This window comes from Bradyrhizobium sp. SZCCHNR3119, assembly GCF_032487775.1.
Taxonomy (GTDB): Bacteria; Pseudomonadota; Alphaproteobacteria; order Rhizobiales; family Xanthobacteraceae; genus Bradyrhizobium.
Window position 1 is genome coordinate 5,697,149 of record NZ_JAUEUV010000001.1, and the last position, 56,758, is coordinate 5,753,906.

Sequence of the window (56,758 nt, forward strand, 5' to 3'; positions counted from 1 at the left end):
TCCTTGTTGCCCTTGAGGCCAGCCGAGTCGAGCGCAAGGCCGGCGGCATAGGTGCCGATGCGCTGCCAGGCTTCCATCTGACGCTGTTCCTTCTTGGGGATCTGCGTCTCCAGATTCACCGGCGCCCAGGGGTGCACCACATAGGGTGCAAGACCCGTCTCGTTGACATTGATGCGGCCGGCGTTGAGCGCCTCCCAGTTCGCATCAAGGCCCTCGCCGAGCGAGGTCGCAAGCCCAATGCCGGTGATCCAGACTTCGACTGGTTCCGGCGTCACAGATGTCGTCTCGGTCATGATAACTCGGCCTGTTGCGGAAACCCGACGCGCTTGGCGACATCGTCCATGTATCCGCGCAGCTCAGGGTTGGGGAAGGGGACGTGGCTGAAGGTGATGGTCGCGTTGGACCGCAGCTTGCCGGCCACCTTCACCCGCGCTTCGGTGATGGCGTAGCCGGAGCCCTCGTGCAGCACGTTCGCCTCCACGGTCAGCACCTCGCCGGGCGTGACGAAGCCACGCATCTTGGCCTCCTTGACGGCGGCCAGGAACGGCATGCGCTCGAACTTCATCAGCGCCAGCAGCAGCCAGCCCGAGGTCTGCGCCATCGACTCGATCAGGAGCACGCCCGGCATGATCGGATAGCCCGGGAAATGCCCCTCGAAGATCGTGCTCGTGAGCGGAACCTGCGCTTCAACCGTGATGGTTTTCTCGTCCAGATTGAGGTCGAGAATGCGGTCAATGAGCTGGAAATATTCGATTCTCATGGCGGGCGATCAGGCGCCCTTAGCTGCGACCAGTTCGTCGATACGCGCGCAAAGGTTTTTCAGCACAAAATACTGTTCGGTGCTGGCCTTGCCGTCGTTGACTTCCTGAGTCCACTTTTCCAATGGCAGTTTGATGCCGAACGCCTTGTCGATCGCAAAGGCGATGTCCAAGAAATCGAGGCTGTCGATCCCCAAATCGTCGATGGCATGGCTATCCGGCGTGATCGTGTCGCGCGGGATGTCGCAGGTTTCAGCGATGATCGTGGCGACCTGATCGAATGTTGAGGACATCACTAAGCCTTTGATATATTGGTGACAATTCCGATGCGGCGCGACGGGTGATGCGGCGGAGGGCTGCGTCCTGGTACGAGCCCTGGAGTCCCCGTCGCCCGGGAGTCGAGTGCCCGTATATCGGAGCGCCGCCGCGAGTTCAATGGAGGCAGGCAAGCCGGCTGCAGCCGGCTTGGACCGAGTGCGGGGTGCGATTTCGCCCGCGATCACGGCACGATCAGGGCGTGTAGGGCTCCGTGATAATGCGGGCGCAGTCGCGCCGTCCGGTCAAAACGCAATCCTGGGTTTTGCGCAGGTCCGCGATGCTCATCGCGAGCCATATGCCGATGGCTGTCAGCGCGACGGTGAAGGCAAAGGCAGCGATGTTGGCGAGAATTCTGTGGCGATAATCATCGGCGTCCTCGCGGGACCGCTCGTAGTGCGACAAATCAAGGGGATCTGGTTGAATGGGCTCCCGTCGGGGCAGCGGCACCGGTGGGCCGCCCCCGTCCATCACTCGCCGGGTCGGCGCGCTACGCGGCCGGAAGGGCACTACGCGGTGCTCGTCCTCGGCTGCAACGGGGCGCTGGGTCTTCATGGCCTTTGACTCCGATCCGATCTTCTAACACGCAGCTGCCGCGTCTCACAAAGAAAGTTTAGCAGGACAGACGTGCGCGCTTGCGCCAATTCGACCTTGGGCTGCAATCGCCAGCATCAGATTTCGACGGTTTCGTGGAACCGGCCGTAATCGATCCGGATGCGTCCGTCTGTGCTCGTGGCGTCCAGAATGTCGGCATAACGACGGCCAAAGCAAATGTCGGGATGGTCGTAGGTCTTGCGCGCATGCACGGTTTGCGCCGCAACAACATCATAACCCGTCACCACGACCGACAGGGACACGTTGCCGGCTTCGAGATCGGCCGTGGCCATGCCGTGCAATGGGCTCGTGTCATCGATGACGTGATAGAGCGTCCAGCTCAGCGCCAGTACGGGACTTTCATTGCGCAACAGCGGCAGTTCGTAAAAGCGTCTGAATGGCATGCCTTCGGCGGTCACGACGTTCTTGAACAGCCACAGCCGGGCACTGGCATTGCCGATCAGGTTCTGTCGCTCATTGGCGAGGCGAACCATCAGCGTCGGCATGCCTTCATGATTGGAGATCACGAGCCGGTTGGCAAACAGCAGTCGCGCCTGCGGCCGCGAGAAGCGGGCGAAGATCAGCCCGGTCATGACCGACATCGAGAAGATGCCGGTGAACAGTTCGATCGTCGCGATGAAGTGGCCGTAATGCGTCTGCGGGTGCATGTCGCCGTAGCCGGCGGTCGAGAGCGTCTCGATGCTGAAATAGAAATAATCGATATAGGCGGCCCCCGGGACGTTCGAGATCGGCTGATCGCCGAGCCAATAGAACGCAGCGAAGATGGCGTTAAAGGCGAGAAACACGAACGCGGCCCCGGCGATGAAAGCCGACCACGATGCGGTCATGCAGCGATGACTGATGTCGTCCCAGAAATTGAGATTCAATCCCTCGGTGACGACCTCGCGCCCACCGATACGCACGACGCGCCCCTTTGTGATCCAGTCGTTATGTTCGCCAGCAAGCTGTTTCAAATTGCAAGCCCACTTTGCAAGCCCACTCGATCCGGGACTCGGCGCGTGTGGCGCTTGAGCACCCGTATGACCATGGCATAATTACATGAATCGCAGAACCGCCGCGATATTTGGATACCGGAGATTTGAGCATGGCGAACACCCGCGAGCCGGCATTGCACCCGGTGCCTATCCTGTCACTGCGACCGACCCAGATGACGGTCGGGATGCGCGAGGTGAAGGAGAAGCGTGAGCGGTGGCGACAGCACAAAAAGAAGAAGCAGGCCGAATTGCTCGGTAGGCACATGATCCCCGTCGTCCTGGGGCCCGATCAGCGCCATTACGTGGTGGACCATCATCATCTGGCGCGCGCGCTTCATGACGAGGGTGTCAAGGACGTGCTGGTGACAATCATCGGCGATCTCACCATGGTCGATCGCGACGCGTTTTGGGGCGTGATGGACAACAAGCGCTGGGCCTATCCCTATGACGCAAAGGGCGAGCGCCGTCATTTCAAGGATCTGCCGAAGTCGGTCTCCGATATGAAGGACGATCCGTTCCGCAGCCTCGCCGGCGAGCTTCGCCGGGCAGGCGGGTTCGCCAAGGACACGACGCCGTTCAGCGAATTCCTGTGGGCGGATTTCCTGCGCCGGAAGATCTCGCGCAAGACGGTGGAGACCTACTTTTCGTCCGCGATGGAGCAGGCCCTGTCGCACGCCAAGAGCAAGGAAGCGATCTACCTGCCGGGCTGGTGCGGTCCGGCAACGGACGATTGAGGCGCTTCACGCCGGTTTCGGGAGGCGCCCCATCAGATAGAATTCGTCATTCGGACGCATGGCCGTGACATTGGCCATGCGGTTCGACAGCGCGAAGAAGGCGGCAATCGCCGCGATGTCCCAGATGTCGCCTTCGCTGAAGCCGTGGCCGGCCAGCGTCGTGAAGTCCTCATCCGTGACTGTCTGTGCCTGAAGCGCGACCTTCATCGCGAAATCCAGCATCGCCTTCTGGCGTGGCGTGATGTCGGCCTTGCGATAGTTGATCGCGACCTGATCGGCGATCAGCGGGTTCTTGGCGCGGATGCGCAGGATCGCGCCATGGGCGATCACGCAATATTGGCACTGGTTGGCGGCCGAGGTCGCGACCACGATCATCTCGCGCTCGGCTTTGGTGAGCCCGCCCTCCTTGTCCATCAGCGCGTCGTGATAGGCGAAGAAGGCACGGAATTCGTCCGGCCGGTGAGCCAGGGTGAGAAATACGTTCGGCACAAAGCCCGATTTCTCCTGGACGGCGAGCAGGCGCGTGCGGATGTCCTCCGGGAGGGCATCGATTGCAGGAACGGGAAAGCGGCTGATGGCGGGCTGTGTCATCGAATGGGTCCGGCTTGGCTTCTGACCGGTCAACCATAGTGCGTCGGCAGCACACAGCAAGCCGGGCTAGTTCAAGACTTCGACCGTTGCCGAGCGGCTCGCGACGAGCTCGGTGCCTTCCTGAACATGATCGAGCGCTTCAACCGGTCGCCGATGTCGACGGCCAACATCGCTGTGCCGCTGGCTGATGGCGCGCTGGGTGGTTCAGCGCAGCGGCTTCTTCAACAGCGAGAAGCGATCCGGGTCGAGCCCCATCGATGGCTGCAGCATCGGCGCGTCCAGCGGCATCGAAAGTGCGGCGCTTCGGTCGGAACTGACGGAATCGCCCTGCACGTCGCGGCTCGACGTGGCGCCGCGCCAGCGTTCGAGGACGGCGCTGACGAAGTGCATGTCGTGGCCGGAGGTGATCGACGGAACGGTCGCGATGGTCGCTTCACTGCGCGGCATCTGGTGCGGCGGCACTTCCTTGAAGCGCAGCCGGGTCGGCAGTGCGACGCCTTCGCCGAAGGCCAACACCTCGCGGGTACCGAGCGAGGGCACGAACGACAGCAGGTTCGCGGCTGCGTCCGAGACCGCCGAGCGCAACAGCGACTGGTCGCGCTCGTTGGCAAGCCGCATCGTGAACAGCGTGTTGCACTGGGAGATGATGGTGGCATCGAGCTCGGCGGGACGCTGCGTGACGAGGCCGAGATAGACGCCGTATTTGCGGCCTTCCTTGGCGATGCGCGACACCGCCTTGCGGGTGGGCCCGAAGCCGATCGAGCGATCGGCCGCGGCATAGCGGTGCGCTTCTTCGCAGATGAACAGCAGCGGCGAGACGCCGTCGCTCCACAGGCCGAAGTCGAATGCCATGCGGCATAGCACCGACACGACGGAGTCCACGACCTCGGCCGGGAAGCCGGCGAGCTGCATCACGGTCATCGGCCGGCCGTTCGCCGGCAGCCGGAACAGGTGGCTGATGACTTCGGCCATGGTGTCGCCGCCGACATTGGCATTGTCGAACATGAAGGCATAGCGCGGGTCGTTGCGCACGGTCTCGATGCGCGAGATCAGTTTGTGATAGATGATGCGCGAGGAGCGGTTCTCGAGCTTGCCCATGCGCTCATCGATCAGGTTGATGAGGTCGACCAGTCGGTAGGGAACGGGCGTGTCGACGGTGTAGCCCACCGTCTTGGGATCCATGCGCTTGAGTCCGATCCGGTCCGAGTTCTGGTACTGGGTGTAGACTCCCTTTGCGAGCGGGATGACCTCGGCAAGAATGTCCAGCTCTTCGGGCACGCCGGGACGACCGCCGAACAGGACGTCGACGATTTCCTCGAAGTTGAACAGCCAGAACGGCAGCTTCAGATTGCGCGGATTGAGCACGAGTGCACGATCGCCGAAGCAGCGGCCATATTCGTTATGCACGTCGAGCAGGAAGATGCGCAGGTTGGGGCGCGCTTTCAGGATTTCGTTCAGAAGCAGGGAAACGCCGGTCGACTTACCGACGCCGGTCGAGCCGAGCACCGCGAAGTGCTTGGACAGCATCTCCTCGACATTGACGTAAGCGCGCACCGACGGGTCCTGCTGCAGGGCGCCGATATCGATCTGGTCCCCGGCGGTCGGGGCGTAGATCGTGCGCAGCTCCTGGCTCGTGATCATCTCCACGGTATCGCCGATGGTGGGATAGTGGGTCACGCCGCGCTGGAATTTGGGGCGTTCGGCAGGACCTGAGATCTCGCCGAGGAGGTCGACCGAAGCGGTCGCCATGTAGGTCCGCGCGTTCGCCACGGCTTCGCTGGACACCTCGGTGATGAGGGCAACGATGGTGGCGTTCGGAGCGCGGATGCTGATGAAACGTCCGACTGTGGCGCGGATCTCGGAAACGCTCAGCTGCTCGGCCGCTAGGATGCCGACACGAGCCTGGGAGCCTCGCACCGAGATCACGTGTCCGAAGGATGTCACGGTCATTGAACCTGTGGTGAGTGGGGTCGGACCGCTACCTTGGCGGCTGTGCCTGGAAAATGTGTTAAACGGCTTTCACTTCGAATTTCGTTGTGGCGCGGACGCGCAGCCAAGAGCTGCGGTTGCGCTGGGCCGGTGTTCCACCAAACCACTGTAAGCTGTTCCAAAGTCAGGGGTTTTGCACTGTCTTTCTCTCCCTGCGTTGCTACGGGCTATTTACGTCCGGTTTACCATTCCCGCAGCGCCCGTAAATTCCGCGTTGCGGGCGGGCCGACGGGAGCCGGTTGATTTGCGCCAACCGGCAGGGTTGAGTTCGACTCATCTTTAGCCAGGAAAGCGACCGGCGCCCATGCTCGCTGAGCGAAGCGACATCCTGATCATCGGCGGCGGCATCGCAGGGATCGCCACCGCCCTCGATCTACTCGACGACGGCCGCTCGGTTCTGCTCGTCGATCGTGACGAGGAGCCCGCGTTCGGAGGGCTCGCCCGCGAAAGCTTTGGCGGCATGTTCTTCGTCGATTCCCCCGAGCAACGCCGGCAGGGCATCCGCGACAGTGCAGAGCTTGCGTGGCGCGACTGGCGGAGCTTTGCGGAATTCGATCCGGGCGACCGCTGGCCGCTGGCCTGGGCGCAGGCCTATGTGAACCGGGCGACGCCCGACGTCTATCGCTGGGTGCGCCGCTTCGGCGTCAGTTTTCTACCGGTGGTCAACTGGGTCGAGCGCGGCGAATTCCAACCCGGCAATTCCGTGCCGCGCTTTCACATCGCCTGGGGCACCGGGAAGGGCATTGCGGACGCGCTGATCGGAGCGCTCCGCAATCACGCCAATGCAGGCCGACTGACTTTGCGGTTTAGCCGGCGTGTCGAACGGCTGATCGTTCAGGCCGGCCTTGTCGTCGGTGCCGAAGGCCACGGCGAAAAGGACGGCTCTGCCTTCGAGCTCCGTGCCGAACAGGTCGTGGTCGCCACCGGCGGCATCAATGGCGATCTCGGTCGCGTCCGGCAGAACTGGCATCGTGACTGGGGCAGGCCGCCTGAGGTCTTGCTCAACGGTTCGCATCGCTTTGCCGATGGCAGGCTGCATGATGCCACGGTGGCGGCCGGCGGCACCGTCACCCACCTCGACCGCATGTGGAACTACGCCGCCGGCGTGCATCATCCGCACCCGCGCAAGCCGAGCCATGGGCTCTCGCTGGTGCCGCCGCGCTCCGCACTCTGGCTGAACTGGCGAGGGCAGCGGATCGGTCCGCAGCCGCTGGTCTCGGGTTTCGACACGCGGCGGCTGGTCACCGACATCTGCCGCCAGGAGCGGCCTTATTCGTGGCAGCTGATGAACCGCACCATCGCGCTGAAGGAGCTTGCCGTCTCCGGCGCCGAATTCAATCCCTCGATCCGGGAGAAGAACCGGCTCGGCTTCCTGCGCGACATCCTGTTCGGCAATCGCTGGCTCGTCGATGAACTGATCGGGACGTGCCCGGACTTCGTCACCGCATCGAGCCTGCCTGAACTGGTGGACAAGATGAACGCGCTGCAGGGCGACCAGGCGGTGTCGCGCGATGCGGTCATCGACGCCGTTCAGGCCTATGACGCGACGATCGCGCGTGGGGCCAGCCTGATGAACGACGAACAGCTCCGCCGCATCGCGAGCCTGCGGTGCTACCGCGGCGACCGCATCCGGCTCTGCAAATTCCAGCCGATCGCGGACAGGAAGGCCTTGCCGCTGATCGCGGTGCGTGAATTCATCATCAGCCGCAAGAGCCTCGGCGGTATTCAGACCGATCTGCAGAGCAGGGTGCTCGACCCAGCCGGTCAGCCGGTGCCAGGCCTTTACGCCGTCGGCGAGGCCGCGGGCTTCGGCGGCGGCGGCGTTCACGGCTTGCGCGCGCTGGAGGGCACCTTTCTCGGCGGCTGTATCCTGTCGGGGCGGCTGGCAGCGGCCTCGATCAATGGCAAAACAGAATTCTTGAACGGGTGAGGAAACGACATGAAGAGAACCGGAGCCTGGCTCACGGCCTATGCGTTGGAGCAGGTCGGGGCGCGTTTCACCTTCGGCATCCCTGGCGTGCATACGACCGAGCTGTATGACGCGCTCAACAACTCCAACCGCATCACGCAGGTCCTGGTAACCCACGAGGGCGGCGCCTCCTTCATGGCGGATGCGGTGAGCCGGCTGTCCGATTCCATCGGCGTCCTGACGGTCGTGCCGGCTGCCGGCCTGACGCATGCGGCGAGCGGCATCGGCGAGGCGTTCCTCGATGGCGTGCCGATGCTGGTGATTACCGGAGGGCCGCGCACCGACAGCGGTCATCGCTACCAGCTGCACCAGATGGATACGCATAAATTCATGGCCGGCCTGACCAAGGCGACCTTCCATGTGACGCGGCACGAGGATGTGGTGCCGACCCTGTTCGAGGCCTACCGCGTCGCGACCTCCGGCGAGCCGGGCCCGGTGTTCGTGGAGCTGCCGGTCAACATCTTGTTGCTGACGGACGATGTGTCCGAGCTCCCACAGTTCAAGCCGGTTTCGCGGCCGGCACCGCAAGCGGCGAATGACATCACGCGGGCGGCCGAACTCCTCGCAGCCGCCAAACGTCCCGGCATCTTTGCCGGCTGGGGAACGCGCGACGCGACCGCCGAACTGATCAAGCTTGCAGAATGGCTGCAGGCGCCGGTCGCGACCACGTTGCAAGGGCTGTCTGTCTTTCCCGGCAATCATCCGCTGCATGTCGGCTTCGGCTTCGGCAGCTCGGCGGTGCCTGCGGCGCAGAACGCGTTCAAGGATTGCGATTGTCTCGTCGGCATCGGCACGCGCTTTGCCGAGATCGCAACCGGCAGCTACGGCGTCACGGTTCCGGACAATCTGATCCATATCGACATCAATCCGGCCGCGATCGGCGCCAATTTCCCAGCCAAGGTCGGCCTGGTCGGCGATGCCGCAACCGTGCTGCGGGAGCTGCTCGCGGTGCTGGAGACGAAGGGCGGGCGGCGCGCGAGCGATGGCGCCTTGCGCGAGCAGATCGCCAAGGACAAGGCCGCCTATCGCGCCACCTGGTATCGCCACGACAATGCCGGCCTCGTCAATCCGGTGCGGTTCTTCGACGAGCTGCGCCGGCAGATGCCGGACAACGGCATCCTCGCAATCGACGACGGCAATCACACCTTCCTCACCGCCGAGCTGATGCCGATCCACGCGCCGAAGAGCGTGATCCTGCCGACCGATTTCAACTGCATGGGTTACGCGGTGCCGGCGGCCATCGGCGCCAAGCTGGCGTTTCCGGATCGCAGCGTGCAGGCGATCGTCGGCGACGGCGCCTTCACCATGACCTGCATGGAGATCCTGACCGCGGCGAGCAACGGACTCGGCATCGTCTACTACGTCTTCAACGACGGTGAGCTCGCGCAGATCGCGCAGGCGCAGCAGATCCCCTATGGCCGCAAGCCCTGCACGCAGCTCGGCAAGCTGAACATCGAAGGCGTGGCGCTCGCAACCGGCGCCGCCTTCGTACCGATGAACGACAATGCCTCCATTGCAGGTGCCATCGCGCAGGCCAACGAGATCGCGAGCACCGGCCAGCCGGTGATCGTGGCGGTCAAGATCGATTATTCCAAGAAGACCGCCTTTACGCTCGGAACCGTGAAGACCAATTTCGGCCGCTTCCCCCTCAATGAAAAGCTCCGGTTTCTGACCCGCGCCGCAGTCCGTCATATGGTCGGGTAGGGAACCAACGTCGAGTTTGATCGCGATCAATCTTGAACGACCGCGTCATCGATACATTTTTCCCGTCAAACGCGAACAGCGGTTTGCCGGCCGGTTGCGCTGTGCCCTGCCGAGAAGCTCAGTCTCGCGTTGAAACCAGGAGAATGGATCATGGCTGAACCTGCCAAGCTGCCTGTCAACACCGAGAAAGCGTCCGCTCCGTCCGTGCAGGGCTGGCGGCCGTTCGAGAATCTGCGCCGCGAGATCGACCGCGTGTTCGAGGATTTCAACACCGGTTTCTGGCGCAGTCCGTCGCTGTTCGAGTCCCTGCCGAGCCTGGCGCGCGCAAGATCGTTTGCGGTCGCGCCGGCCGTAGACGTCGCCGAGCACGAGAAGGCCTATGAGGTGAGCGCCGAACTGCCCGGCCTCGACGAAAAGAATGTCGAGGTGAAGGTGGTCAACGGCGTGCTGTCGATCAAGGGCGAGAAGCAGGAGGAGAAGGAAGAGAAGAAGAAGGATTATTACCTGCGCGAGCGCAACTTCGGATCGTTCGAGCGCTCGTTCCAAGTCCCCGACAGCGTCGACACCGACAAGATCGAGGCCAGCTTCAAGCAGGGCGTCCTGAAGGTGATCTTGCCGAAGAAGGCCGAGGCGCAGCAGGCCGCCAAGAAGATCGCCATCAAGGCCGCGTGAGCAATGTTGAGCAATGTTATTCAACCTGCCGCATCTGGTTCGATCCGGATGCGGCCGTTACATCCGTAGCGCGATGGCGCGAATCGCACCCTGGTTTCGTTGCTCCGGATCGTTAAAGTGTTCCGGGCAAGATCGCCGTTCGGCCGAGGAGATTCCAACATGACGACGTGGTGTGTGCGCGGGATGCTGGCGGGCGGATTGGCGCTGTTGGCGCTCGCGCCGCAGACCGCTTCTGCGCAGGACTACCCCTATTGCCTGCAGGGGCGCAGATGGGGATATCCGGGCAATTGCGCGTTCCAGACCTATGAGCAATGCCAGATGACCGCGTCCGGCACCGAGGATTATTGCGATGTCAATCCGCGCGCGGCGTATGCGCGCCAGTGGCAACAGCCCGGGCCCGGGATCTACCAGGACCAGCTGCCGCCGCGCCGCCGACATCACCGGCATCCGCGGACGCCGCACTGACGCTTCGTCCCGCCGCCGATCCGTCTTGCACAGCCGGGCAAGGGCGCTATCCTGTTCCAAACGCGCTGCGGGCGGCCGGGGAGGCCGCCTCCTGCGGCGAATGAACGGAATGGGAGGATGTGACCGATGGGCAAGCTCGCACTGGCTGCGAAGATCACCCACGTGCCCTCGATGTATCTCAGCGAGCTGGACGGCCCCGGCAAGGGCAAGCGGCAGGCGGCGATCGACGGCCATATCGAGATCGGGCGGCGCTGCCGCGAGGCCGGCGTCGACACCATCGTCGTGTTCGATACGCATTGGCTGGTGAATGCCGGCTATCACATCAACTGCGCGCCGCATTTCGAGGGCCTCTACACCTCGAACGAATTGCCGCACTTCATCGCCAACATGACCTACGCGTATGACGGCAATCCGGAGCTGGGCCGGATTCTCTCCGAAGAGGCCAATGCGCATGGCGTCGTCACCATGGCGCATGACGCGACCTCGCTCGCGCTCGAATACGGCACGCTGGTGCCGATGCGCTACATGAACCCGGACCGCCGCTTCAAGGTGGTCTCGGTGTCGGCGTTGTGCACCTCGCATTATCTCTGGGAAAGCGCCAAGCTCGGCTGGGCCTTCCGCCGCGCTGTCGAAGATCATTACGAGGGTACGGTGGCATTCTTCGCCAGCGGCTCGCTCAGCCATCGCTTCGCGCAGAACGGCACGGCGGACGACTATCGCGACAAGATGTTCAGCCCGTTCCTGGAGCGGCTCGACCACGAGGTGATCCAGATGTGGGAGCAGGGCGAGTGGCCCGACTTCTGCGACATGCTGCCGGAATATGCCAGCAAGGGTCATGGCGAAGGCTTCATGCACGATACCGCGATGCTGCTCGGCGCGCTTGGTTGGAACCACTACGACCGCGGCGTCGAGGTGGTGACGCCGTTCTTTCCGTCTTCCGGCACCGGGCAGATCAACGCGCTGTTTCCGGTCTCGCCGATGCCGCATGCGCTCGACGACATCGGCCGGCCGCGCGCAGCGGCACTGGCCGGCGGGAGGTTGTGAGCGGCGACTGGGTTCGAGCACCGATTCCGCCGGGACGGGCCACCCGGCAGGCATGAAGACGTCCCGGCGTCAAGGGTTGCGAAAATGCGGCAACTCTGCATAGTTAAGCGCATGCGCAAGAGTCTTCCCCTGCTTCTGTTCGTCCTGGCCGCCGGCGCCGCCGCATGGTGGCTCTCGGGCGTTGCCCATGATGATCTCGGCCTGTCGGGGCAAGCCGTGCGGATCGACGCGCTGCTGTCGGCCGCGGGCCTCGGCGGCGTTCTCGTGCTGGCCCAGTATTCGGACCGATTCGGCAAGAAGCCGTAGGCGATTGCCCGCGGGATTCGTTGCGGATGGATCGGATGGGCGGCACTTTTTCGGCTGCCCGGATCCATCCATGTAGCGCGACCGCCGGCCAGTGACACATTGAGACGACGGCGAGCCGGATGCGTCGAAGCCGGACATGATCCGCATGGGCGCGTCCTGATTCACATTTCAAACAGCTGATGCGACGCACGGCCACGGTCTCGCGACACGCGTCGTGTCCGAGTTTCGCCGGTAGCGTTACCCTCGTGAAAGACGAGGGCGCAGGGAAGGCGGGGTGCGGGCCGCACCCATGGCCCCCGTGCGAACAAGAATGCACGGGGCAGGAACCACAGGTTTGGCCGAGGCATCCCGGCCTTCCCTGCGCGATGGTTTTAACGCTTATAAGCAGTCTCCCTGGTGCACCGGGCTTTTGGCCACCATGTCGCGCATGACGCTGACGCGTCAGCTCGAGGACACCAGCGTCGGGGTGTCAGGACCCTGCAACTTCACGTCCGCGACTTGCCGTTCGTCCGCGCGCAATACGCACGCTGCGGCTCATCGCGTCCACCGCTCCCCGCCTCGCGTCTCGTGACGACCGCGCGTACGCCCCTCGCATCGAGGCGGGATATCCGCAAGATGAAGCTGATTTGGGGTCTTTGCCCAGCGGATTATTTTCGGCTGATCATCTGGACAGCCCAAATCAGCTTGAGATCGTTCGCGAATTTTCTGTTTCCGCGCGAGCGATAGGGGGGACCCAAAAGCGGCGTGGCGGTCGGAGCTGATCGCGCAGACAAATCATGGCAATAGATCGAGACAATCGCGCTGTCGCACAAATTACCGTGTCGCATTCGACGGGTGCAGTCCAGCGCCGCAATCACCGCGCTGCCCACAGGAAGCCTGTCTCTTTCTCCGCAACCGTCCGGAGATGGAAAATCGCCTGCGATTAAGCCGCTATACTGAAGATCGAGGGCGCGCTACGGAATCTATTTTCGGGCAAGTGGCATGGACTACAAGGTTTTGGTTGGGATTGCCGTGGTGATCGGCGTGATCATCGTCGAATGGCTACGGGCGAAGGCCTACCAGTACGAGCGCCTCGCCGGCGCCAGCCAAGCCGTTCACGACCTTTCGCGGGCGTGCAGCTACCACTATGAGGAGAAGGATCAGCCGCTGCCGAAGAATGTCGACGAGGCGCTCGACTACATGGCCGATACGCTGAAGCGTGGAACGGCACCACCGGCAAGATCGATCTCCACCTGATGGGCGCGGCGATGCTCGGAAGTGCCATGGGCGAGGCGGCGTACCAGAAAGGCTTCGATGCTGGACGCCGGTGGTCGGACCCGTCCGACGGCGAGCGCCGCATCGACCTGCCGCTGGAGCAATGGCGCTGGATCAGATACCTCGCGCACATCGGTTTCCTGAACCAGATGCCGAACTACGCCCCTGCGCGCCATGACCAGCTCGCTCCCGCCTTCGCCATTGCGTACGATCGGCGCCAGGTAGTCGGGAAAGATGCCCGGCAGAACGGGTAGGTTGCCTGTGCGGTCATGCTCCGGCGCGACGCCGAACAATCGGCGGATCGCGTCCACGTTCCTTGTCATGGAGTAGAGATTGCACATGCTCAAATCTGCAAGAGCCTTCATCCTCCAAGGCCGGCACTGCAACCAATAGCCTGATCCGGCTGACCGCGCCGACGGCGGTCACAAACCCGACGAGTTGGACAGCGGCATAACAGATATTCCCGTTGGGCAGCCGCGGAGGAGTCTCGCGTATTTCTACGGGGGGCCACCTGCTAAACTATTTTAAACCTCCCGCACGGCACACTTCGTTGGAATCTACCAAGGAAACCAACGGCACCCGCTGGCTGGATGCCCTCTTGCAGGAAACTGACATGGTCCTCACCATACCACGCCGCTTTGCGGTCCTGGTCGCGCTATCCATTGGCGTCTGCATCGCTGCCGTGGTCAGCCAACTTCTCGCTACCCGAACGGCCCTGGTCGAAGAGCGCAAGGCCGCAGTCGTCGGACAGGTGCAATCCGCTGTGTCGATCGTGAAGGGCTTTGCCGATGCGGTGGCCAAGGGTGCCCTGACCGAGGACGAGGCGCAGAGTCGCGCCAAGACGGTGCTACGCGGCATCCGCTTCGGTAAGAACGACTATATCTTCGTCTACCAGCCGGACGGTGTGAACCTCGTGCTCGGCCCGAAACCGGATTGGGAGGGCAAGAGCGTCATCAACGAGAAGGACGCCAACGGCCTGCCTCTGATACGCGAGCTGATCGCGGCTGCGGCCCAGCCTGGTGGCGGCTTCGTCAGCTATATGTTCGCGCGCGCCGGCAGCACCGTCCCAGTGGCGAAGCTCGGCTACACCATGAAGGCCGATCCGTGGAACTGGGTGGTCGGCACCGGCGTCTATGTCGACGATCTCGACGAGGCGTTCTACGCCTCGGCGAAGGTTTCGTTGATGTGGGCCGTAGGGCTGATCGGTCTGCTCTGTGTCGCGACTCTGATCATCGCCCGCGGCCTGGTCCGACCACTGCAGGCGATCACCAGCACGATGACCGAGCTTGCGAACGGGAATCTTGCCGTGCAGATCCCGAACTCGGAGCGGCGCGACGAGGTCGGCGAAATGGCCCGTGCCGTCGAGGTCTTCAAGGTCAATGCGGCCGCCCGTCAGCGGCTCGAAGCTGAGCATCAGGAGCAAGAGGCGCGTCAGGCCCAGCAGCGCAAGGTCGACACGAGGCGGCTTGCGAATGACTTCGAAACCGCGGTCGGCCAGATCATCGAGGCCGTCTCGTCGGCAGCGACCGACCTTGAGTCATCCGCCCAGTCGCTCAGCGCAACTGCCGAGCGCTCGAAGGGTCTTGCCACCGCCGTGGCCGGCGCCTCCGGCGACGCCTCCAACAACGTCCAGTCGGTCGCCGCCGCCACCGAGGAAATGTTCTCCTCCGTGAACGAGATCAGCCGACAAGTGCAGCAATCCTCAGCGATCGCCAGCGAAGCGGTGGAGCAGGCCCGCAAGACCAATGAACGCGTCGGCGAATTGTCGCAAGCGGCGGCTCGTATCGGCGATGTGGTCGAGCTCATCAACACCATCGCGGGCCAAACCAACCTGCTGGCCTTGAACGCCACCATCGAGGCGGCGCGGGCCGGTGAAGCCGGCCGCGGCTTCGCCGTGGTCGCCTCCGAGGTCAAGGCGCTCGCCGAGCAGACTGCCAAGGCGACTGGCGAGATCAGCCAGCAGATCGGCGCCATCCAGACCGCGACCCAGCATTCGGTCACTGCCATCAAGGAGATCGGCGACACGATCGGCCGGATGTCGGAAATCGCCGCGACCATCGCAGCCGCAGTAGAGGAACAGGGGACCGCCACCCAGGAGATCTCGCGCAACATCCAGCAGGCTGCCAACGGCACGAAGCAGGTTTCAGCCAATGTTGCCGACGTGCAGCACGAAGCGACCCAGACGGGGGCGGCATCGTCGCAGGTGCTCAGCGCGGTGCAGTCACTGTCGCAGGACAGCAGCCGACTGAAGGCCGAGGTCCACAAGTTCCTCGACACCGTGCGAGCCGCGTAAAGAGCAGGCCGTCGGCGAGTGCCGAAGGCTGCGTCCTTGGCGCGGCGTTCCCTTTATTGCCGGTCGTGCGCGCATCTGTCAGGCGGAGACGGCACGCCTATCGGCCTTGGGGCCCCGTCGGCGCGTGAGAGCAGGCATGCCCTAAGGGTTCCAGTCCCGCGCACGTAAGGGAAGCCGCTAGGTCTTTGGGGGAGGGCGCGTCGACGAACCATAAGCGTGAGCGCGCCGCTGCTCCGGCGATGAGGCGAGACGACAGTCTCAAAGGCACCTCATCGGGAAGCCTGGATTCAGGCGTGGATGTCCCTTGCCGGCCTCGGTCAGCTTCACATAGGTGCCGCCCTCGTGCAGCCACAGCCAGCCGCGGGCGATCGCCAGGTCGAGGCCTGGCACATATTCGGTGGCGCTTATGTCAAGCTGGCTGGGGAACCTGGATTCGAACCAAGACAAACAGAGTCAGAGTCTGTTGTGCTACCGTTACACCATTCCCCAACGGAATTGCCGAGCAGTCTCAAGAGCTTGTGGAGCTGTCCGGCAGTGGTGCGCAAAGCGCCGCATGAACCAAATCAGCGGCGGGCACGGCGATCTTCTACCCGCATGTGACCGGGCTTGGCAAGCGCGTAAGGGGATGGAATTGGGGGGAAATTCGCGCGGCGGGGGTCTTTTGTCTGCCTTGCCAACCATCTCGTCTGACCCGGACAGGGAGTGGGATTTTCATCGGACACTCTGAATTGGTCCAGCGCTCCCGTCTCCCGGCTGGGATCTTGCGACGCCGTCCGATCCCTCTGCGCGAGCGAAGCGCGTCGTCGCCCCGCAGTGGGCGAGAGGTGAGCACCAAGCGATCCGCAAAAGGCTTGTATCGTGTGGGCAGAGGTCGCGGCCGGCAAGGCCCAGCCGCGCGCTCCCGCGTCGCGCGCCGGCGCTACTCCGCCGCTTCCTTGACCGCGCCGTGCTCGTCGCCATCGGCCTCGGTGTCCAGCTTGGAGCGGCCCCAGCGCGAGAAGGCGTTGTTGAGATTGTCGAGATAGAGATAGACCACGGGCGTCGTAAACAGCGTCAATAGCTGGCTGACGATCAGGCCGCCGACCATGGAATAGCCAAGCGGCTGGCGGATCTCGGCGCCGGTGCCGGTGCCGAGCATCAAGGGCACGCCGCCGAGCAACGCGGCCATGGTCGTCATCATGATCGGACGGAAGCGGAGCAGAGCGGCCTGGCGGATCGACTGCTCGGGCGTCAGGTGATGGTCACGCTCGGCGGCGATGGCGAAGTCCACCATCATGATGCCGTTCTTCTTCACGATGCCGATCAGCAGAATGACGCCAATCAAAGCAATCAGGCTGAAATCGTAGCCGAACGCCATCAGGATCGCGAGCGCGCCGACGCCGGCCGAGGGCAGGGTCGAGAGAATCGTGATCGGGTGGATGTAGCTCTCGTAGAGGATGCCGAGGATCAGATAGACCACGACCAGCGCCGCGAGGATCAGCAGCGGCACGGTGGAGAGCGACTGCTGGAACGCCTGCGCCGTGCCCTGGAAGCTCGAGTTCAAGGTCGCGGGCGCACCGATTTCGACCATCGCTCGCTGTACGGCCTGGGTGGCCTGGCCGAGCGCCACGCCCTGGGCGAGGTTGAAGCTGATCGTGATCGCCGGGAACTGGCCCTGGTGGCTGATCGACAGCGGCCGCACCGGCACGGTGGTCCATTTCGCGAAGGTCGACAGCGGCACCTGGTCGCCTGTTGTCGGCGACTTCAGGTAGATCTTGTCCAGCGTGTCCACGTTGGCCTGCAACTCCGGCAGGATTTCCAGGATCACGTGATAGGAATTGAGCTGGGTGAAATACTGCGCCACCTGGCGCTGGCCGAACGCGTCATACAGCGTATCGTCGATCAGCTGCGGGGTGATGCCGTAGCGCGAAGCGGTGTCGCGGTTGATGGTGAGCTGGACGGTGGTGCCGTCGGTCTGCTGGTCGGTGGCGACGTCGCGCAGCTCCTGCAGCGTCTTCATCTTGTCCAGGATCTTCGGCGCCCATTCGTTGAGCTCGCCGAGATTGGCGTCCTGCAAGGTGAACTCGAACTGGGTGCGGGTCGGGCGGCCGCCGAGGCGGATGTCCTGCGCCGCCTGCATATAGAGGCGGGCGCCTTCGACCTTCTCCAGCTTCGGCCGCAGGCGGCCGATGATCTGCTGCGCCGAGGCGTCACGCTCCTCGAGCGGCTTCAGCGTGATGAACATGTTGCCGTTGTTGCCGGCGCGTCCCGAGCCGCCGATCGCCATCGCGACGCTGGCGACGCCCGGATCTTGCATCACGATCTTCGCCAGCGCCTCCTGGCGCGACTGCATCGCCCGGAAGGAGATGTCCTGCGAGGCTTCGGATGTCGCGGTGATCAGGCCGACGTCCTGTTGCGGGAAGAAGCCCTTCGGGATCAGGATGAACAGATAGACCGACAGGCCGAGCGTGGCGAAGAACACCAGCAGCGTCACGAAGCGCCAGCGCAAGGCGACGTCGAGGCCTTTCTCATAGGCGTTAAGCAGAGCCTCGAAGCCGCGTTCGCTCCATTGATAGAAGCGGCCATGGGTCTGATGTCCGCCGCGCAGGAAGCGCGAGGCCATCATCGGGGTCAGCGTCAGCGACACCACCATGGACACGAAGATGGTCATGGTCAGCGTCACCGCGAACTCGCGGAACAGGCGGCCGATGATGCCGCCCATGAGCAGCAGCGGGATCAGCACGGCGACCAGCGAGATTGAGATCGAGACGATGGTGAAGCCGATCTCGCGCGCGCCCTTGAAGGCGGCGGCCATCGGCGATTCGCCTTCCTCGACATAGCGCGAGATGTTCTCGAGCATCACGATGGCGTCGTCGACCACGAAACCCACGGCGATGGTGAGCGCCATCAAGGAGAGATTGTCCAGCGTATAGCCGAACACCCACATCAGCGCGCAGGCGCCGAGCAGGGCCAACGGCACCGTGACGGTCGGGATGACGGTCGCCCAGAAGCTGCGCAGGAAGATGAAGATGACCATCACCACCAGGAAGATGGTCAGGAGAAGGGTGAACTGGACGTCCTCGACCGCGGCGCGGATGGTGGTGGTGCGATCGGAGATCACCTCGATCTTGATCGCCGGCGGGATCGCGGCGACCAGCCGCGGCAGCATCGCCTTGATCTTGTCGACGGTCTCGATGACGTTGGCGCCGGGCTGCTTGAAGATCACCAGGAACACGCCGCGCTTGCCGTTCGCCCAGGCCGCCTGCTTGGCGTCCTCAGGTCCGGTCACCGCCCGGCCGATGTCCCGGATCCGCAACGGAGCGCCATTGCGATAGGCGACGATGACGTCGTTCCAATCCTTGGACTCGGTGAGCTGGTCGTTGGCGTAGATCGTATAGGCGCGCCGCTCGCCGTCGACGTTACCCTTCGGGCTGTCGACCGTGGTGATCGCGATCTGGCTGCGCACGTCCTCCAGCGACAGGCCCTTGGTGACGAGCTTGGCCGGATCGACCTGGACGCGGATCGACGGCTTCTGCTGGCCGCCGATGATGACCTGGGCGACGCCGGTGATCTGGCTGATCTGCTGCGCAAGCTGGGCGTCGACGGCGTCCGAGACGGTGGTGAGCGGCAAGGTGTCCGAGGTGGCCGACAACAGCAGGATCGGCGAATCCGCGGGGTTGACCTTGCGGTAGGTCGGCGGCGAGGGCAGCGTCTTCGGCAATTGGCCGCTGGCCGCGTTGATCGCGCCCTGCACGTCGTTGGCGGCGCCGTCGATGTTGCGGCTGAGATCGAACTGGATGGTGACGGAAGCGGTCCCCAGATAGCTCGTCGATGTCATCTGGGCGATGCCGGGGATCTGCGCGAACTGGCGTTCCAGCGGCTGCGCCACCGAGGTCGCCATCGTCTCCGGGCTCGCACCGGGCAATGTCGCGGTGATCTGGATGGTCGGGAAGTCGACCTGGGGCAGCGGCGCCACCGGCAGCAGCGGATAGGCGACGAGGCCCACGAACAGGATCCCCGCCATCAGCAGCGAGGTGCCGATGGGGTAGCGGATGAAAGGTGCCGAAATGCCGCCGCCGTTCATTCCTGCCGGACCTTCGCTTGCGCCGGGTCCGAACTCGCCACCGCGGTGGTGACCAGCGAGCCTGGCTGAACCTTGAACTGACCGCCCGTGATCACCTGCTGGCCAGGCGTCAGGCCGGCCTCGATCACCGTGCGGCCGTCGATCGACACGCCGACCTTCACCTTGTGCAGCTCGGCCTTGTTGTCCTGGCTCACCGTGTAGGCATAGAGCCCGTTGGTGGAGTGCTGGACGGCGTCATCGGGAACCACGGTTGCGTCCTTCAACGTCTTCACCAGGAGCCGCGTCGAGACCGACTGGCCGGGCCACAGCGCGTGATCCTTGTTGTCGAACACCGCCTTCAGCCGAATCGTCCCGCTGGTCGCGTCGACCTGATTGTTGATCACCGCGAGTTTGCCCTGGGCCAGCGTCTTCTTTCCATCGGTGGTCATCGCCAGCACCGTCAGCGGCGCCACCTTCTGGCCTTCGTTGATATAGGGGAGCTGCTCCTCGGGAGCAGTGAAGATCACCGCGATCGGCTCGATCTGAGCGATCGTGACGATGCCGGTCTGCGTCGCCGCATTGACGATGTTGCCGATGTCGACCTGGCGCAGGCCGGCGATGCCGGTAATCGGTGCCTTGACCTGGGTGTAGTCGAGCTGGGTCTGCGCGTTGGCGATCGCGGCATCATCGGCTGCAATCTGCGCGGTCAGTTGCGCCACCGTGGAACGCTGGGTGTCGGTTTGCTGGCGGGTGGCGAACTCGCCGAGCTTGGTGAAGCGCTGCAGATCGAGATTGGCGTTGGCGAGGTTGGCCTCATCCTGCGCCTTTTTCGCCTTGGCCTGATCCAGGCTCGCCTGGAACGGCCGCGGATCGATCTCGACCAGGAGATCGCCCTGTTTGACGAGCTGGCCCTCGGTGAAGGCGATCTTGTCGATCTGGCCGTCGATCCGGGTCCGGACTTGTACGGTGTTGAAGCCCTGAACGTTGCCGAGGCCAGTCAGGTAGACCGGGAAGTCGGTCTTATCGACCGGAGCTGTCGAGACACGAACGGCAGGCGGCCCCGCTGCCTTCTGCGCCTCGGCGCGCTTGGCGGCTTCCGCGCCCTGATAACGCTGCCAGCCGTAATAGCCGCCCCCGCCAAGGACTGCCAGCAGCAGGACCCAACCGATAGCCTGTGACGTCTTCATGTCGGCTCTTTCGTCGGCTCTTCGATTTCGGCTTTTCGAAGCTGAAGCGAAGAGAATAACCGGTCTTTAAAACCGTTCCCAGCGCGCACAGATATAGTGTGCGTGCACTTTATGTGTAAACACACCGCTGCTTGAAGAAAACTAAACAATTTGACAGCTTCGAGGACCCGAGGACATGTCGTTGGACCTGAGGCGGCAGCTGGTCGCCCAGCTTGTCGAAAGCTCGCGCATTCTGCGCAACTATATTGATCATCGTGCCAAAGCGCGCGGCACCACGCGTGCCCAATGGATCGTGCTGTTTCGGTTGCGCGCGCAGGAAGGACTATCGCAGGTCGATCTCGCCGAAGTGCTGGAGCTGCAGCCGATCTCGCTGGTGCGGCTGTTGGACCGGCTGGTCGAGCAGGGGTTGCTCGAGCGCCGGCACGATCCCAAGGATCGCCGCGCCAACCGGCTGTATCTGACGGCTGCCGGACACAAGCTCGTCGATGATCTCGACGATCTCAGGGATGCGATCGCCGCCGACGTTCTGCACGGCATCCCTGACGACGTGGTCGCGACCAGCCTGACCACGCTGCGCGAGATCAAGGACCGCATCAAGGCGCTGTCGGATTCCGGCGATCATGCCGCTGCGAAGTAGGGCGATCTTGTCGTTACTACTTGAGCGTGTCGATGCTCGCGAACTTATGACTCCAGTGCCGCCGTTGATCTGAGCTCTCAATAGATTTGCCGCGCGTGAGTCGGGCGCTTCGGATCGGTCGCACCAGTTTAGAACGACTTCAAACCTGCCGCGCTCCGGTTGTCATCACGCAGCGGCCCGGTCCATATCAGGCCGAGCAGCGGGAGCGCGGAATGGACGAACTGAACGGGAAGATGATCGCCTGCCAGATCCTGGTGACGGGCCTGATCGCCAGGGTCGCCAATGAGCAGCGCGACCCCTTGCGCTTCCTTACCGATTTCCGCGACGAGATCAGAGCCGTCGTGAAGGGCGTGCGTATCGCCGGCATCGACAATTCGGATCGCGTGCGCCAGATCGCGCAGCAGACGGTCGATGAGTTGTTCTCGCTGATGAAGCCACCGAGCAGCGACTAGCATCCGAAACTCGCAGCGAAGCGATAGCCCGCGGACGCGCCGTTGTGAGGTCGACCCTACGAACTCTCACAATCGCAGCTTAGAGTCGTTTTAAGTTTGTTTGCTGGATTTAGAATCGTTTTGATCTGGAACTATTCAAGCTGAACTTGGACCTCCTCAAATTGACCCGCTGAAACACGCTCGATACCACCGTTGTCACGTTCGCTTGCGAATGATCCGCACAAGCGACGTAGGAATACGGGGGCGTGTAAGAGGATATGGGACAGGTCATTACACCGCGATCGCTGCGTGCGATCGCAGCGGTCAATTTCAATGCAAAGCTCGATGGCGCTACCGGCACCAAGGTGTCGGCGGTTGCGGGACTGATCGCAGTCGCCACGGTGTCGGGGGCCGAGGCGCAGCCGTCCTCCGACCTTCCGACCGTCAACGTCGATGCTCCGGTTGCGCGTTCGAGGCCAACTGCCTCCAAGCCGACCGCCGACCAGGTCCGCGCCCGCAATGCCCTGCGGCGCGCGGCGGAGCGGCAGCAGGCGGCGCAATCGCAGGCCGTTCCGTTCCCCAATGCGGGCGGGCTCGCCCCCCCGGATGCCAATCCCTATGCGGACGCGGCGGCGCCCTACAAGGTCGATCGCGTGCAGTCCTCGGGCAAATTCCCGGAGCCGATCCTCAACACGCCGAAGACGATCACGGTGCTCAGCAAGGAAGTGCTCGAGGACAAGAACGCCACCAACCTGAAGCAGGCCGTGCTCAGCACGGCCGGCGTTACGCTCGGTTCGGGCGAGGGGGGCAATGCCTTCGGCGATCGCTTCTTTATTCGCGGCTTCGATGCGCGCAACGACATATTCATCGATGGCGTGCGCGACGCCGGCGTCAGCGTGCGCGAGAATTTCTTCACCGAGCAGGTCGAGATCCTGCGCGGCCCGGGCTCGTCCTTCGCGGGCCGCGGCACCACCGGCGGCGCGATCAATATCGTGACCAAGCAGGCGACGACCGCCGGCAATTTCTACAACATGGATACGACGTTCGGCACCGACCACACCAAGCGTGTGGTGCTCGACGTCAACCAGGTCATCAATCCGACGCTTGCCGTGCGGGCAGGCGGCTTGTTCCAGGACGCCAACGTTGCCGGCCGCGACGCCATCAAGGACAATCGCAACGGCGCTTTCGTCGCCACGACGTGGACGCCGATCGATCCGGTGAAAATCACCGCCAATTACGTCCATACCGAACTGACCGGGATTCCCGATTTTGGCGTGCCGTACTACCGACCGAGCACGGCGAGCACCGCCGGCGGCCCGTTCCCTGATTTCGGAGTCAACCGGAACAACTTCTATGGCCTGCTCAATCGGGACTTTTATCGAACGGGGCAGGACTTCGCGACCATCAACACCGAGGTCAAGATCACGCCCGACCTCACATTCAGCGACAAGCTGAGGCTGTCGCGATCGACCCAGAACTACATCGGCACGCTGCCGGAACAGCCGGTGGTCACCAATCCGAATCCGCTGCTTTGGACCTTGAGCGCCAATCCGCAGAGCCGTTTCCAGCAAACCGATGTGGTCGCCAATCAGAGCGAGTTCACCTACAAGTTCGACGACGGGCTTGGTTTCAGGCACACGGCGCTCGGCGGCGTGGAGATCTCGCGGGAAATCTCCAGCATCGATCGCTATACGGGGTTGAGTTCGGAAACCGTCGGCGTGCCCTTCAGCGGTAGCGGCTCGATCTCGGGCGTGAACGTGTTCGCGCCCCAGTATATGGAGACGCCGTTTACGACATCGCCATCCTTGTCCGGCCGGCCGACGAAGATCGCGGTCGATACGACCAGCGGTTACGTCATGGACAGCGCCAACTACCGTGATCTTGTGATCCTCAACGGCGGCGTCCGCTACGACGACTACAACATCAAGAGCAGCGGCTTCGGCACCGTGAACGGCGTTTCCAACGTGTGGGGCGCCCAGGCCGCCGATTTCGGCCTGCCGAACTTCAATCTCGGTCTGACCTTGAAGCCGCAGCCGAACGGTAGCGTCTATGTCGCCTATGCGACCTCGTCGAATCCGGTCGGTGCCGAATTCGATGGCACCAGTACTGCCTATGGCGGATTGTCGCCGGTGCTCAACGGCGGCTCGAACCAGATCTTCGGGCCTGAGAAGAACAAGGCCATCGAGGTCGGGACGAAGTGGGAGTTGTTCGATCGTCATCTGCTGGTAACGGCCGCGCTGTTCCAGACGGAAAAGGAGAACGCGCGAGAATCGCAGAACATCACGGCGGCGACGGCAACCGCAACCTGTCCTTATCCAGCCGGTACGACGGGCACGGTATCCTGCATTACGGCCGGCGCTGCTTACCGCATCCGCGGCATCGATCTCGGTATCGGCGGCAAGATCACGGACAAATGGAGCGTGTTCGGCGGGCTCGTGCTGATGCAGTCGGAGGTGACGAAGTCGCTTGCGCCGCCGGCAAATACGACGCTGTACAAGTCGAATGTCGGCTTGCAGCTTGCCAACGTCGCACATCAGTCGTTCAGCATGTTGACGAAGTATCAGCTGAACGACACGTGGGAGATCGGCGGCCAGGCCGTGTACCGTTCCAAGATCTATGGCGGTACGCTGCTTGCGGCGAACCAGGGCACGTCAATTCCGAGCTACTGGCGGTTCGATGCGTTCGCCGAAGCCAAGATCGACAAGCATTGGACTGCCAAGCTGTTCGTCAACAACATCTTCGACAAGCGCTACTACGACGCGCTCTATCAGAGTGCAGCACCGTTCGTGCTGGAGGCGCCGGGCCGCGCGGCCTATCTGGTGCTCTCGGCGCGGTACTAAGGCGCTGCTGAAGGAAACATCATGCTGGTCTGCATTCCGGAAGTCCTCAGCAAGTCTGATGTCGCCGAATTCCGCCGCATCATGGATGCGGCGGAATGGGAGGACGGTCGCTCAACGGCCGGAGCGCAGTCCGCCATGGTCAAGCGCAACGAGCAATTGCCTGCCGACGGCGAGGTGGCGCGGGCGCTGGGGCAGCGGATCGTCTCCGCGCTGACGAAAAATCCGCGCTTTCTCTCGGCAGCCATTCCACTGCAGATTTTTCCGCCGCTGTTCAACCGCTATGCGGCCTCCGGCGGCCACCATTTCGGCATCCATGTCGACAACGCCGTGCGCGGCGATCCGCTGACGGGGCTGCGCATTCGGACCGATCTGTCGATAACCTTGTTCCTGGCGGAGCCCGAGGAATACGACGGTGGCGAACTTGTGATCGAGGACACCTACGGATCGCACGAGGTCAAATTGCCCGCAGGCGATGCCGTATTGTATCCGTCATCGAGCCTTCATATGGTGACGCCGGTGACCCGCGGCGCCCGGGTCGCCTCTTTTTTCTGGATGCAGAGCATGATACGGGATGCCCACGTCCGCAGTATGATCTTTGATCTCGATAATGTGATCCAGGGTCTTGCGGGACGGCTGGGGCGCGACGATCCCGAAACCGTCAGATTGACCGGCATCTATCACAACCTGATCCGCCACTGGGCCGAAGTATGATGACATCGTTCCGCTTTTGCGCCGCGCTCGTTCTGACAGTCATGCTTGTGGCGCCGTTGGCCTACGCGCAGCAGGTGACGACGCAGCCTCCGCAGACGCCGGCAGGGCAAGCTCCGGCGGCCCAGGCGTTCTCAGCGGCTTTGTCGGGGCAGACGCCCGCGGCTCCAGCGCCCGTTAGTCCGGCGCCTACTGAGAACAAGTCGCAAGTCAGCCAGGCCGTGACCGGGACAAATCCTTTGGCGATCACGCCGAACGATGCCGCCCCGGCAGCTCAGCCGAATGTGGATGGTGCTGCCCGGCCGGCCAAATCGATCGCCGTTGGTCTCGATGAATTGTCGCCCTGGAGCATGTTCCTGAAGGCCGACATCGTGGTCAAGGCGGTGATGATCGCGCTCGCACTCGCCTCGGTCGCGAGCTGGACCATCCTGATCGCCAAGAGCATCGAGTTCGCGGTGCTGAAGCGCAAGCTCGGCGGCGCGTTGCGCAAGGTCGCCGGTGCGAAGTCGCTGGCTGAAGCGCAGATCGCGATGGGCAGCTCGACGAGCGTGCTGTCGTCGCTCTTGCATGCGGCAATTGCGGAGTTGCGGGTATCGAGCGATCTGCCGAGCGATGCCGGCATCAAGGAGCGGGCCGCTTCGAGCTTTGCCGAAATCGCCCGCGCGGAAGGACGCCGGGTTCGCGTCGGCATGGGTCTGCTCGCCACGGTCGGCGCCATCTCGCCCTTCGTCGGCCTGTTCGGCACCGTCTGGGGCATCATGAACAGCTTCATCGGCATTTCGAAGTCGCAGACCACCAATCTTGCGGTGGTGGCGCCCGGCATCGCCGAGGCGTTGCTCGCAACGGCCATCGGCCTTGCCGCGGCGATTCCTGCCGTCATCATCTACAATCACTTCTCGCGCGTGACCAAAGCCTACCTGGAGCAGGTCGGCCGTGCCTCGGGCGCGGTCGGGCGGTTGTTGTCGCGCGATCTCGATCGCAGCCATGTTGCGATCCATTCGCGAGCGGCGGAGTAGGCGATGGCCGTTTCGCTCTCGGACGGCGATCTCGACGACGAGTTCGACGAGACCCACGACATCAATGTGACGCCGTTCATCGACGTCATGCTGGTGCTGCTGATCATCTTCATGGTGGCTGCGCCGCTCTCGACCGTCGATCTGCCGATCGACCTGCCGACCTCGACCGCCGCGCCGCAGAAGAAGCCGGACAAGCCGATCTACGTCTCGATCAAGCCGGACCTTTCGCTTGCCATCGGCGAGAACGGGGTGAAGCGAATCGATCTGGTGCGCTCGCTCGATACGACGCCCGAAGCGAGCAGGGACCGTCCGATCTTCCTGCGCGCCGACAAGGTCGTGCCTTACGGCGAGCTGATGCAGGTCCTGGAGCTGCTGCGCGCCGGCGGTTACACCAAGGTCAAGCTGGTGGCACTGGAGCGCGCGCCCGCCGCGCCGGGCCAGGCGCCGGCGGCTCAGCCCGCGCAGCCTTGAACCAGGCGACGCTGGCCATGAGCGATCTCGACACCGGCAACAGGACTTCGCGGCGGCTATGGTTCTTGGCTGCGGTCGGCGCGCTGATGCTCCATGTCGGCGGCGCGGCGTTGGCGCTGACGCAGCTCAAGGACGATGAGGACATCGACGGGCTTGGTGCGAACGGAGCCGAGATCATCGACATCGACATGGCTTCGCCCAAGGTCGAGAACGACGAGGTTCCAGTCGGTCAGGATTCGGTGGCCCAGACCGCTTCGCCCCAGCTGCAGGAGCAGAAGGCCGAGGTCGAACAGACCGATCTGCCGAAGGATATGCCGACCACCACGGATGAGGCGGACCAGCAGGTGACGACCGCCGACGTGAAGAAGCCGACGGAAGAACAGAAGGTCGCGGCGGTCCAGACCAACGCTTCAGTTGCGCAGGAAGCCTCGGAGGACCGCGCCAGAAAATCGTTCGACGAGAAGGCGCCCGAGGCCGAGAAGACCAAGGCGCCCAATGTCGGCATCGGCAAGGACAAGGAAAAGCTCACGGCGAACTGGCAGCGCAAGATCAGCGCGTATTTCAAGCTGCACCAGCGCTACCCCGAGGGTAAGAAGAAAGCGATGACTGTGAAGCTGGAGCTGGTGCTGAACCGGCTTGGCAAGGTCCTGTCCGTGGACGTTGTCGAATCCTCCGGCGACGTGGCCTATGACGAGGCCGCAATCGCCATGGTTCGCCGCTCGGATCCTGTGCCCAAACCGCCGACCGCGCTCACCCAGGATCAGTTCGCGTTCAGGCTGCCGGTGAACTTCGAGGCGGCCAAGTGAGCGGAACTGAGGATGATGGCACGGTCCGCTCGTAGCGCAGACCGGAGAGCGCGTCAGCGCCAGTAATACCTGATCCCGACATAGACCACGACGAGGCAGGCAAAGATCAGCGCCACCGGCAGTTTCGGCCTGGTGGTCGCGCCGTTCTGCGCCGTCTTGGCTTTCGGTGGCAGCCGCCGGAACGCAGTCACGTTGTCGGTCACCGGCTGCTGGGCTGGCGCTGCCGCCTTCACCTCGGGCGGTGCGCCGCCGCCGCCCATCTCGGCATAATAGGCCTTGTACATTTCGCGGATGGTCGCCTCGGTGGCGTCGTGCTCCGACATGTCGGTGAGCCGGGTCTTGTAGCTCGCCAGGAACTCCTGTGCCTGCGGGGGCAGGTCCGATGCGCCGTTCAACTTGGCGATCATCTTCCAAGTCGCAAAATCCGCACGCGCCCGCGTGTCGGCCCGGCGAGCGATCATCATGTCAGCAGCTTTGGCCAATGGTGCCTCGGGTCTCGTTTCCCCATCCCGCCTGTGGTTAGTGCTTCAAATTCGCCGCACTAGGTGTTGCCGGTCAATAGCAGAAGGAGCTGGAAGATTGAATCGGTTGTGACGCGGAGCAGCCTTGACACAAAATCAAGATTTAGACCGAACTGCGCGCCCGCCAAGGGCAGCAGGATCAAAATCGCCAGCAGAATCAGCATCCCGAAGGGTTCCAAACGCGCCAGCGCCGCGGCCAAGGGTCGCGGCAGCAAGCCGACGGCGACCCGGCCACCATCGAGAGGCGGGATGGGCAGCATGTTGAACACCGCCAGCATGATGTTGATCGTCAGCGCATTGTAGAGATTACGGGCCACCCAGCGTGCAGCATCCGGCGGGACCAGGGGCATCAGGTGGAATGCGAGCGCCGCCACCAGCGCCAACAGGATGTTGGTGGCGGGACCGGCCAGCGCCACCATCACCATGCCGGTGCGCAGCGGCTTCAGATTGCGAAAATTGACTGGCACCGGCTTGGCATAGCCGAACAGGAACGGCGAGCCCGAGAACAACAGCAGGGCGGGCAGCAGCAGCGTGCCGAACGGGTCGATATGCCTGAGCGGATTGGCGCTCACGCGCCCCAGTCGCAACGCGGTGTCGTCGCCGAACCGCCAGGCCACGAAGCCATGCGCGGCCTCATGGAAGGTGATCGCGACGACCAACGGCAGCACCCAGGTGGAGATGGCGTAAAGGGAGATGTTCAACAGCTTGGTTCCAGACGGCTCACGCCATTAGATAGCCTCCGTCGCTCTCAGCCGCTACGGCATTTCGCTCCGGCCCTGCAATGACCGCAGATGTCGTGGCGGGGTGCGCTGGGTCAGTGCATCTTGCAGATGGTCCGCGAGGCGCTCGGCGGCTTTCGACAGCCGTGGGGCGCGATGCAGCCGGATTTCGGCAGCGGGAAGCGGCGGCATGCCGTCTCGTCCCGACAGCGGACGAAGCCGCGACGGGAAGGTGCCGGCCTTCACCACGGTGACGGCGAAACCTTGCGCGGCGATCGACTCGACCGCGGCGCTGCGGCTGACGAAGGCGAGACGCCAGCGGCGTCTGGCGTCATCGAGCGCGGTCATTGCCCAGTCGCGGAACAGGCAGCCTCGTGGATAGAGCGCGACGGGCAGCGGATCACGGGTCTCGAGGGGGGCAGGGCCAACGGCCCAGACCGCCTGCTCGCGTCGCAGGAATTCGCCGTCGCCGCAGCCCTCCGGATGCATCGCGACGACGAGGTCGTAAGCCTCGCCGAGCCGGGCCGGCATTGTCGCCGTGAGGCCGGTCTCCATCTCGACATGGATTCCCGGATGGCTGGCCATGAAGCGCGCGAGCAGCGGAGGCATGACGCTGGTGCCGTAATCGTCCATGACGCCGAGCCGGATGACGCTCGTGATCTTGCTCTCGCCGAGTTGCGCGATCGCTTCGTCATTGAGCGCGAGAATCTGGCGGGCGTAGCCGAGCAGATGCTCGCCCGCCGGGCTGAGATCGACGCGGGCCTTGCTGCGACGGAAGAGCGCCACGCCGAGCCGATCCTCCAGCCGCCTGATCTGCATGCTCACGGCGGATTGGGTGCGGTTGAGCATATTGGCGGCGCGGGTGAACGAGCGATGGTCGACCACGGCGACGAAGGCTTTGAGCAGGTCCGGGTCGAGAGGCGGCTGGTTCATCACGCACCGTGATCAGGCGTATCAATAAAATTCCATTTGTTGATTGGTAGCTCGTTCTTACTCTGGTCGGCAAGGTGCTGCGAAAAACGATACGAATTTCGGAATCTGCGCAACAGGAGGACTCGACTTGGGTGGAGAAGGCTGGGGTGTTCTGGCAGCAGTGCTATCGAGTGGGCTCGGCGGCACCTCGATCGGCGCCACCCGCTACCTGGCACCGGTCATCGATCCGCTCGCCATCGGGTCTTTTCGCTTCGGTATCGGCGTTCTGCTGCTGCTGCCGCTGGGTTATCTGAGAGGCGACCGCTGGCCTTCGGCGGGCGATTGGCTGGGCGTTGTGCTCTTGGGACTGTTGTACTTCGGGCTGTTTCCAGTCCTATTCAATGCGTCCCTCATCTTCACGACCGCGGCGCGCGGCGCACTCGCGCTCTCGACCTTGCCGCTCCTGACCATGGTGATCGGCGCGCTGCTCGGCAGCGAGCGGCTCACTTGGCGCAAGTCCGCCGGCGTGGTGCTGGCAACGGTCGGCGTCGCGCTGGCGTTGCTGACGGGGTTGTCGTCTGCCCCCGCCGGCGCTTGGCGCGGCGATCTGCTGATGGTCGGCGCCGCGTTGTGCATGGCGCTTTACAGCATCTGGTCGAAGCCGTTCATCCGCCGCGCCAGCCCGATCGGCTTCACCGCGCTCTCGATGGGGATCGGCGCGGTCGCCCTCATCCTTCTTTCCCGCTGGCGCGGCAGCTTCGCGCCGGTCGCCACCTTCGGAGCGCCACAATGGATTGCCGCGGTCTATCTCGGCGCGCTCGGCGCAGCGCTGACGTTCTATCTCTGGGCGTTCGCGCTGGTGCGGACGACGCCGACCCGGGTCGCGATCTCCGTAACCGTCAATCCGGTGACCGCGTCGCTGGTCGGAGCGTTTCTTCTCGACGAGCCGCTGCGCTGGAACCTCGTCGCCGGCATTGTGGCCGTGTTCGCCGGCATTTGGATCGCGACGACCGAGAGTCCCGCGGCCAAATCGAAGCCTGCCGCGTGAGGCTGGCGGCGTCAGTACGTCGCGCGGCCGCCGGAAATGTCGAACACGGCGCCGGTGGAGAAGGCGCAGTCCTCCGAGGCGAGCCAGGCGACCATCGCCGCCAACTCCTCGACGAGCACGAAGCGGCCCTTGGGTATCTTCGAGAGCATGAAGTCGATGTGAGTCTGCGTCATCTGGTCGAAGATCGCGGTTTTCGCCGCTGCCGGTGTGACGGCATTGACCGTGATGTCGTGCTGCGCCAGCTCCTTGCCGAGCGATTTCGTCAGCGCGATCAGGCCGGCCTTCGAGGCGGAGTAATGCGCGGCGTTCGGGTTGCCTTCCTTGCCGGCAATCGAGGCGATGTTGACGATGCGGCCATATTTCTGCTCGAGCATCACGGGCACGATCGCTTTGCAGCAGATGAAGGGGCCGTCGAGATTGATGCGCAGTACCTTGCGCCATTCTTCGAGGTCGGTCTCCCACACCGTCCTGTTGACGCCGGCAATGCCGGCGTTGTTGACGAGGATGTCGATGCGGCCGAACGCCTTGATCGTTTCGTCGCGTGCCGTCTCTACCGCTGCGGTGTTGGTGACATCGACCTTGAGCGCGATCACCGCGGGACTGATCTCCCTGGCGGTCTTCTCGGCGAGCGCCAGATCGTGATCCCAGATCGCGACCCTGGCGCCGGAGGCCACGAAGCGCTCGGCGATGGCGCGGCCGAACCCTTGCGCGCCGCCGGTGACGACGGCGCAGCGGTTATTGAGGTCGATCTGGTTCATGGTGTCCTTCCCCCAAACTATTCGTGACCGTCATTCCGGGGCGCGCGAAGCGCGAACCCGGAATCCCGAGATTGGCTTGCGTGCTCCTCAGATCGAGATTCCAGGTTCAGCCCTCCGCGCAAAATGGCCTTGCCATTTTGTCGCGCGGGCTGCCCCGGAATGACGGAGATTGTTTTACAGTGTCCAGCCGCCGTCGATGCAGTGTGCCACGCCGGTCGTGAACGCGCTCTCGTCGCTGCCGAGATAGACCGCAAGATGCGCGATCTCCTCGGCGGTACCGAGCCGGCCCATCGGCTGGCGCGAGATGAACGTCTCCAGCCCGTTCGGACCTGCCGCGGCGGCGCGGCCGAGCATCGACGGCGTTTCCACCGTGCCGGGGCAGATGCAGTTGCAGCGGATCCGTTTGCCGACGAAATCGGCGGCGACCGAGCGGGTCAGCGCGCCGACTGCGGCCTTCGTCGCCGCATAGACGTAGCGATTGGGCGCGGCCTTGAACACGCCCGCGGCGGAGGCGATGTTGACGATGGCGCCACCGCCACCCTCCAGCATCTTCGGCAGGAAGGCGCGGATCGTGCGATGCATCGACTTGACGTTCAGGTCGAAGGAGAAATCGAAATCCTCGTCCGAGCAGTCGAGGATGGTGCCGTGATGCACGAAGCCGGCAGCATTGAGCAGGATCTCGACCTTGCCGACGCGGTCGGCCAGCGCGTTGACGGCCGCGGTGTCGCGGACGTTGAGAACGGCGGTCTCACTGATGCCTTCGCTCTTCAGCGTGGCGAGACCCTTCTCGTCGATGTCGGTGGCGAACACGGTGGCGCCTTCGCGGGCAAAGGCGATGGCGCAGGCCCGGCCGATCCCGGCGGCGGCTGCGGTGACAAAGGCGCGCTTGCCCTTGAGGCGGTCGGACATGGTATCTCCCTGGGTGTCTCGTCTGTTTGTTGGTCATTCCGGGACATCGCGAAGCGATGGGCCCGGAATCCATAACCACGATCGGGAGTATGGATTCCGGGCTCGCGCTATGCGCGCCCCGGAATGACAGCGTCAGTGGTTGTGGCGCGCGACGCCGACCTTGCCGGCGATGTCGTGATAGCGCGTCGCGAATTCCATGCAGGCGCCGGTGGCGTGCTGGCCCACCGTCTTGCGATAGAGCTCCTGCCAGGGTGTCTGGTTGGCCGGATACGGGAAGCCACCCTTCGCCTTCAGCTCGGCGTGGCGTTCGGCGACCTCTTCGTCGGAAATGAGGATGTTGGCGCTGCCCTTGTTGAGATCGATCCGCACCCGGTCGCCGGTCCTGAGGATGGCGAGACCGCCGTCGGCGGCGGCTTCCGGCGAGGCGTTGAGGATCGACGGCGAGCCGGAGGTGCCGGACTGCCGTCCGTCGCCGATGCAGGGCAGCGAGTGGATGCCGCGTTTGATCAGCGCCGCGGGCGGTTGCATGTTCACCACCTCGGCGCCGCCGGGATAGCCGATCGGACCGGCGCCCCGGATGAACAGCACGCAGTGCTCGTCGATCTCGAGCGCGGGATCCTCGATCCGGTGGTGATAATCCTCCGGGCCGTCGAACACGATGGCGCGGCCCTCGAACGCGTTCGGGTCCTTCGGATTGCTCAAGTAGCGGTCGCGGAATTCCTTGGAGATCACGCTGGTCTTCATGATCGCGGAATCGAACAAATTGCCGCGTAGCACCAGGAAGCCGGCATCCTTCACCAGAGGCTTGTCGTAGCTCCAGATCACGTCGCCGTCGGGCTTGGGCGCCTGACGGCAATTGTCGCCCATCGGGCGGCCGTTCACCGTGATCGCGTCCTCGTGGATGCGCTTCTGCCGCATCAACTCGCCGATCACGGCCGGCACGCCACCGGCGCGATGGAATTCCTCGCCGAGATAGAAGCCGGCCGGCTGCATGTTGACCAGCAACGGCACGTCGTGGCCGACTTTCTGCCAATCGTCGATGTTGAGTTCGACGCCGATATGGCGGGCCAGCGCGTTGATGTGGATCGGCGCATTGGTCGAGCCGCCGATCGCGGAATTCACCACGATGCAGTTCTCGAACGCCTTCCGCGTGAGGATGTCGGACGGTTTCAGATCCTCCCACACCATGTCGACGATGCGGGTGCCGGTCTCGTAGGCGATCTGGCCGCGCTCGCGATAGGGGGCGGGGATTGCGGCGCAGCCCGGCAGCGACATGCCGAGGGCTTCGGCCAGCGCGTTCATGGTCGACGCCGTGCCCATGGTGTTGCAATGGCCGATCGAGGGCGCGGACGACGCCACGATCTCCATGAACTGCTCATAGTCGATCTCGCCGGCGGCAAGCCGCTCGCGCGATTTCCAGACCACGGTGCCCGAGCCGGTGCGCTCGCCCTCGTGCCAGCCGTTCAGCATCGGCCCGCCCGACAGCACGATCGCGGGAATGTTGACGGTCGCGGCCGCCATCAGGCAGGCGGGCGTGGTCTTGTCGCAGCCGGTCGTCAGCACCACGCCATCGAGCGGATAGCCGAACAGGATTTCCACAAGACCGAGATAGGCCAGGTTGCGGTCAAGTGCCGCAGTCGGCCGCTTGCCGGTCTCCTGAATCGGATGGGTAGGAAACTCCATCGCGATGCCGCCGGCGGCGCGGATACCTTCGCGGACGCGGTGTGCCAATTCGAGGTGGTGGCGATTGCACGGTGACAGGTCGTTGCCGGTTTGTGCAATGCCGATGATCGGCTTGCCCGACTGCAGTTCGGCGCGGGTCAGGCCGTAATTCAGATAGCGCTCGAGATAGAGCGCAGTCATGCCGGGGTTCGTGGGATCGTTGAACCATGCCTGCGAGCGCAGCTTGCGGCTCTTGTCCGCGCCATTGCCGGCGTGGCCGTTGGTTTTTGTCATTCATTCCTCCCGCACTGCGAAGTGGCAAGGCCGGTTGGTAACCACCGGCGTCTCGATTTGGCTTCCCGAGGCGCGACCTTGCGCCGCAAGGATGCAGCATTGGTTCGTCCTTGAACATGGACGACGTGTTTCGTTCAAGTCTGTTCTAAGCCCGGGTATTTGATTGCGCTACCATTTTGTTCCGTCGCGCCGGCCTGCGCAGGACTGCAGATCGTTGGCCGCACGTGCAAGGTCGAACTCTGTCGCTGCATGACCTCGAAGCCGAGATCGACGACGCGCGGGTCCGGCGCGCGTCCTTCGATGGCATCAACGATCATGGTGGCCGCGCGGTTGCCCATCTCGTAGCGATTGGTGCGGACGCTGCTCAGCGTCGGGACGGCAGCCGCCATGAACTCCATGTCGTTGAAGCCGACGATCGCCATCTGATCGGGGATCGCGATGTGCCGGCGCTGGCATTCGAACATCACGCCCATGGCGAGGTCGTCATTGGCGCAGAACACGGCATCGATCTCCGGCGCCCTGGCGATCAGGTCTGAGAACAGGCTGCCGCCGAGCGTCACCGATGTCGGCGCGGTCGTGGTGACGATCAGGCGCGGATCGAGCAGGGCGGCATCTTTCATCGCCTTCTGATACCCCTGTAGCCGCCGCTGCACCCTGGGGTCCATGCGTGCGCCGACGAAGCCGATGCGGCGACAGCCCTGGTCGAGAAGGTGCGAAATTGCCCCATAGCAGGCGTCGACGTGGGAAAAACCGATCATCATGTCGATCGGCTCGGAGCCGAGCTCCATGATCTGGACCACGGGACAGTCGGCCGCCTCGATGATCGACCGGCTGTCCGCAGTCTGGTCGATGCCGGTCACGATCAGCCCGGCGGGCTTCTGCATCAGAAACAGCCGCAGCAGGCGCTCTTCCTGCAGCACGCTGTAGCGGGTGTTGGCGAGCTGGATGCTGTAACGGCTGCCCTCGAACGCGTCATAGATGCCGCGCAGGACGTCCGAGAACACGTTGTTGGTGAGGGAGGGGATCAGCGCGCCGATCACCTCGGTGCGCTGCGAGGCCAGGGCCCGCGCGGCAAGGTTCGGCACGTAGCCGAGTTCCTTGGCGGCGCTTTCGATGCGGACGCGCCGGCGCGGCGATACCGTCTGCGGATTGCGGAAGAAACGTGACACGGTGATCGGGCTGACGCCCGCAAGCTCCGCGACTTCGGTCAGCCGCACTTTGCCGTGCTTGATCCGTTTCCGTCCCATGGATCGCTCATAAGCATCGGCGGTCCGGCTGACAAGCGGATATTGACAGCGCTATCACGCGGTTGCTAATCGAACCATTGCTAAAGCCGGATAAACTGCCGACAATACCCGCCGAATTCGGGTGCAGTCCGGACGCGGCGAGCACGACAAAACGAATAACAAGAACAAAAACAACAAGAACAACAAAAGCGACCGAGAACAAGAACGGCAGGAACGCCGGCGGCACGCAGCAAAAAGCTGCCGGTCATCGAGGAGGAAATTGATGTCGTCTGTGAATATTCGCGACGTGCGGAAATCGTTCGGCGGGTTCGAGGTCCTGCACGGCGTGACCATCCCGATCGAGGACGGCGAGTTCGTCGTGCTGGTCGGTCCTTCCGGCTGCGGCAAGTCGACGCTGCTGCGCATGCTCGCCGGCCTCGAGAACATCACCTCCGGCACCATTTCGATCGGCGAGCGCGTCGTCAACAACGTCCAGCCCAAAGAGCGGGACATCGCGATGGTGTTCCAGAACTACGCGCTCTATCCGCACATGACGGTCGCCGACAATATGGGCTTCTCGCTGAAGCTGCGCGGCGCCAAGCCCGAAGACATCAAGCGTGGCGTTGCGCGTGCGGCCGAGATTTTGGCTCTCACTCCGCTGCTCGACCGCTATCCGCGCCAGCTCTCCGGCGGCCAGCGCCAGCGCGTCGCCATGGGGCGCGCCATCGTCCGCGATCCGCAGGTGTTTCTGTTCGACGAGCCGCTCTCCAACCTCGATGCCAAGCTGCGCGTCGCCATGCGCACCGAGATCAAGGAGCTGCACCAGCGGCTGAAGACCACGACCGTCTACGTGACCCACGACCAGATCGAGGCCATGACCATGGCCGACAAAATCGTAGTGATGCATGACGGCATCGTCGAGCAGATGGGATCGCCGCTCGATCTCTACGACAAGCCGGATAACCAGTTCGTCGCCGGCTTCATCGGCTCGCCGGCGATGAACTTCCTCAACGGACATCTGAAGTCCAACGGATCGGCCTATGTCGAGACCGACAATGGCGCCAAGCTGCCGCTGATGACCGCGCCCACGGCCTCGGATGGGCGTCCGGTGGTCTATGGCGTCCGGCCGGAGCATCTCGAACTCGCCAGCGACGGGATCGAAGCCGAGGTGGTCGTTGTCGAGCCGACGGGGTCGGAGACCCAGATCGTCGCCCGTATCGGCACCCAGGACATCATCGCGGTATTTCGCGATCGCCACGAGGTCAATCCCGGCGAGAAGATCCATCTGCGTCCGCGCGCGTCGGCGGCGCATCTGTTCGACAAGGATAACGGCCGGAGGATTTAGCCGCCTGCCGTTCGACGCGAACGACAACAACAAACAATCAAAATATTGAAATGGGAGAAAACTTCAGATGGCAGATTTCCTGACCGACCGGCGCTCGCTGCTCAAGGGCGGCGCGACCATGCTGGCCGCCGCTGCGACCATGTCCAGCGAACAGCTGCTCGGCTATGCCAAGGCCTGGGCGCAGAGCTCGCCGTGGAAGCCGGAAGCGGGTGCCAAGATCAACCTGTTGCGCTGGAAGCGCTTCGTCGAGGCCGAGGACGTGGCCTTCATGAAGATCGTCGATGCCTTCCAGAAGGCCAACAACGTCACGATCAACGTTTCCAACGAATCCTATGACGACATCCAGCCCAAGGCCTCGGTCGCGGCCAATACGGGGCAGGGGCTCGACATGGTCTGGGGCCTCTATTCGCTGCCGTTCCTGTTTCCGAGCAAATGCACCGACATGAGCGACGTCGCCGACCATCTCGGCAAGGTCGCCGACGGCTGGACCGACTCCGGCAAGGCCTATGGCATGCTCGACGGCAAATGGATCGGCATTCCGGTGGCCGCCACCGGCGGTCTCGTCAACTATCGCATCTCGGCGATGGAAAAGGCCGGTCACAAGGAATTCCCGAAGGACCTCGCGGGCTTTGCCGATCTCATCAAGGGCATGAACAAGAACGGCACGCCGGCCGGCATGGCTCTGGGCCACGCCTCGGGCGACGCCAATGGCTGGCTGCACTGGGCGCTGTGGGCCCATGGCGGCAATCTGATCGACAAGAACAACAAGGTCGTCATCAACTCGCCGGAGACGGCCAAGGCGCTGGAATACGTCAAGGGCCTGTACGACAATTTCGTCCCCGGCACCGCGTCCTGGAACGACTCGTCCAACAACAAGGCCTTTGTCGCCGGCCAGCTCTATCTGACGGTCAACGGCATCTCGATCTATGTCGCGGCGAAGAAGGACAATCCGCAGGTCGCCGAGGACATGAACCACGCGCATCTGCCGGCCGGTCTCGACGGCAAGACGCGCGAGCTGCATCTTGGCTTCCCGATCCTGGTCTACAACTTCACCAAATATCCGCAGACCTGCAAGGCGTTCACCGCGTTCCTGCTGGAGCCGGCGCAGTTCAACCCCTGGATCGAGGCGGCGCAGGGCTATCTGTCGCACTTCCTCAAGGCCTACGACGCCAACCCGATCTGGACTGCGGATCCGAAGAATACGCCATACCGCGACGTCGCGGCGACGGCGGTGACACCGGCCGGCGTTGGCAAGATGGGCGAGGGGCCGGCAGCGGCCATCGCCGACTTCGTCGTGGTCGACATGTTCGCGAACTACTGTACGGGACGCGAGGATGTGAAGACGGCGATGACCACGGCGGAGCGTTCGGCCAAACGTATCTTCCGCTGAGAACGTGACCTGGACGCTGGGTGGGCGTGACTCGCTTTGCCTGCCCTGCGTACGTGCTGTCATTCCGAGGGCGATGCGAGGCATCGGACCCGGGATCCCGAGGTGAGCGAGACGGCGTAGGGTGGGCAAAGGCGCGGAGCGCCATGCCCACCATCTACTCGACGGGACATATCGGTGGGCACGCTTCGCGTTGCCCACCCTACAGTTCAGATTGGAGCTGCACTGCGAATGAGTACCATTCAGACTTCACTGCCACGCGCCGCCGGCATCGGCGAGCCGTCCAGATGGTCGCGGCTGCAGACCAACCGCAACTTCATCGCACTGTGGTTCATGCTGCCGGCCGCGGCCTTCCTGATCCTGTTCCTGGCCTATCCGCTGGGGCTCGGCGTCTGGATGAGCTTCACCGACGAGAAGATCGGCCGTAGCGGCATCTTCATCGGGCTGGAGAACTATGAATGGCTGTGGGATGACGCGATCTTCTGGCTCGCGGTGTTCAACACGCTGCTTTACACCATCGTCGCGAGCGCGATCAAATTCGCGATCGGGCTGTATCTCGCGCTGCTTCTGAACCGGCGCATGCCGTTCAAGGCGATGATCCGCGCCATCGTGCTGATCCCCTTCATCGTGCCGACGGTGCTGTCGGCGATCGCGTTCTGGTGGATCTATGATGCGCAGTTCTCGATCATCTCCTGGTCGCTGATCAAGCTCGGCGTCATCAGCCACAACATCAACTTCCTCGGCGACGCCAACTGGGCGCGCGCCTCGGTCATCATCGCCAACATCTGGCGCGGCGTGCCGTTCGTGGCGATCACGCTGCTCGCGGGCCTGCAGACCGTGTCGCCCTCGCTCTACGAGGCGGCCACCCTCGATGGCGCCACCAATTGGCAGCGCTTCCGCTACATCACCTATCCGCTTCTTACCCCGATCATCGCGGTGGTGATGACGTTCTCGGTTCTGTTCACCTTCACCGACTTCCAGCTGATCTGGGCGCTCACTCGCGGCGGTCCGGTCAACGCGACGCATCTGATGGCGACGCTCAGCTATCAACGTGGCATCATCTCCGGGCGGTTAGGGGAGGGCGCCGCGATCGCAACCGCGATGATCCCGTTCTTGGTCGCCGCCATAGCGATCTCCTGGTTCGGCATGCAACGGCGCAAATGGCAGCAAGGAGCCGACCAATGACCGATACCACGCTGCAAACGAAGACCGCTGCTGCGGCTGCCGCTCTTGCAGCCTCCGACGACAGCGAGGGCATGAGCTATCTGGAGTCGTTGCCGCGACGGCTGGTGACGCTCTATCTGCCGCTGTTCATCATCCTGGTCGTGCTGCTGTTCCCGTTCTATTGGATGGGACTGACCTCGATCAAGCCGGACGAGCAGCTGATCGACATGAACACCTACAACCCGTTCTGGGTTGTGCATCCAACCTTCAAGCACATCTACAAGCTCCTGTTCGAGACGGAGTATCCGCGCTGGCTTTGGAACACGATGTATGTCGCTGTCGGCGCCACCACGCTGTCGATCATCGCCTCCGTGCTTGCAGCCTATGCGATCGTGCGTCTCCGTTTCAAAGGCGCCGATACGGTCGGCATCCTGATCTTCTTCGCCTACCTGGTGCCGCCGTCGATCCTGTTCATCCCGCTGGCCTCCGTGATCCAGGCCTATGGCCTGTTCGACTCGCCGCTATCGCTGATCCTGGTCTATCCGACGCTGCTGATCCCGTTCTCTACCTGGCTGTTGATGGGCTACTTCAAGACCATCCCCTTCGAGCTCGAGGAATGCGCGCTGATCGACGGCGCCAGCCGCTGGCAGATCCTGGTCAAGATCGTGGTGCCGCTCGCAGTGCCCGGGCTGATCTCGGCCTTCATCTTCTCGTTCACGCTGTGCTGGAACGAGTTCATCTATGCGCTGACCTTCCTGCAATCGACGCCGAACAAGACGGTGCCGGTCGCGATCGTCAACGAGTTCGTCGACGGCGACGTCTACAAATGGGGCTCGCTGATGGCCGGTGCCCTGGTCGGCTCGCTGCCGCTCGTGATCCTTTACGCCTTCTTCGTCGAGCATTATGTGTCGGCGATGACCGGCGCGGTGAAGGAGTAGGGCCGCTCTCGCAGCTGCCCCAGGGTGGGCAAGGCGAAGCGTGCCCCCACCACCTTCACGTGATCCCGCGGTGGGCACGGCGCTTTGCGCTTTTGTCCATCCTACGCATTAAGGAGTGACCTCTTTGCATATCCTGGTTCTGGGCGCGGCCGGCATGGTCGGCCGCAAATTGGTCGAGCGCTTGGTGCGCGACGGCCGCCTCGGCAGCGCTGAGATCAGCCGGCTGACCTTGCAGGATGTCGTGGCGCCAACCAAACCCGAAAAAGCGACGTGTCCGGTCGACATCGTCGCCGGCGACTTCGCCGTGCCCGGCTTTGCCGAGAAGCTCGTCGCTGCGCGTCCCGACGTGATCTTCCATCTCGCCGCGATCGTCTCCGGCGAAGCCGAGCTCGATTTCGATAAGGGCTATCGCATCAATCTCGACGGCACCCGGATGCTGTTCGACGCTATCAGATTGATCGGCGACGGCTACAAGCCGCGCCTGGTCTTCACCTCCTCGATCGCGGTGTTCGGGGCGCCGTTCCCGGAGGCGATCGGCGACGAATTCTTCCATACGCCGCTGTTGAGCTATGGCACCCAGAAGGCGATCGGCGAGCTGCTGCTGGCCGATTACACCCGCCGCGGCTTCTTCGATGGCGTCGGCATCCGTCTGCCGACCATCTGCATCCGGCCGGGGCTCCCCAACAAGGCGGCGTCCGGTTTCTTCTCCAACATCCTGCGCGAGCCGCTGGCGGGCAAGGAAGCCGTGCTGCCGGTGTCCGAGGATGTCCGCCATTGGCATGCGACGCCACGTTCGGCGGTCGGCTTCCTGCTGCATGCCGCGACCATGGACACCGCCAGGATCGGCCCGCGCCGCAACCTCACCATGCCCGGGCTCTCCGCCACAGTCGGCGAGCAGATTGCCGCGCTCAAGCGTGTCGCCGGAGAAAAGGTGGCGGCGCGGATCAAGCGCGTACCGGATCCCTTCATCATCGGCATCGTCGACGGCTGGCCGCGCAATTTCGAGGCCAGGCGCGCCCGCGAGCTTGGATTCACCACGGAAGAGCATAGCTTCGATGACATCATCCGTATTCACATCGAGGACGAACTCGGTGGTAAGTTCGTGGCCTGATCGCCTCGAAGAGAATTTAGGAGCAAGATGATGACAGCCAGCATCGTGGGATGGGCGCATACGCCGTTCGGCAAATTCGACGCCGAGACGGTGGAGAGCCTGGTGGTGAAGGTCGCCAATGAGGCGATGGCAGATGCCGGCATCGCCGCCGGCGACGTCGACGAGATCGTGCTCGGCCATTTCAACGCCGGCTTCTCGCCGCAGGACTTTACCGCCTCGCTGGTGCTGCAGGCCGATCCGGCGCTGCGCTTCAAGCCTGCGACGCGGGTGGAAAACGCCTGTGCGACGGGCTCAGCCGCCGTGCAGCAGGGCCTCCGCGCGATCCAGGCGGGGGCCGCGAAGATCGTGCTGGTGGTGGGCGTCGAGCAGATGACCCGCACGCCCGGACCCGAGATCGGCAAGAACCTGTTGAAGGCCTCGTATCTGCCTGAGGATGGCGACACGGTCGGCGGCTTCGCCGGCGTGTTCGGCAAGATCGCGCAAGGCTATTTCCAGAAGTATGGCGATCAGTCCGATGCGCTGGCGATGATCGCCGCCAAGAACCACAAGAACGGCGTCGCCAATCCTTACGCGCAGATGCGCAAGGACTTCGGCTTCGAGTTCTGTCGCTCCGAGAGTGAGAAGAATCCTTATGTCGCCGGCCCCCTGAAGCGCACCGACTGCTCGCTGGTGTCGGACGGCGCGGCTGCTTTGGTGCTCGCGGACGCGGAGACGGCCAAGAGCATGCGCAAGGCCGTGAACTTCCGTGCCACCGCGCATGCGCAGGATTTCCTGCCGATGTCGAAGCGCGACATCCTCGCATTCGAGGGCTGCACCGTGGCCTGGCAGCGCGCGCTGGAGAAGGCGGGCGTGAAGCTGGAAGATCTCTCCTTCGTCGAGACCCATGACTGCTTCACCGTGGCCGAGCTGATCGAATACGAAGCGATGGGCCTGACGCCGAAGGGGCAGGGCGCGCGCGCGATCAAGGAGGGCTGGACGCAGAAGGACGGCAAGCTGCCGGTCAATCCGTCGGGCGGCCTGAAGGCCAAGGGCCATCCGATCGGCGCCACCGGCGTCTCCATGCACGTGATGACCGCGATGCAGCTCTTGGGTCAGGCGCCGGAAGGCATGCAGCTGCCGAATGCGCAGCTCGGCGGCATCTTCAACATGGGCGGCGCCGCAGTGGCCAACTACGTCTCGATCCTGGAGCCGGCGAAGGCGTAAGCGGTCATCGCATCCGATAGAGGTCCCGGTGAAAGCCGGGACCATACTCCGTTGTGCCGCTCGCATGTCGGCCGGAGAGGGCGGTTTTAGGTCAGCGGCCAGCGGCCAAGTGGTCCGCGCGGCGTACGCATGACCGCGCGGGTTGCGCGACTTGTTCTGTCCCGTCAACGTCGCGAAAGCGCGGCGTCACCGGGCGCGCGCCGCCGCAGCGGGCCGGCATTGATCAGGTCAGGAGCCTCGTGTGGTCGAGCTGATCCCAATCTCGCATGTCCGCGCCGGCGATCCGTATGAAACCGATGTGCGGGAGCTTGTGAACGAGGCGTTTCCGGAGGGGGCTCCCGACGAGCTCGGCCAGTATTACGCGCGGCATGGCCACCCTCATGCGACGCTGCTCGTCCGATCCGATGAGCGGATCGTTGGTCATCTCGCGATCTACGAACGCCAGATCAGGTGTGGCGCCGAAGAGGTGACGGTCGGGCTCATAGGCGAGGTTGCAGTCGCAGCCTCACACCGCGGACGAGGGCACGCTCGCGCACTCGTCGACAACGCTCACGGCTATTTGCGCCAGCGGCAGATCCCGTTCTCGATCCTGTTCGCCTTTGGAGCCGCGCGTCTATGCCTCCAGCGGCTACAGGTTGATTGAGAACGAGACTCGGTTTCTCGGCAAGGACGGTACTTGGCAATCCGGCGTCTATCCGGGCAGCATGGTTGCCGAACTGATGGGACGGCGCTGGCCGAATCTGCAGGTCGATCTTTGCGGGCGACCGGTTTAGGCGACCTAGCCGAGGAGCAAGACGTGACGTGATCGTGTTCACGGCGGCTCGCGAGGTTCGGCCGTGGCCATTGCTGTCATTGACGGTGTTTCCCGTGGAGCCGTCAAGATGGAGCGCCGCATTTATTGGCCATGCCAAACCGACGCAAAGGTCGTATAGAGGAATGCAGTGACCCGTCGTCGGCGGTACGACTCTCGGGGGGCAAGTTGGGCGCTGATGAAGCCAGTCTGGTGAACCGTCTCGAGCAGCGCCTTGGCCGCTTGCATGCGCGCCAGCGGCTCGGCATCGAGGCGGACCACGAGGCCCAGATCTTCGGCCAGGGACTGAACTTCTTCCACTTGGAAAACTGGTATTCGGTCCATGCGGTGATCCGCGGCGTCTTCAAGCTCAGCGGGCTTTATTGGCGCGGATTGCGCAATGCGGCCGACGTGCGGGTCAGGATCACGGATCTCGGCTTCGCCGCGCTGCCGTCGGCGTTCGAGGGCTTCACACTGCTCCACATCAGCGATCTGCATGTCGACATGAACGAGCGCGCCATGCAGCGGATGATCGAGTTGTTGCCGACGCTCACCTATGACGTCTGCGTTCTGACCGGCGATTTTCGCGGCGCCACCTTCGGCCGGTTCGATCGCGTGCTCGAGGGCATGCAACGGATCTGCGCGGCGCTGAAGCCGCCGGTTTACGGTGTGCTCGGCAATCACGACACGATCCGGCTGGTCCCCGGTCTGGAGGACCTCGGGGTTCGGATGCTGCTGAACGAGTGCGAGACGATCGCGCGCGGCGATGAGCGCATCTACCTCTGCGGCATCGACGATGCCCATTTCTATCGCGTCGACAATATCGAGAAGGCCGCCTCCGACATCCCGCCGGCGAGCTTCACGATCCTGCTGTCGCATACGCCGGAAATCTATCGTCAGGCGGCGCACGCCGGTTTCGACCTGCTGCTCGGCGGGCATACCCATGGCGGGCAGATCTGCTTGCCGGGCTCCGTTCCGATCACGCTGGATTCCGCGCTGCCGCGCCGGCTCGGATCGGGTGTGTGGAGATATCATGACATGACCGGTTACACTTCGGTCGGCGTCGGATCGTCGGTGGTTCCGATCCGGCTCAACTGCCCGCCCGAGATCACCTTGCATCGGCTGCATCGCAGCGTCCCGCGCGATCAATAGGGCCGGTCGCGTATCTTCAGCCAGAACAGCAGGCGCGAGAGCACGATCTCGCCAACGAGGAAGATGCCGGCCACAGCGGCGACGTCGGCAGCCGTCAGATCGAGCTCGTACCAGCACAGTAGCGTCGGCAACAGCGATTCTGGGATCTGGTCGAGGCCGGTGGCCCGGCTGCTCGACCTCAGTCCAAGCCGGCGCTTGACGAAGCTCGAGAACAGATCGCCGGCCATGGCGGCGGCGCCCACCAGAAATCCCGTGCTCACGTCGAGACCGAGCAGCAGCGCAGCGACGCCAGTCGTCACGATGGACAGCACCAGTCCGCGCACCGTCTTCGATTCACCGAGCAGCGGCCGCCCGTCGAGGAAGCGGCAGCCGCCATCGAGCGGCCAGGACCAGCGCTCGCCCATGATGAGCTTGGCGATGACCGGTACGCCGTTCGCGACAGTGAGCAGCGTGAGCAGTTTGACGACGATCGTAATCTGCATTGGATGACTGGCCGGTTCTGCCGATGCTTTAGCATTGGCGCCTCGGCATTCAAATGACAGCGGTTGATCACGGCCGCGGACGGCGACGCCGCCCATGCCTTTCTCAGGTTCAGGCCAGGTGACGACCAGTCTCGGCGCATAGCCCCATACGCCGGCCGAGCTTGATCTCGTCGCCGCGCTGCCGTTAGCTCGCAGCAACGAACAGAGGGAGCCGACGCCGCCATGGGACCGCTTGCGGGCATCAAGGTCATCGACATGACCACCGTGTTGATGGGGCCTTATGCCACCCAGATGCTCGGCGATTACGGTGCCGATGTCATCAAGGTGGAATCGCCCGAGGGCGACGTCACCCGATTGATCGGACCGACCAGGCATCCCGGCATGGGTCCGGTCTATCTCAACACCAACCGCAGCAAGCGTTCGATCTGCCTCGACCTGAAGAAGCCCGCGGGGCGTGAGGCGGTGCTGCGCCTCATCGAGAATGCCGACGTGCTGGTCTACAACGTCCGGCCGCAGGCGATGGCGCGCCTGGAACTCGGTTATGATGTCGTCTCGAAGATCAATCCGCGGCTGATCTATGCCGGCGTGTTCGGCTTCGGCCAGGACGGGCCCTATGCGGCCAAGCCTGCTTATGACGATCTGATCCAGGGCGGCGCGGGGCTGGCGCATCTGATGGCGGTCGCAGGCGACGGCACGCCGCGCTATGTGCCGAACGCGCTGGTCGATCGCATCGTGGGCCTCACCGCGGTCGGGGCGATCTGCGCGAGCCTCGTGCATCGCGATCGCACCGGCCGCGGCCAGCGGCTCGATATCCCGATGTTCGAGACCATGGCGAGCTTCGTCATGGGCGACCATATGGGCGGGCTGACCTACGAGCCGCCGCTCGACAAGGGCGGCTATGCGCGGCATCTGTCGCGCGACCGCCGGCCTTACAAAACTGCCGACGGGTATATCTGCGTGATCGTCTACAATGACAAGCAGTGGAATGCCTTCTTCGACGGCGCGGGCCGCGAGGATCTGCGCCACGATCCTCGCTTTGCGACCTTCGCCGGGCGCGCCGCCAACATCGATGTCGTCTATGCCGAGCTCGCGCGCATCTTCCTGACCCGCACGACGGCCGAATGGACCGAGCTGCTCACGAAGGCGGACGTACCGGTCATGCCGATGCACGATCTGACCAGCATTCTTGACGACCCGCATCTCGTTGCGACCGACTTCTTTCACGTCGTCGATCATCCGACCGAAGGTCCGATCCGCAGCATGCGAGTGTCGGCGAACTGGTCGGAGACCAGGGCGGAGCCAGCGCGGTTAGCGCCCCGGCTCAACGAGCATGGCGAGGCCATCCTGCGCGAGGCCGGATTTTCGTCCGACGCGATTGCCGCCATGGTCCGCGACGGCGTGACGACGCCGTCACCCGCAAAGAAGGACTGACGTCATGGATTTCGCACTCTCCGCCAACCAGGACGCGATCCGCGAGGCCGTTGCCAAGATCTGTGTGCGCTTCGACGATTCCTATTGGCTGAAGCGGGACAAGGAAGGCGGCTTTCCAGCCGACTTCCATAAGGCGTTGGCAGACGCCGGCTGGCTCGGTCTCTGCATCCCTGAAGAGTATGGTGGCGCCGGCCTTGGTATCCTCGATGCGGCGATCATGATGCGCGCCATCTCGGAGTCGGGGGCCGGCATGTCCGGCGCGTCCGCTATCCACATGAACGTGTTCGGGCTCAATCCGGTCGTGGTGTTCGGCACCAGGGAGCAGTGCGCACGCATGCTGCCGGGCATCGTCGATGGCCGGCAGCGCGCCTGCTTTGCGGTGACCGAGCCGAACACGGGCCTCAACACCACGCAGCTCAAGACGCGCGCCGTGCGCAAGGGCGACCGCTATGTCGTCAATGGGCAGAAGGTGTGGATCTCGACGGCGCAGGTCGCGGAAAAGATCCTGCTGCTCGCGCGCACCACGCCGCTGGATCAGGTGAAACGCCCGACCCACGGCCTCAGCCTGTTCTACACGGATTTCGATCGCAGCAGCATCGCCGTGCACGAGATCGAGAAGATGGGCCGCAAGGCCGTCGATTCCAACGAGCTGTTCTTTGAGGATTTCGAGATTCCGGTCGAGGATCGCTTGGGCGAAGAGGGGCGCGGCTTCGACTACATCCTGCACGGGATGAATCCGGAGCGCATCCTGATCGCGGCCGAGGCCGTGGGCCTTGGTCATCTCGCGCTGTCGCGCGCCTCCGCCTATGCCAAGGCGCGCAATGTCTTCAATCGCCCGATCGGCATGAATCAGGGAATCCAGCATCCGCTTGCCAAGAACTGGATGGAGCTGGAAGCGGCGTGGCTGATGACCTTGCAGGCGGGGTGGCAGTACGACCAGGGCATGGCCTGCGGACCGGCGGCCAATGCTGCAAAATATCTGGCGGCAGAGGCCGGCTTTCACGCCTGCGAGCAGGCGGTGATGACCCATGGCGGCTTCGGCTACGCCAAGGAATATCACGTCGAGCGCTATCTTCGTGAATCGCTGATTCCACGCATCGCGCCGATCAGTCCGCAACTGATCCTGAGCTTCATCGCGGAGAAGGTGCTCGGTCTACCGAAGTCGTATTGATGGTGCTCGCGGGGCCGATCATTGAGGCAAGGTCGCGGTCAAAATCCCTCACCGACGAGAGCTTGTTTTGCGGCGAAATGACGGACCCTCATGGTGAGGAGCGCCTCGTGCGGCGCGTCTCGAACCATGAGGCCCGGTCCAATTCGGGCCATATGCAATAGGCCCGGGGTAGCCGGGGCGGGACGATACCCCATACGCTATTCTTCGTCCCGCCCCGTATCGCAGCGTGCGCGCGCGATACCCCTTTACACTCGGTACTTCTACTCGTTACTCGGTACTTTTACTCGTTACGCAGTACGCTTACTCGTTACTTACTAATACGCACTCTTTACGCAGGACCCGAACCTACTCCCCGAATGAGCCTCGTCTGGCTCACGCCCCGTCCGACCAGCGATGGAGAACTGCTACGCAGAACCAAGAAACAGCACGTTACCGCCCGTAGAAGAGGACGCTGGCGATGACGAGCAGGGCTGTCACCGCCAGCATGTGCGCGAATGCTTCCGACGTCGCCCTCTCAGTGGCTTCCTTCATGCCGTTTCCTCCCTGGATCTGGACACGACTCACCGTTGCGCAAAAACACACGCGAAACGCTGGCTGGAATTTTTACTCGGAACACCCCGCGTCGATGACCGCTTCGCGAGTCCCCACTCGGCGTCGATCGACGGTACGGAAGATCGGTTGCTAATGCGGCGCCAATTTGGCTCGCTTATGTTGGTCCTGCGTCGGACTGTCGGTAACGTTTAGGCGAGCGAGCGCAAATGTCTGTGATACCAGCGAACTACTTGAATGCGCATTGATCTGTGAATTGCAACTATAAGTAACGGACATCGAGGGACGCTCGAATCCTGGTGCGTTGTTTCGTGCGTCGTCTCATGGGCGCAAAGCTCCAGGGGACATCGACCTGCAATAATGACCACTTAATGGATCGTTCGGCCGAGACGCATATTGAGAGTTGTTATGAGCAATGGTTGGGACGAATCCGCTCAGGCGTGGATCGATTCCGTTGGAGAACGGGGCGATTGGGCGAGGGAGCACGTGCTTGATCCCATGATGCGGGCACGAATCGAGGCTGGGCAATTCCGTAACGCGCTCGACGTCGGCTGCGGCGAGGGACGCTTCTGCCGCCTGTTGAAATCGATGGGCATAGCGCCGACCGGGATCGATCCGACCGCGCATCTGCTGAAGGTCGCGCGGGAGCGCGATCCCTCCGGGGATTATCGGGCGGGCCGGGCGGAAGAGATGGAATTCGCTTCGGCGAGCTTCGATCTCGTCATCAGCTACATCACGCTGATCGATATCCCCGACTTCCGTGCGGCGATCCGCGAAATGGCGCGGGTCGTGCGGCCCGGCGGCGCGGTGCTGATCGCCAACCTGACCGGCTTCACCTCGGCCGGAGCGGCGCAAGGCTGGATCAAGGACGAGGCCGGCCGCCATTTGCATTTCCCCGTGGACCGCTATCTCGAGGAATTTCCATTCTGGCTCGAATGGTCCGGCATCCGGATCCAGAATTGGCACCGGCCGCTCGCCGCTTACATGAGCGCCTTCATCGACAGCGGGCTCGATCTGGCCTTCTTTGACGAGCCTGCGCCCGTGTCGGGCGAGCCCATCCACCAGGAGCGCTTTCGGCGCGTGCCGTGGTTCGTCGTGATGGAATGGCGGAAGCCGCTGGCTTAGCTCGGCGTCAGCAGGTTCAGCCGCGTGTTGGCCGCGACCAGGCGGCTGGCGAGCAGCTGTGCAAGGTTGCGCATGATTGCAAGTCCGGCTTTGGGATGCGCCTCGCGAAAACGATTGAAATCGGCAAGTCCGATCTCGAACGCCGTGGCGGACAGGTCGGCGAAGACGTCGGCCGAGCGCTGCGGCTCCAACAGCGCGAGCTCACCGAAGGCCTGGCCTGCGGTCAAGGTTGCGAGCCTGATGCCGTCGGGCAGGGTGACGTGAACGGCGCCGGAGCGCAGGAAGAACAGACTCGTTGCGGGCTCGCCGGCCGCGATGATGCGCTCGCCCTGCTTATAGGGCCTGACGATCGCGAGCCCGGCAAGCTCGTGAAGCTCTGCCTCCGTGAGCCCGGCGAGCAGCGGCTGCTCGGACAGTTCGGTAATTTCCAGGAAATCGATGGCGCCGCCATAGCGATACACGATCTGGTCCTCGGCCCATTCGATCGCGGTATCCAAAAGGAAGAAATCGCGCACATTGTTGATGTCGCCAGTGCGCTCGACGATGTCCTGCCATTCCGCCGAGCTGCGGCGGATGCCGGAGAGAACGACGGTGACATGGAAATCGGCGAGCTCATGGAACAGCTCGGCGAGCAGGCGCAGCCCTGCGGGCGTCATCGCGGTCACGCGGCGCAGGTCGAAGATGACGAATTGGGGCCGGCGATTGGTGGCGAGCCGGCGCGAGACATAATCGACATTGGAGAACGACAGCGTCCCCACCAGTTCGAGCACGCGTACGGCATCGGGATGCTGCGCGAGGATATTGCGCTCCTGCACGCGGCGGCTGCGCCGCGACGGGTTGGCGGCGATGTCGTAGTCGGCGATGATCGAGGTTCGCGCATCGTCGCTGCGGCTCAGCATGTGCAGTCCGTAATGCGACGACAGCGCCTCGCAGACCTTGATGCCGCGCACGCTGTTGCCGTGCCGATCCAGCCGCGGCGAGTAACTGCCGAGCCCGAGCCGTGCCGGCAAGCTCGCAAGAATGCCGCCGCCGACGCCGCTCTTGGCGGGAATGCCGACGCGATAGATCCATTCGCCGGCAAAGTCATACATGCCGGACGAGGTCATCACCGAGAGTGTGCGCGATACCGCATATGCGCTCACCACCTGTTCGCCGGTGACCGGGTTGACGCCGCGATTGGCGAGCGTCGCCGCCATGATCGCGCAGTCGCGCGCGGTGACCAGCACCGCGCATTGCCGGAAGTAGACCGCGAGCACGTCGGCGACGTCTTCACGGAGGACATTGGAGGTGCGCAGCAGGTAGGCGATGGCGCGGTTGCGGTCGCCCGTCGCACTTTCGGAGGCAAATACGGCGTCGTCGACATCGAGCGACCGGCCGGCGAAGCGGCCGAGCGCCTCGCGGATCGCCTCGAATGCCCCGTCACCCCTGGCTTCGCGGATCAGCCCGCTGCAGGCGATCGCGCCGGCATTGACCATCGGGTTGAAGGGATGATTGTCGGCGTTGAGGCGAATCGAATTGAAGGGATCGCCGGACGGCTCGACGCCGATCACGCGTTCGATCTTGTCGGCACCGAGCGTATCGAGTGCGAGCGCAAACACGAACGGCTTCGACATCGACTGGATCGTGAAGGGGACGCGGCTGTCGCCGACCTCATAGACATGGCCGTCGAGCGTGGCGAGGCTGATGCCGAAATGCGAGGGATCGGCCTTGCCGAGCTCGGGGATATAGTCGGCGACCGCACCGTCATGATCGGGCCAGAAATCCGCATGGCACGCCGAGAGAAACCGCTGCAACGGCGGGATCGAAGCGGTGGCCCAGTGCTGGGGATTGCGAGGCGGTCTGGGGCGTGGGGGCATCATCGTCGAGCTCGCCGGGAATCATCTTGGCGGTTTATGTCGCAGCTCCGCACCACGAGCCAGCCCACTCTTTCCGCAGGCGAGGTCAAATCTTGCGCCTCGGCCCCGATCAGGCGGATGTCATGTCGTGATGATCGCGATGACTTGCCCCTCGGCCACCACATCATCGACCTTGACCAGCAGCGAATGCACCGTGCCCGCGGTCGGCGAGGGCACCGGGATCTCCATCTTCATCGCTTCGACCAAGACGATCTCGTCGCCGCTACTAATTCTACTACCAATTTCTGCGGCCAGCGCGCACACGCGCCCCGCGACATCAGTGATGATCTTGATCTCGGGCATCCCGCTCTCCTCCCCATGAACGTCTTGTGCCAACACGCTGGAACGCGCGTGTTTTGCGTGCGGCTTCTTGTTGTAGCTGCAAAGTGCCTGAGGTAGCTTGTTCTGCAAGCGGAATATTATTTCGCAATACGGAATTGAACGGGAAGCGCATGGGACGACGGTCGGAGCGACTGAGCAGGGTGGGGATGCTCCCCGGTGATATCGCCGGCGAGGGAGAGGTCATTCAGGTGGTATCGCGGGCCTTCGATGTGCTCCGCTGTTTCGAAGGGCACGAGTCGCGGCTCGGGAACCTGGAAATTTCCAACCGCTGTGGCCTGCCGCGTTCGACCGTCTCGCGCCTGACCCACACGCTGACGCGAATGGGGCAGCTGGTCTATCTGCCGCGCGATCAGAAATACCGCATCGGTCCGAGTGCGGTCGCGATGAGCACGTCTCTGACACGTGGCTTGCAGCTGCGGCATTTGATCCGGCAACGGCTCCAGGATGTCGCCGAGCAATTGCCCGGCACGATCGGCTTCGTGATCCCCGACCGCTTCCATCTGGTCTATCTGGAGTTCGGCCGCGCCGAGAATTCGGTCGGCCTGCAGGAGACGACCGGCAGCCGGATCTCGATGGCGAGCACGGCCGCCGGCCACGCCTATATGGCGGTTCTCGAGCCCGAAATGGGCAATGCGCTGCTGGCCGAAATGGAGCGGGAGATGCCGGAGGCGGCGAGGCTGTTGCGGCCGCGGCTGGAGCATAACCGGCAGTTTCTGAAGGAGCACGGCTATGTCGTGGCCTGCGGCCTGTGGAGCCCGCATATCAACGGGCTGGCGCTGCCGCTGTGGTCGCCGCAATACCAGACCTACGTCGTGCTGACGATCGGGCTGTTGGCCGCGATGTACGACGAGAAGCGGCTCCACGATGAGGTCGCGCCGCCGATGCTCGAACTCGGCCGGACCATCGGCGCTTTGCTGCAGGGCGCGGAAAGGGACGTGTTCAACAATCACATGGAGAGAAAGCCGCTTCCGGTGACCGCAAAGCGCAGCCACAAGAACAATAAGATCACCAGGACGGAGGATGCGGATGAATTGGCGGCCCGAGCTCGAGGAACTGGCCCGGCGCGAAGCCTTCGCGCGGGAGATGGGCGGGGCTGACAAGGTCAAGCGGCAGCGCGACCAGGGCCGGCTCACGGTTCGCGAGCGGATCGACGGGCTGATCGACTCCGGAAGTTTTCACGAGATCGGCGCGATCGCCGGTCTCGGCGAATATGATGAGCAGGGCGAGCTGAAACATGTGACGCCCGCGAACTGCGTGTTCGGTCGCGCCCGTATCGACGGCCGCACTGTGGTCGTGGTCGGCGACGATTTTACCGTCCGCGGCGGCTCCGCGGATGCGTCGATTGCCGCCAAGCCCCTGATGGCGGAAGAGATGGCGCATGATTTCCGCCTGCCGATCATCCGCATCATCGAGGGCTCGGGCGGCGGCGGTTCGGTGAGGACGATCGAAACCAAGGGCGCGGCGAATCTGCCGGGCGGCATTGGCGGCAATCGCTGGTATCGGCTCACGACGGAGAACCTGTCGCGTGTGCCGGTGGTGGCGCTCGGGCTCGGCTCGGTGGCGGGATTGGGCGCGGCGCGGTTGGCCGCGAGCCACTATTCGATCATGACCAGGTCGTCGGCCATGTTCGTCGCCGGACCGCCGGTAGTGAAGCGCCTGGGGCAGGATCTCGGCAAGCAGGAGCTCGGCGGCGCCGACATCCAGACCCGGGCCGGCGCCGTCGATCACGCCGTCGACACCGAGCAGGAGGTGTTCGCCTGCGCGCGGCGCTTCCTGTCCTATCTGCCGCAGTCTGTCTATGAGCTGCCGCCGACCATACCGTGCCATGACGATCCGCAGCGCGCCGATGAGGCGCTGCTCAACGCGGTGCCGCGCAACCGTCGTCAAGTCTACAAGATGCGGCCGATCATCGAGGCGGTGGTCGATAACGGCTCGTTTTTCGAGGTGGCGCAGAATTTCGGCAAGCCGATCATCATCGGCCTCGCGCGCCTTGAGGGGCGCGCGGTGATGGTGCTCGCGAGCGACCCGTTCCACTATGGCGGCTCGTGGACGGCGGATGCCTGCCAGAAGGTGATCCGCTGGGTCGACTTCGCCGAGACCTTCCATCTGCCGATCGTTTATCTGATGGACTGCCCGGGCTTCATGATCGGGCTGGAGGCGGAGAAAGCGGCGACCATCCGCCACGGCGTGCGCGCGATGGCGGCGGTGAACCAGTCGACGGTCCCCTGGTGCACCGTGATCATGCGCAACGCCTTCGGTGTGGCGGGCGTCGTGCACCAGCCGGCCGATCGCTTCTCGATCCGTTATGCGTGGCCGTCGGCCTATTGGGGCTCGCTGCCGCTGGAGGGCGGTATCGAGGCGGCCTATCGCGCCGAGATCGACGCTGCGCCCGATCCTGCCGCGAAGCTGAAGGAGATCGAGGAACGGCTGAACAAGCTGCGCTCGCCGTTCCGTTCGGCCGAGAAGTTCTGGGTCGAGGAGATCATCGATCCGCGCAAGACCCGCGCGCTGCTCTGCGAGTTCGCGCGCCTGGCCGAGCCGCTGCGAACGCCAGGTCCACCGGCCGCGATGTCGACGCGGCCGTAGCGGCGAATAGGAGGACATAGCGAATGGCGGACCGGATCCGCCACTCGCGATTGGCTTCGCTCAGGCGACTGCCGGCTTGACCTGTCGCGCGATCGCAAGCGCCAGCAGCGCAGCGACGATACAGAGAGCGCCGGCGATGAAGAAGGCGGGCAGGTAGCTCGCCAGTAGTGTGCGCGACAGGCCCGCACCAAACGCGGCCGCGCCGGCGCCGAGCTGATGGCCGGCAAAGACCCAGCCGAACACCAGGTTCGCCCGTTCGGCTCCGAACCGTTGTGCCGTCAGGCGGACCGTCGGCGGCACGGTCGCGATCCAGTCGAGCCCGTAGAACATGGCGAACAGCGACAGCCCGTAGAACGAGAAGTCGCTGAAGGGCAGGAACACCAGCGACAGCCCGCGCAGCCCGTAATACCAGAACAGCAGCCAGCGATTGTCGTAGCGGTCCGACAGCCAGCCCGACATGATCGTGCCGAAGAAGTCGAAGATGCCCATGGCGGCCAGGAGGCTGGCGGCCTGGACCTGCGGAATGCCGAAGTCGAGACACATCGGGATCAGATGCACCTGCACCAGCCCATTGGTCGAGGCACCGCAGACGAAAAACGTCGCAAACAGGATCCAGAATACCGTCGAGCGCGAGACGTCGCGCAGCGTGCCGAGCGCGGCCCCGAGGATCGGCGCCGTGACCGGCGCTGGGGCGACGACGGGGTCGGTGCCCTTGTCTCCGAACGGCCGCAGGCCGACATCGCTCGGCCGGTCTCGCATCAGGAGCGTTACGGCTGTCGCCGACACCGCGAGCATCATGCAGACGAGCCCCAGCGCGATCCGCCAGCCGAGATGATCGGTGAGGCTTGCGAGCAGCGGCAGAAACGCAAGCTGGCCGGTCGCGACACTTGCGGTGAGGATGCCGACAACAAGACCACGGCGTGCGACGAACCAGCGAGCGGCGATGGTGGCCCCGAGCACCAGCGCCGTCATGCCGGTGCCGATCCCGATCACGACGCCCCACAATACCACGAGGTGCCAGACTTTCGTCATCGCGAGCGAAGCGAGCAGGGCCGAGACCACGATCAATTGCGCCAGCACGGTGATTCTGCGCAGCCCATAACGATTGAGCAGCGCGGCCGCGAACGGCGCCATCAACCCGAACAGGATGAAGCGGATCGACAGTGCCGAGGAGATCTCCGCCGTGCTCCAGCCGAACTCGTGCTGCAGCGGCACGATGAAGACGCCCGGCGCGCCCACTGTGCCGGCCGAGACCAATGAGGTGAAGAAGGTGACGGCGACCATCACCCAGCCGTAATGGATGTTGCGGCGGGACAGCGCGGCCGCGAGCCAGTTCGAAATCATATCGCCTCGGAAGGTCGGTGTGACAGGTTGCGCGCTATCTTGGCGGGATGTCTGTCCGACATAAATGGCGAACTTCCCTCGTTTTTGGACATCGCCGCTAACGCGCGATGCGCTCGACTGCGATCGCGGTGGCTTCGCCGCCGCCGATGCAGAGCGCAGCAACCCCGCGCTTCAGGTTGCGGGCCTCCAGCGCATGCAGCAGGGTGACGATCAGCCGCGCGCCAGTGGCCCCGATGGGGTGGCCGAGCGCGCAGGCGCCGCCATTGACGTTCAGCCGTTCGCGCGGAATGCCGAGATCACGCTGCGCAGCCATCGCGACCACGGCAAAGGCCTCGTTGATCTCGAACAGGTCGACATCACCGACACTCCAGCCGACCTTGTCGAGCAGCTTGCGGATGGCCGGGATCGGCGCGGTGGTGAACCATTGCGGCTCCTGGCTGTGGGTCGCGTGCCCTTTGATCTCGGCAAGTACCGGCAGGCCGTCGCGGTCGGCCCGCGAGCGCTTCGCCAGCACCAGTGCGGCCGCGCCGTCGGCATTGGCAGAGGAGGCGGCTGGCGTGATGGTGCCGCTGGAGCGGAATGCCGGCTTGAGCGCCGGAATCTTGGCCGGATCGACCTTGAGCGGGTGTTCGTCGTCGGCGATGTCACGCGGGCCTGACTTCTCGACCACCCTGATCGGCGCGATCTCAGCTTTGAACGCGCCGCCCTCCACCGCGCGGCGGGCGCGAGTCAGCGTTTCGATCGCGTAAGCGTCCTGGTCGGCGCGAGTGAACTGATAGGCCTCCGCGGTGGCCTCGCCGAAATCGCCCATCGAACGGCCGGTCTCGTAGGCGTCTTCCAGCCCGTCCAGCATCATATGGTCGAGGATGCGAT

52 protein-coding genes, 1 tRNA gene and 1 pseudogene (2 of these 54 cut by a window edge) are annotated in these 56,758 nt (G+C 63.8%); 30 read left to right on the forward strand and 24 right to left on the reverse strand.

Annotation, left to right across the window (positions count from 1 at the left end; all coding sequences use genetic code 11):
- The 5 genes from QX034_RS26265 to QX034_RS26285 form a co-directional block, all read right to left on the reverse strand.
- A protein-coding gene (locus tag QX034_RS26265) for a beta-ketoacyl-ACP synthase (protein ID WP_315705242.1) crosses the window boundary here: on the reverse strand, positions 1-293 show its start. It extends 913 nt beyond the left edge of the window; only the first 293 of its 1,206 coding nucleotides appear in the window; its start codon is at positions 291-293; its stop codon lies beyond the left edge, outside the window.
- Positions 290-760 (reverse strand): 3-hydroxyacyl-ACP dehydratase FabZ family protein, encoded by a 471-nt coding sequence (locus tag QX034_RS26270; protein ID WP_315705243.1) that lies wholly within the window; start codon positions 758-760, stop codon positions 290-292. The genes QX034_RS26265 and QX034_RS26270 overlap by 4 nt, the downstream gene beginning before the upstream one ends.
- A 9-nt stretch (positions 761-769) precedes the next feature.
- A complete protein-coding gene (locus QX034_RS26275) occupies positions 770-1,051 on the reverse strand; it encodes an acyl carrier protein (protein ID WP_006609130.1) in 282 nt (93 codons plus the stop codon).
- A gap of 217 nt (positions 1,052-1,268) precedes the next feature.
- Positions 1,269-1,628, reverse strand: coding sequence for a hypothetical protein (locus QX034_RS26280; RefSeq protein ID WP_316196006.1), 360 nt, complete (start codon positions 1,626-1,628; stop codon positions 1,269-1,271).
- A gap of 116 nt (positions 1,629-1,744) precedes the next feature.
- Positions 1,745-2,590, reverse strand: coding sequence for an ion channel (locus tag QX034_RS26285; RefSeq protein ID WP_315705245.1), 846 nt, complete (start codon positions 2,588-2,590; stop codon positions 1,745-1,747).
- Between the two features lie 182 nt (positions 2,591-2,772).
- On the opposite strand from QX034_RS26285, the gene QX034_RS26290 reads away from it, so the two are divergent.
- On the forward strand, positions 2,773-3,396 hold the full coding sequence (locus tag QX034_RS26290) for a ParB-like protein (RefSeq protein WP_315705246.1): 624 nt from the start codon (positions 2,773-2,775) through the stop codon (positions 3,394-3,396).
- 6 nt (positions 3,397-3,402) lie between these two features.
- On the opposite strand, the gene QX034_RS26295 is transcribed toward QX034_RS26290, so the two are convergent.
- Together QX034_RS26295 and QX034_RS26300 are read right to left on the reverse strand one after the other, a co-directional pair.
- Entirely contained in the window at positions 3,403-3,987 is a 585-nt protein-coding gene (locus QX034_RS26295) for a peroxidase-related enzyme (protein ID WP_315741314.1), read from the reverse strand.
- Positions 3,988-4,191: 204 nt separating this feature from the next.
- Positions 4,192-5,937, reverse strand: coding sequence for an ATP-binding protein (locus QX034_RS26300; protein WP_315741313.1), 1,746 nt, complete (start codon positions 5,935-5,937; stop codon positions 4,192-4,194).
- A gap of 343 nt (positions 5,938-6,280) precedes the next feature.
- On the opposite strand from QX034_RS26300, the gene QX034_RS26305 reads away from it, so the two are divergent.
- From QX034_RS26305 to QX034_RS26335, 7 genes are all read left to right on the forward strand, one after another.
- On the forward strand, positions 6,281-7,906 hold the full coding sequence (locus tag QX034_RS26305) for an FAD-binding dehydrogenase (protein ID WP_316196008.1): 1,626 nt from the start codon (positions 6,281-6,283) through the stop codon (positions 7,904-7,906).
- 9 nt (positions 7,907-7,915) lie between these two features.
- A complete protein-coding gene (locus QX034_RS26310; protein ID WP_316196010.1) occupies positions 7,916-9,649 on the forward strand; it encodes a thiamine pyrophosphate-binding protein in 1,734 nt (577 codons plus the stop codon).
- 150 nt (positions 9,650-9,799) lie between these two features.
- Positions 9,800-10,321: an Hsp20/alpha crystallin family protein gene (locus tag QX034_RS26315; protein ID WP_315705251.1), complete on the forward strand. Its 522-nt coding sequence runs from the start codon at positions 9,800-9,802 to the stop codon at positions 10,319-10,321.
- A gap of 159 nt (positions 10,322-10,480) precedes the next feature.
- Positions 10,481-10,786 carry a DUF3551 domain-containing protein gene (locus QX034_RS26320; RefSeq protein WP_315705252.1) on the forward strand — a complete coding sequence of 102 codons (306 nt, stop codon included), beginning with the start codon at positions 10,481-10,483 and terminating at the stop codon, positions 10,784-10,786.
- 126 nt (positions 10,787-10,912) lie between these two features.
- Positions 10,913-11,830 (forward strand): 3,4-dihydroxyphenylacetate 2,3-dioxygenase, encoded by a 918-nt coding sequence (hpaD, locus tag QX034_RS26325; protein ID WP_315705253.1) that lies wholly within the window; start codon positions 10,913-10,915, stop codon positions 11,828-11,830.
- Between the two features lie 111 nt (positions 11,831-11,941).
- On the forward strand, positions 11,942-12,136 hold the full coding sequence (locus QX034_RS26330) for a hypothetical protein (protein ID WP_315705254.1): 195 nt from the start codon (positions 11,942-11,944) through the stop codon (positions 12,134-12,136).
- Between the two features lie 981 nt (positions 12,137-13,117).
- Positions 13,118-13,372, forward strand: a complete 255-nt coding sequence (locus QX034_RS26335; RefSeq protein ID WP_315705255.1) for a hypothetical protein — start codon at positions 13,118-13,120, stop codon at positions 13,370-13,372.
- A gap of 176 nt (positions 13,373-13,548) precedes the next feature.
- Here QX034_RS26335 and QX034_RS26340 read toward each other — a convergent pair.
- Positions 13,549-13,731 (reverse strand): annotated as a pseudogene (locus QX034_RS26340) (SOS response-associated peptidase); the annotation flags it as partial.
- Positions 13,732-14,003: 272 nt separating this feature from the next.
- On the opposite strand from QX034_RS26340, the gene QX034_RS26345 reads away from it, so the two are divergent.
- Positions 14,004-15,683 carry a methyl-accepting chemotaxis protein gene (locus QX034_RS26345; RefSeq protein WP_315728632.1) on the forward strand — a complete coding sequence of 560 codons (1,680 nt, stop codon included), beginning with the start codon at positions 14,004-14,006 and terminating at the stop codon, positions 15,681-15,683.
- A gap of 258 nt (positions 15,684-15,941) precedes the next feature.
- Here QX034_RS26345 and QX034_RS26350 read toward each other — a convergent pair whose 3' ends face one another.
- The 4 genes from QX034_RS26350 to QX034_RS26365 all read right to left on the reverse strand — a co-directional run bounded on the left by QX034_RS26350 (position 15,942) and on the right by QX034_RS26365 (position 20,912).
- Complete coding sequence (locus QX034_RS26350; RefSeq protein WP_315729715.1) at positions 15,942-16,073, reverse strand: hypothetical protein; 132 nt, start codon at positions 16,071-16,073, stop codon at positions 15,942-15,944.
- A 25-nt stretch (positions 16,074-16,098) separates the two neighbouring features.
- Positions 16,099-16,172 (reverse strand) — tRNA-Gln (locus QX034_RS26355).
- A gap of 430 nt (positions 16,173-16,602) precedes the next feature.
- Positions 16,603-19,746, reverse strand: coding sequence for a multidrug efflux RND transporter permease subunit (locus QX034_RS26360; RefSeq protein WP_315751252.1), 3,144 nt, complete (start codon positions 19,744-19,746; stop codon positions 16,603-16,605).
- Positions 19,743-20,912: an efflux RND transporter periplasmic adaptor subunit gene (locus QX034_RS26365; protein ID WP_315728638.1), complete on the reverse strand. Its 1,170-nt coding sequence runs from the start codon at positions 20,910-20,912 to the stop codon at positions 19,743-19,745. Before QX034_RS26365 ends, QX034_RS26360 begins: the two co-directional genes overlap by 4 nt.
- 175 nt (positions 20,913-21,087) lie before the next feature.
- Here QX034_RS26365 and QX034_RS26370 point away from each other — a divergent pair, with 175 nt between their 5' ends.
- The 7 genes from QX034_RS26370 (at position 21,088) to QX034_RS26400 (ending at position 27,821) form a co-directional block, all read left to right on the forward strand.
- Positions 21,088-21,549 carry a MarR family winged helix-turn-helix transcriptional regulator gene (locus QX034_RS26370; protein ID WP_315705259.1) on the forward strand — a complete coding sequence of 154 codons (462 nt, stop codon included), beginning with the start codon at positions 21,088-21,090 and terminating at the stop codon, positions 21,547-21,549.
- A 212-nt stretch (positions 21,550-21,761) separates the two neighbouring features.
- Positions 21,762-22,001, forward strand: coding sequence for a hypothetical protein (locus QX034_RS26375; RefSeq protein ID WP_315705260.1), 240 nt, complete (start codon positions 21,762-21,764; stop codon positions 21,999-22,001).
- 257 nt (positions 22,002-22,258) lie between these two features.
- Entirely contained in the window at positions 22,259-24,820 is a 2,562-nt protein-coding gene (locus tag QX034_RS26380; protein WP_316196011.1) for a TonB-dependent receptor, read from the forward strand.
- Between the two features lie 21 nt (positions 24,821-24,841).
- Positions 24,842-25,531 carry a Fe2+-dependent dioxygenase gene (locus QX034_RS26385; RefSeq protein ID WP_315729712.1) on the forward strand — a complete coding sequence of 230 codons (690 nt, stop codon included), beginning with the start codon at positions 24,842-24,844 and terminating at the stop codon, positions 25,529-25,531.
- Positions 25,528-26,544: a tonB-system energizer ExbB gene (gene exbB / locus QX034_RS26390; protein ID WP_315729711.1), complete on the forward strand. Its 1,017-nt coding sequence runs from the start codon at positions 25,528-25,530 to the stop codon at positions 26,542-26,544. The genes QX034_RS26385 and exbB overlap by 4 nt, the downstream gene beginning before the upstream one ends.
- A 3-nt stretch (positions 26,545-26,547) precedes the next feature.
- Positions 26,548-27,015, forward strand: coding sequence for a TonB system transport protein ExbD (exbD, locus tag QX034_RS26395; protein WP_315728646.1), 468 nt, complete (start codon positions 26,548-26,550; stop codon positions 27,013-27,015).
- Between the two features lie 17 nt (positions 27,016-27,032).
- Positions 27,033-27,821, forward strand: coding sequence for a TonB family protein (locus QX034_RS26400; protein ID WP_315728648.1), 789 nt, complete (start codon positions 27,033-27,035; stop codon positions 27,819-27,821).
- A 53-nt stretch (positions 27,822-27,874) separates the two neighbouring features.
- On the opposite strand, the gene QX034_RS26405 is transcribed toward QX034_RS26400, so the two are convergent.
- From QX034_RS26405 to QX034_RS26415, 3 genes are all read right to left on the reverse strand, one after another.
- On the reverse strand, positions 27,875-28,285 hold the full coding sequence (locus QX034_RS26405) for a hypothetical protein (protein ID WP_315728686.1): 411 nt from the start codon (positions 28,283-28,285) through the stop codon (positions 27,875-27,877).
- A 77-nt stretch (positions 28,286-28,362) separates the two neighbouring features.
- A complete protein-coding gene (locus QX034_RS26410; protein WP_315745395.1) occupies positions 28,363-29,043 on the reverse strand; it encodes a site-2 protease family protein in 681 nt (226 codons plus the stop codon).
- 54 nt (positions 29,044-29,097) lie between these two features.
- Entirely contained in the window at positions 29,098-29,994 is an 897-nt protein-coding gene (locus tag QX034_RS26415; RefSeq protein WP_315768102.1) for a LysR family transcriptional regulator, read from the reverse strand.
- A gap of 127 nt (positions 29,995-30,121) precedes the next feature.
- On the opposite strand from QX034_RS26415, the gene QX034_RS26420 reads away from it, so the two are divergent.
- Positions 30,122-31,021 carry a DMT family transporter gene (locus QX034_RS26420; RefSeq protein ID WP_315705268.1) on the forward strand — a complete coding sequence of 300 codons (900 nt, stop codon included), beginning with the start codon at positions 30,122-30,124 and terminating at the stop codon, positions 31,019-31,021.
- Positions 31,022-31,032: 11 nt separating this feature from the next.
- Here QX034_RS26420 and QX034_RS26425 read toward each other — a convergent pair whose 3' ends face one another.
- The 4 genes from QX034_RS26425 to QX034_RS26440 all read right to left on the reverse strand — a co-directional run bounded on the left by QX034_RS26425 (position 31,033) and on the right by QX034_RS26440 (position 35,891).
- Positions 31,033-31,779: an SDR family NAD(P)-dependent oxidoreductase gene (locus QX034_RS26425; protein WP_315768100.1), complete on the reverse strand. Its 747-nt coding sequence runs from the start codon at positions 31,777-31,779 to the stop codon at positions 31,033-31,035.
- A gap of 174 nt (positions 31,780-31,953) precedes the next feature.
- Positions 31,954-32,688 carry an SDR family oxidoreductase gene (locus QX034_RS26430; protein WP_315705270.1) on the reverse strand — a complete coding sequence of 245 codons (735 nt, stop codon included), beginning with the start codon at positions 32,686-32,688 and terminating at the stop codon, positions 31,954-31,956.
- 132 nt (positions 32,689-32,820) lie between these two features.
- Positions 32,821-34,644 (reverse strand): IlvD/Edd family dehydratase, encoded by a 1,824-nt coding sequence (locus tag QX034_RS26435; RefSeq protein WP_315745393.1) that lies wholly within the window; start codon positions 34,642-34,644, stop codon positions 32,821-32,823.
- Between the two features lie 134 nt (positions 34,645-34,778).
- Entirely contained in the window at positions 34,779-35,891 is a 1,113-nt protein-coding gene (locus QX034_RS26440; RefSeq protein ID WP_315745392.1) for a LacI family DNA-binding transcriptional regulator, read from the reverse strand.
- 262 nt (positions 35,892-36,153) lie between these two features.
- Here QX034_RS26440 and QX034_RS26445 point away from each other — a divergent pair, with 262 nt between their 5' ends.
- From QX034_RS26445 to QX034_RS26480, 8 genes are all read left to right on the forward strand, one after another.
- A complete protein-coding gene (locus QX034_RS26445; protein WP_315745391.1) occupies positions 36,154-37,215 on the forward strand; it encodes a sn-glycerol-3-phosphate ABC transporter ATP-binding protein UgpC in 1,062 nt (353 codons plus the stop codon).
- Positions 37,216-37,282: 67 nt separating this feature from the next.
- Complete coding sequence (locus QX034_RS26450) at positions 37,283-38,605, forward strand: ABC transporter substrate-binding protein (protein ID WP_316196014.1); 1,323 nt, start codon at positions 37,283-37,285, stop codon at positions 38,603-38,605.
- A 228-nt stretch (positions 38,606-38,833) separates the two neighbouring features.
- Positions 38,834-39,787, forward strand: coding sequence for a sugar ABC transporter permease (locus QX034_RS26455; RefSeq protein ID WP_315766347.1), 954 nt, complete (start codon positions 38,834-38,836; stop codon positions 39,785-39,787).
- Entirely contained in the window at positions 39,784-40,704 is a 921-nt protein-coding gene (locus QX034_RS26460) for a carbohydrate ABC transporter permease (protein ID WP_315705276.1), read from the forward strand. The genes QX034_RS26455 and QX034_RS26460 overlap by 4 nt, the downstream gene beginning before the upstream one ends.
- Before the next feature lie 124 nt (positions 40,705-40,828).
- A complete protein-coding gene (gene denD, locus QX034_RS26465; protein WP_315766358.1) occupies positions 40,829-41,815 on the forward strand; it encodes a D-erythronate dehydrogenase in 987 nt (328 codons plus the stop codon).
- A 30-nt stretch (positions 41,816-41,845) separates the two neighbouring features.
- The gene (locus QX034_RS26470) at positions 41,846-43,018 is read left to right on the forward strand and encodes an acetyl-CoA acetyltransferase (RefSeq protein ID WP_315745389.1); all 1,173 of its coding nucleotides are present in this window, start codon (positions 41,846-41,848) and stop codon (positions 43,016-43,018) included.
- Between the two features lie 241 nt (positions 43,019-43,259).
- Positions 43,260-43,661 (forward strand): GNAT family N-acetyltransferase, encoded by a 402-nt coding sequence (locus QX034_RS26475; protein ID WP_315705279.1) that lies wholly within the window; start codon positions 43,260-43,262, stop codon positions 43,659-43,661.
- Between the two features lie 360 nt (positions 43,662-44,021).
- A complete protein-coding gene (locus QX034_RS26480) occupies positions 44,022-44,960 on the forward strand; it encodes a metallophosphoesterase (protein WP_315705280.1) in 939 nt (312 codons plus the stop codon).
- Here the strand turns inward: QX034_RS26480 and QX034_RS26485 are convergent.
- Positions 44,954-45,442: a CDP-archaeol synthase gene (locus QX034_RS26485; RefSeq protein ID WP_316184834.1), complete on the reverse strand. Its 489-nt coding sequence runs from the start codon at positions 45,440-45,442 to the stop codon at positions 44,954-44,956. The two genes, QX034_RS26480 and QX034_RS26485, sit on opposite strands and share 7 nt — an antisense overlap.
- A 222-nt stretch (positions 45,443-45,664) precedes the next feature.
- Here QX034_RS26485 and QX034_RS26490 point away from each other — a divergent pair, with 222 nt between their 5' ends.
- From QX034_RS26490 to QX034_RS26500, 3 genes are all read left to right on the forward strand, one after another.
- Positions 45,665-46,873 carry a CoA transferase gene (locus tag QX034_RS26490; protein ID WP_316168243.1) on the forward strand — a complete coding sequence of 403 codons (1,209 nt, stop codon included), beginning with the start codon at positions 45,665-45,667 and terminating at the stop codon, positions 46,871-46,873.
- A 4-nt stretch (positions 46,874-46,877) separates the two neighbouring features.
- Positions 46,878-48,044 carry an acyl-CoA dehydrogenase family protein gene (locus QX034_RS26495; RefSeq protein ID WP_316168244.1) on the forward strand — a complete coding sequence of 389 codons (1,167 nt, stop codon included), beginning with the start codon at positions 46,878-46,880 and terminating at the stop codon, positions 48,042-48,044.
- A 1,035-nt stretch (positions 48,045-49,079) separates the two neighbouring features.
- The gene (locus QX034_RS26500; RefSeq protein ID WP_316184836.1) at positions 49,080-49,718 is read left to right on the forward strand and encodes a class I SAM-dependent methyltransferase; all 639 of its coding nucleotides are present in this window, start codon (positions 49,080-49,082) and stop codon (positions 49,716-49,718) included.
- On the opposite strand, the gene glsA is transcribed toward QX034_RS26500, so the two are convergent.
- Both glsA and QX034_RS26510 read right to left on the reverse strand, forming a co-directional pair.
- Positions 49,715-51,577, reverse strand: coding sequence for a glutaminase A (gene glsA, locus QX034_RS26505; protein WP_316168245.1), 1,863 nt, complete (start codon positions 51,575-51,577; stop codon positions 49,715-49,717). The two genes, QX034_RS26500 and glsA, sit on opposite strands and share 4 nt — an antisense overlap.
- A gap of 117 nt (positions 51,578-51,694) precedes the next feature.
- Positions 51,695-51,916: an acetyl-CoA carboxylase biotin carboxyl carrier protein subunit gene (locus tag QX034_RS26510; protein WP_315705286.1), complete on the reverse strand. Its 222-nt coding sequence runs from the start codon at positions 51,914-51,916 to the stop codon at positions 51,695-51,697.
- A 149-nt stretch (positions 51,917-52,065) separates the two neighbouring features.
- On the opposite strand from QX034_RS26510, the gene QX034_RS26515 reads away from it, so the two are divergent.
- On the forward strand, positions 52,066-53,052 hold the full coding sequence (locus QX034_RS26515) for an IclR family transcriptional regulator (protein WP_315729706.1): 987 nt from the start codon (positions 52,066-52,068) through the stop codon (positions 53,050-53,052).
- Entirely contained in the window at positions 52,982-54,541 is a 1,560-nt protein-coding gene (locus QX034_RS26520; RefSeq protein ID WP_315768095.1) for an acyl-CoA carboxylase subunit beta, read from the forward strand. The genes QX034_RS26515 and QX034_RS26520 overlap by 71 nt, the downstream gene beginning before the upstream one ends.
- A 60-nt stretch (positions 54,542-54,601) precedes the next feature.
- On the opposite strand, the gene QX034_RS26525 is transcribed toward QX034_RS26520, so the two are convergent.
- Positions 54,602-55,885 (reverse strand): MFS transporter, encoded by a 1,284-nt coding sequence (locus QX034_RS26525; RefSeq protein ID WP_315745385.1) that lies wholly within the window; start codon positions 55,883-55,885, stop codon positions 54,602-54,604.
- Positions 55,886-55,982: 97 nt separating this feature from the next.
- Positions 55,983-56,758: the 3' portion of an acetyl-CoA C-acyltransferase gene (locus QX034_RS26530; RefSeq protein ID WP_316168246.1), read on the reverse strand. The gene runs 421 nt beyond the window's last position; 776 of the gene's 1,197 nt are visible here — the last part of the coding sequence; its start codon lies off the right edge, out of view; the stop codon is at positions 55,983-55,985.

Excerpts from the sequence above, each read along its gene's own strand:
- QX034_RS26440 (WP_315745392.1), bottom strand. The coding sequence starts at position 35,891 with ATGGGACGGAAACGGATCAAGCACGGCAAAGTGCGGCTGACCGAAGTC.
- QX034_RS26310 (WP_316196010.1), top strand. The coding sequence starts at position 7,916 with ATGAAGAGAACCGGAGCCTGGCTCACGGCCTATGCGTTGGAGCAGGTC.
- QX034_RS26280 (WP_316196006.1), bottom strand. The coding sequence starts at position 1,628 with ATGAAGACCCAGCGCCCCGTTGCAGCCGAGGACGAGCACCGCGTAGTG.
- exbB (WP_315729711.1), top strand. The coding sequence starts at position 25,528 with ATGATGACATCGTTCCGCTTTTGCGCCGCGCTCGTTCTGACAGTCATG.
- QX034_RS26425 (WP_315768100.1), bottom strand. The coding sequence starts at position 31,779 with ATGAACCAGATCGACCTCAATAACCGCTGCGCCGTCGTCACCGGCGGC.
- hpaD (WP_315705253.1), top strand. The coding sequence starts at position 10,913 with ATGGGCAAGCTCGCACTGGCTGCGAAGATCACCCACGTGCCCTCGATG.
- QX034_RS26300 (WP_315741313.1), bottom strand. The coding sequence starts at position 5,937 with ATGACCGTGACATCCTTCGGACACGTGATCTCGGTGCGAGGCTCCCAG.
- QX034_RS26320 (WP_315705252.1), top strand. The coding sequence starts at position 10,481 with ATGACGACGTGGTGTGTGCGCGGGATGCTGGCGGGCGGATTGGCGCTG.
- QX034_RS26360 (WP_315751252.1), bottom strand. The coding sequence starts at position 19,746 with ATGAACGGCGGCGGCATTTCGGCACCTTTCATCCGCTACCCCATCGGC.
- exbD (WP_315728646.1), top strand. The coding sequence starts at position 26,548 with ATGGCCGTTTCGCTCTCGGACGGCGATCTCGACGACGAGTTCGACGAG.
- QX034_RS26380 (WP_316196011.1), top strand. The coding sequence starts at position 22,259 with ATGGGACAGGTCATTACACCGCGATCGCTGCGTGCGATCGCAGCGGTC.
- QX034_RS26330 (WP_315705254.1), top strand. The coding sequence starts at position 11,942 with ATGCGCAAGAGTCTTCCCCTGCTTCTGTTCGTCCTGGCCGCCGGCGCC.
- QX034_RS26415 (WP_315768102.1), bottom strand. The coding sequence starts at position 29,994 with ATGAACCAGCCGCCTCTCGACCCGGACCTGCTCAAAGCCTTCGTCGCC.
- QX034_RS26430 (WP_315705270.1), bottom strand. The coding sequence starts at position 32,688 with ATGTCCGACCGCCTCAAGGGCAAGCGCGCCTTTGTCACCGCAGCCGCC.
- QX034_RS26370 (WP_315705259.1), top strand. The coding sequence starts at position 21,088 with ATGTCGTTGGACCTGAGGCGGCAGCTGGTCGCCCAGCTTGTCGAAAGC.
- QX034_RS26405 (WP_315728686.1), bottom strand. The coding sequence starts at position 28,285 with ATGATGATCGCTCGCCGGGCCGACACGCGGGCGCGTGCGGATTTTGCG.
- QX034_RS26495 (WP_316168244.1), top strand. The coding sequence starts at position 46,878 with ATGGATTTCGCACTCTCCGCCAACCAGGACGCGATCCGCGAGGCCGTT.
- QX034_RS26345 (WP_315728632.1), top strand. The coding sequence starts at position 14,004 with ATGGTCCTCACCATACCACGCCGCTTTGCGGTCCTGGTCGCGCTATCC.
- QX034_RS26455 (WP_315766347.1), top strand. The coding sequence starts at position 38,834 with ATGAGTACCATTCAGACTTCACTGCCACGCGCCGCCGGCATCGGCGAG.
- QX034_RS26485 (WP_316184834.1), bottom strand. The coding sequence starts at position 45,442 with ATGCAGATTACGATCGTCGTCAAACTGCTCACGCTGCTCACTGTCGCG.
- QX034_RS26460 (WP_315705276.1), top strand. The coding sequence starts at position 39,784 with ATGACCGATACCACGCTGCAAACGAAGACCGCTGCTGCGGCTGCCGCT.
- QX034_RS26305 (WP_316196008.1), top strand. The coding sequence starts at position 6,281 with ATGCTCGCTGAGCGAAGCGACATCCTGATCATCGGCGGCGGCATCGCA.
- QX034_RS26450 (WP_316196014.1), top strand. The coding sequence starts at position 37,283 with ATGGCAGATTTCCTGACCGACCGGCGCTCGCTGCTCAAGGGCGGCGCG.
- QX034_RS26515 (WP_315729706.1), top strand. The coding sequence starts at position 52,066 with ATGGGACGACGGTCGGAGCGACTGAGCAGGGTGGGGATGCTCCCCGGT.
- QX034_RS26435 (WP_315745393.1), bottom strand. The coding sequence starts at position 34,644 with ATGACAAAAACCAACGGCCACGCCGGCAATGGCGCGGACAAGAGCCGC.
- QX034_RS26470 (WP_315745389.1), top strand. The coding sequence starts at position 41,846 with ATGACAGCCAGCATCGTGGGATGGGCGCATACGCCGTTCGGCAAATTC.
- QX034_RS26445 (WP_315745391.1), top strand. The coding sequence starts at position 36,154 with ATGTCGTCTGTGAATATTCGCGACGTGCGGAAATCGTTCGGCGGGTTC.
- QX034_RS26315 (WP_315705251.1), top strand. The coding sequence starts at position 9,800 with ATGGCTGAACCTGCCAAGCTGCCTGTCAACACCGAGAAAGCGTCCGCT.
- QX034_RS26275 (WP_006609130.1), bottom strand. The coding sequence starts at position 1,051 with ATGTCCTCAACATTCGATCAGGTCGCCACGATCATCGCTGAAACCTGC.
- QX034_RS26295 (WP_315741314.1), bottom strand. The coding sequence starts at position 3,987 with ATGACACAGCCCGCCATCAGCCGCTTTCCCGTTCCTGCAATCGATGCC.
- QX034_RS26375 (WP_315705260.1), top strand. The coding sequence starts at position 21,762 with ATGGACGAACTGAACGGGAAGATGATCGCCTGCCAGATCCTGGTGACG.
- QX034_RS26520 (WP_315768095.1), top strand. The coding sequence starts at position 52,982 with ATGAATTGGCGGCCCGAGCTCGAGGAACTGGCCCGGCGCGAAGCCTTC.
- QX034_RS26290 (WP_315705246.1), top strand. The coding sequence starts at position 2,773 with ATGGCGAACACCCGCGAGCCGGCATTGCACCCGGTGCCTATCCTGTCA.
- QX034_RS26365 (WP_315728638.1), bottom strand. The coding sequence starts at position 20,912 with ATGAAGACGTCACAGGCTATCGGTTGGGTCCTGCTGCTGGCAGTCCTT.
- glsA (WP_316168245.1), bottom strand. The coding sequence starts at position 51,577 with ATGATGCCCCCACGCCCCAGACCGCCTCGCAATCCCCAGCACTGGGCC.
- QX034_RS26270 (WP_315705243.1), bottom strand. The coding sequence starts at position 760 with ATGAGAATCGAATATTTCCAGCTCATTGACCGCATTCTCGACCTCAAT.
- QX034_RS26510 (WP_315705286.1), bottom strand. The coding sequence starts at position 51,916 with ATGCCCGAGATCAAGATCATCACTGATGTCGCGGGGCGCGTGTGCGCG.
- QX034_RS26490 (WP_316168243.1), top strand. The coding sequence starts at position 45,665 with ATGGGACCGCTTGCGGGCATCAAGGTCATCGACATGACCACCGTGTTG.
- QX034_RS26400 (WP_315728648.1), top strand. The coding sequence starts at position 27,033 with ATGAGCGATCTCGACACCGGCAACAGGACTTCGCGGCGGCTATGGTTC.
- QX034_RS26525 (WP_315745385.1), bottom strand. The coding sequence starts at position 55,885 with ATGATTTCGAACTGGCTCGCGGCCGCGCTGTCCCGCCGCAACATCCAT.
- QX034_RS26335 (WP_315705255.1), top strand. The coding sequence starts at position 13,118 with ATGGACTACAAGGTTTTGGTTGGGATTGCCGTGGTGATCGGCGTGATC.
- QX034_RS26385 (WP_315729712.1), top strand. The coding sequence starts at position 24,842 with ATGCTGGTCTGCATTCCGGAAGTCCTCAGCAAGTCTGATGTCGCCGAA.